Origin of the sequence: Chromobacterium alkanivorans (assembly GCF_016937655.1) — a bacterium.
Taxonomy (GTDB): domain Bacteria; phylum Pseudomonadota; class Gammaproteobacteria; order Burkholderiales; family Chromobacteriaceae; genus Chromobacterium; species Chromobacterium alkanivorans.
Genome location: NZ_JAFHKL010000008.1, coordinates 110187 through 165058 on the forward strand (window position 1 = coordinate 110187; position 54872 = coordinate 165058).

At 64.6% G+C, this 54872-nt stretch carries 54 protein-coding genes, 6 tRNA genes and 1 pseudogene (2 of these 61 cut by a window edge); 39 read left to right on the plus strand and 22 right to left on the minus strand.

Annotation, left to right across the window (positions count from 1 at the left end; genetic code table 11):
* Positions 1-445 carry the final stretch of a hypothetical protein gene (locus JW897_RS15295; RefSeq protein WP_205466840.1) on the plus strand. The gene continues 641 nt to the left of window position 1, outside the view, so the window shows 445 of its 1086 coding nt (coding positions 642-1086); its start codon lies off the left edge, out of view; its stop codon occupies positions 443-445.
* A 66-nt stretch (positions 446-511) separates the two neighbouring features.
* Here the strand turns inward: JW897_RS15295 and JW897_RS15300 are convergent, their stop codons facing one another.
* A complete protein-coding gene (locus JW897_RS15300; RefSeq protein WP_240352228.1) occupies positions 512-1447 on the minus strand; it encodes a LysR family transcriptional regulator in 936 nt (311 codons plus the stop codon).
* A gap of 188 nt (positions 1448-1635) precedes the next feature.
* Here JW897_RS15300 and JW897_RS15305 point away from each other — a divergent pair, with 188 nt between their 5' ends.
* From JW897_RS15305 to JW897_RS15350, 10 genes and pseudogenes are all read left to right on the plus strand, one after another.
* Entirely contained in the window at positions 1636-2337 is a 702-nt protein-coding gene (locus JW897_RS15305) for a pirin family protein (RefSeq protein WP_205466841.1), read from the plus strand.
* Positions 2338-2430: 93 nt separating this feature from the next.
* Entirely contained in the window at positions 2431-3078 is a 648-nt protein-coding gene (locus tag JW897_RS15310; RefSeq protein WP_205466842.1) for a hydrolase, read from the plus strand.
* 56 nt (positions 3079-3134) lie between these two features.
* The gene (locus JW897_RS15315; RefSeq protein ID WP_048412610.1) at positions 3135-3362 is read left to right on the plus strand and encodes a DUF1427 family protein; all 228 of its coding nucleotides are present in this window, start codon (positions 3135-3137) and stop codon (positions 3360-3362) included.
* A gap of 131 nt (positions 3363-3493) precedes the next feature.
* Positions 3494-5248, plus strand: a pseudogene (locus JW897_RS15320) (amidohydrolase).
* Between the two features lie 87 nt (positions 5249-5335).
* On the plus strand, positions 5336-5734 hold the full coding sequence (locus JW897_RS15325) for a DUF3224 domain-containing protein (protein ID WP_205466843.1): 399 nt from the start codon (positions 5336-5338) through the stop codon (positions 5732-5734).
* A gap of 112 nt (positions 5735-5846) precedes the next feature.
* Positions 5847-7094 (plus strand): serine hydroxymethyltransferase, encoded by a 1248-nt coding sequence (gene glyA / locus JW897_RS15330; RefSeq protein ID WP_048412520.1) that lies wholly within the window; start codon positions 5847-5849, stop codon positions 7092-7094.
* Between the two features lie 127 nt (positions 7095-7221).
* Positions 7222-7680 (plus strand): transcriptional regulator NrdR, encoded by a 459-nt coding sequence (nrdR, locus tag JW897_RS15335; protein ID WP_019100637.1) that lies wholly within the window; start codon positions 7222-7224, stop codon positions 7678-7680.
* Positions 7681-7739: 59 nt separating this feature from the next.
* Positions 7740-8279 carry a GNAT family N-acetyltransferase gene (locus JW897_RS15340; RefSeq protein WP_197082941.1) on the plus strand — a complete coding sequence of 180 codons (540 nt, stop codon included), beginning with the start codon at positions 7740-7742 and terminating at the stop codon, positions 8277-8279.
* 3 nt (positions 8280-8282) lie between these two features.
* Positions 8283-9380, plus strand: a complete 1098-nt coding sequence (gene ribD / locus JW897_RS15345) for a bifunctional diaminohydroxyphosphoribosylaminopyrimidine deaminase/5-amino-6-(5-phosphoribosylamino)uracil reductase RibD (RefSeq protein ID WP_205466844.1) — start codon at positions 8283-8285, stop codon at positions 9378-9380.
* A 173-nt stretch (positions 9381-9553) separates the two neighbouring features.
* On the plus strand, positions 9554-10201 hold the full coding sequence (locus JW897_RS15350) for a hypothetical protein (protein ID WP_048412523.1): 648 nt from the start codon (positions 9554-9556) through the stop codon (positions 10199-10201).
* A gap of 38 nt (positions 10202-10239) precedes the next feature.
* On the opposite strand, the gene JW897_RS15355 is transcribed toward JW897_RS15350, so the two are convergent.
* The 3 genes from JW897_RS15355 to JW897_RS15365 form a co-directional block, all read right to left on the minus strand.
* Complete coding sequence (locus tag JW897_RS15355) at positions 10240-10674, minus strand: hypothetical protein (RefSeq protein WP_205466845.1); 435 nt, start codon at positions 10672-10674, stop codon at positions 10240-10242.
* Between the two features lie 862 nt (positions 10675-11536).
* Complete coding sequence (locus JW897_RS15360) at positions 11537-11896, minus strand: SH3 domain-containing protein (protein WP_205466846.1); 360 nt, start codon at positions 11894-11896, stop codon at positions 11537-11539.
* A 55-nt stretch (positions 11897-11951) separates the two neighbouring features.
* A complete protein-coding gene (locus JW897_RS15365; RefSeq protein WP_205466847.1) occupies positions 11952-12341 on the minus strand; it encodes a nuclear transport factor 2-like protein in 390 nt (129 codons plus the stop codon).
* Positions 12342-12634: 293 nt separating this feature from the next.
* On the opposite strand from JW897_RS15365, the gene JW897_RS15370 reads away from it, so the two are divergent.
* Positions 12635-14128: a carboxypeptidase M32 gene (locus JW897_RS15370; RefSeq protein ID WP_205466848.1), complete on the plus strand. Its 1494-nt coding sequence runs from the start codon at positions 12635-12637 to the stop codon at positions 14126-14128.
* Between the two features lie 44 nt (positions 14129-14172).
* Here the strand turns inward: JW897_RS15370 and JW897_RS15375 are convergent, their stop codons facing one another.
* The 3 genes from JW897_RS15375 to JW897_RS15385 all read right to left on the minus strand — a co-directional run bounded on the left by JW897_RS15375 (position 14173) and on the right by JW897_RS15385 (position 18507).
* Positions 14173-15051 carry an alpha/beta fold hydrolase gene (locus tag JW897_RS15375; RefSeq protein WP_205466849.1) on the minus strand — a complete coding sequence of 293 codons (879 nt, stop codon included), beginning with the start codon at positions 15049-15051 and terminating at the stop codon, positions 14173-14175.
* A 133-nt stretch (positions 15052-15184) separates the two neighbouring features.
* Positions 15185-16801 (minus strand): MFS transporter, encoded by a 1617-nt coding sequence (locus tag JW897_RS15380; protein WP_205466850.1) that lies wholly within the window; start codon positions 16799-16801, stop codon positions 15185-15187.
* Positions 16802-16890: 89 nt separating this feature from the next.
* Complete coding sequence (locus JW897_RS15385; RefSeq protein WP_205466851.1) at positions 16891-18507, minus strand: GMC family oxidoreductase; 1617 nt, start codon at positions 18505-18507, stop codon at positions 16891-16893.
* Positions 18508-18670: 163 nt separating this feature from the next.
* On the opposite strand from JW897_RS15385, the gene JW897_RS15390 reads away from it, so the two are divergent.
* Entirely contained in the window at positions 18671-19594 is a 924-nt protein-coding gene (locus JW897_RS15390; RefSeq protein ID WP_048412531.1) for a LysR family transcriptional regulator, read from the plus strand.
* Positions 19595-19603: 9 nt separating this feature from the next.
* On the plus strand, positions 19604-20467 hold the full coding sequence (locus JW897_RS15395) for an AraC family transcriptional regulator (protein ID WP_205466852.1): 864 nt from the start codon (positions 19604-19606) through the stop codon (positions 20465-20467).
* A gap of 225 nt (positions 20468-20692) precedes the next feature.
* On the opposite strand, the gene guaB is transcribed toward JW897_RS15395, so the two are convergent.
* Positions 20693-22156 (minus strand): IMP dehydrogenase, encoded by a 1464-nt coding sequence (gene guaB, locus JW897_RS15400; protein ID WP_205466853.1) that lies wholly within the window; start codon positions 22154-22156, stop codon positions 20693-20695.
* 160 nt (positions 22157-22316) lie between these two features.
* On the opposite strand from guaB, the gene JW897_RS15405 reads away from it, so the two are divergent.
* The 10 genes from JW897_RS15405 (at position 22317) to JW897_RS15450 (ending at position 28232) form a co-directional block, all read left to right on the plus strand.
* Positions 22317-22751 (plus strand): DUF4124 domain-containing protein, encoded by a 435-nt coding sequence (locus JW897_RS15405; protein WP_205466854.1) that lies wholly within the window; start codon positions 22317-22319, stop codon positions 22749-22751.
* On the plus strand, positions 22752-24557 hold the full coding sequence (gene uvrC / locus JW897_RS15410; RefSeq protein ID WP_205466855.1) for an excinuclease ABC subunit UvrC: 1806 nt from the start codon (positions 22752-22754) through the stop codon (positions 24555-24557).
* Positions 24558-24669: 112 nt separating this feature from the next.
* On the plus strand, positions 24670-25251 hold the full coding sequence (gene pgsA / locus JW897_RS15415; protein ID WP_048412018.1) for a CDP-diacylglycerol--glycerol-3-phosphate 3-phosphatidyltransferase: 582 nt from the start codon (positions 24670-24672) through the stop codon (positions 25249-25251).
* Between the two features lie 98 nt (positions 25252-25349).
* A tRNA-Gly gene (locus tag JW897_RS15420) sits at positions 25350-25425 on the plus strand.
* A gap of 26 nt (positions 25426-25451) precedes the next feature.
* Positions 25452-25527: transfer RNA gene (locus JW897_RS15425), tRNA-Gly, on the plus strand.
* A gap of 27 nt (positions 25528-25554) precedes the next feature.
* A tRNA-Gly gene (locus JW897_RS15430) sits at positions 25555-25630 on the plus strand.
* A 30-nt stretch (positions 25631-25660) separates the two neighbouring features.
* Positions 25661-25736 (plus strand) — tRNA-Gly (locus JW897_RS15435).
* A gap of 40 nt (positions 25737-25776) precedes the next feature.
* Positions 25777-25850, plus strand: a tRNA-Cys gene (locus tag JW897_RS15440).
* Between the two features lie 798 nt (positions 25851-26648).
* Positions 26649-27476, plus strand: a complete 828-nt coding sequence (locus JW897_RS24630) for a 2OG-Fe(II) oxygenase (RefSeq protein ID WP_082158726.1) — start codon at positions 26649-26651, stop codon at positions 27474-27476.
* 671 nt (positions 27477-28147) lie between these two features.
* Positions 28148-28232: transfer RNA gene (locus JW897_RS15450), tRNA-Leu, on the plus strand.
* Positions 28233-28312: 80 nt separating this feature from the next.
* Here JW897_RS15450 and JW897_RS15455 read toward each other — a convergent pair.
* Entirely contained in the window at positions 28313-29047 is a 735-nt protein-coding gene (locus tag JW897_RS15455) for a GntR family transcriptional regulator (RefSeq protein WP_048412535.1), read from the minus strand.
* A 263-nt stretch (positions 29048-29310) separates the two neighbouring features.
* Between JW897_RS15455 and JW897_RS15460 the strand changes: the two genes are divergently transcribed.
* The 7 genes from JW897_RS15460 (at position 29311) to JW897_RS15490 (ending at position 34738) form a co-directional block, all read left to right on the plus strand.
* Entirely contained in the window at positions 29311-30321 is a 1011-nt protein-coding gene (locus JW897_RS15460; RefSeq protein WP_240352241.1) for an ADP-ribosylglycohydrolase family protein, read from the plus strand.
* 4 nt (positions 30322-30325) lie between these two features.
* Positions 30326-31717 carry a purine-cytosine permease family protein gene (locus JW897_RS15465; protein WP_048412537.1) on the plus strand — a complete coding sequence of 464 codons (1392 nt, stop codon included), beginning with the start codon at positions 30326-30328 and terminating at the stop codon, positions 31715-31717.
* Complete coding sequence (locus tag JW897_RS15470) at positions 31714-32664, plus strand: PfkB family carbohydrate kinase (protein WP_048412538.1); 951 nt, start codon at positions 31714-31716, stop codon at positions 32662-32664. Before JW897_RS15465 ends, JW897_RS15470 begins: the two co-directional genes overlap by 4 nt.
* Before the next feature lie 446 nt (positions 32665-33110).
* Positions 33111-33275, plus strand: coding sequence for a hypothetical protein (locus JW897_RS15475; protein WP_156187738.1), 165 nt, complete (start codon positions 33111-33113; stop codon positions 33273-33275).
* A 10-nt stretch (positions 33276-33285) separates the two neighbouring features.
* Positions 33286-33690 carry a ProQ/FINO family protein gene (locus tag JW897_RS15480; RefSeq protein ID WP_203391259.1) on the plus strand — a complete coding sequence of 135 codons (405 nt, stop codon included), beginning with the start codon at positions 33286-33288 and terminating at the stop codon, positions 33688-33690.
* Between the two features lie 158 nt (positions 33691-33848).
* Entirely contained in the window at positions 33849-34322 is a 474-nt protein-coding gene (locus JW897_RS15485) for a putative periplasmic lipoprotein (protein WP_205466857.1), read from the plus strand.
* Positions 34323-34324: 2 nt separating this feature from the next.
* On the plus strand, positions 34325-34738 hold the full coding sequence (locus JW897_RS15490; protein WP_205466858.1) for a YchJ family protein: 414 nt from the start codon (positions 34325-34327) through the stop codon (positions 34736-34738).
* Between the two features lies 1 nt (position 34739).
* On the opposite strand, the gene JW897_RS15495 is transcribed toward JW897_RS15490, so the two are convergent.
* A complete protein-coding gene (locus tag JW897_RS15495) occupies positions 34740-35234 on the minus strand; it encodes a glutathione peroxidase (RefSeq protein WP_205466859.1) in 495 nt (164 codons plus the stop codon).
* 270 nt (positions 35235-35504) lie between these two features.
* On the minus strand, positions 35505-36074 hold the full coding sequence (gene dcd, locus JW897_RS15500) for a dCTP deaminase (RefSeq protein ID WP_048412542.1): 570 nt from the start codon (positions 36072-36074) through the stop codon (positions 35505-35507).
* 209 nt (positions 36075-36283) lie between these two features.
* Here dcd and JW897_RS15505 point away from each other — a divergent pair, with 209 nt between their 5' ends.
* The 4 genes from JW897_RS15505 to JW897_RS15520 all read left to right on the plus strand — a co-directional run bounded on the left by JW897_RS15505 (position 36284) and on the right by JW897_RS15520 (position 39910).
* Entirely contained in the window at positions 36284-36514 is a 231-nt protein-coding gene (locus JW897_RS15505) for a FeoA family protein (RefSeq protein WP_205466860.1), read from the plus strand.
* On the plus strand, positions 36511-38283 hold the full coding sequence (feoB, locus tag JW897_RS15510; protein WP_205466861.1) for a ferrous iron transport protein B: 1773 nt from the start codon (positions 36511-36513) through the stop codon (positions 38281-38283). Before JW897_RS15505 ends, feoB begins: the two co-directional genes overlap by 4 nt.
* A gap of 82 nt (positions 38284-38365) precedes the next feature.
* Entirely contained in the window at positions 38366-38833 is a 468-nt protein-coding gene (gene bfr, locus JW897_RS15515; RefSeq protein ID WP_205466862.1) for a bacterioferritin, read from the plus strand.
* Between the two features lie 144 nt (positions 38834-38977).
* Positions 38978-39910, plus strand: a complete 933-nt coding sequence (locus JW897_RS15520) for a dihydroorotate oxidase (protein WP_205466863.1) — start codon at positions 38978-38980, stop codon at positions 39908-39910.
* Between the two features lie 241 nt (positions 39911-40151).
* Here JW897_RS15520 and ettA read toward each other — a convergent pair whose 3' ends face one another.
* From ettA to gpmI, 8 genes are all read right to left on the minus strand, one after another.
* The gene (ettA, locus tag JW897_RS15525; RefSeq protein ID WP_048412545.1) at positions 40152-41819 is read right to left on the minus strand and encodes an energy-dependent translational throttle protein EttA; all 1668 of its coding nucleotides are present in this window, start codon (positions 41817-41819) and stop codon (positions 40152-40154) included.
* Between the two features lie 75 nt (positions 41820-41894).
* The gene (locus tag JW897_RS15530; protein WP_205466864.1) at positions 41895-42374 is read right to left on the minus strand and encodes a DUF456 domain-containing protein; all 480 of its coding nucleotides are present in this window, start codon (positions 42372-42374) and stop codon (positions 41895-41897) included.
* A 49-nt stretch (positions 42375-42423) separates the two neighbouring features.
* Complete coding sequence (gene ppk1, locus JW897_RS15535; RefSeq protein ID WP_205466865.1) at positions 42424-44481, minus strand: polyphosphate kinase 1; 2058 nt, start codon at positions 44479-44481, stop codon at positions 42424-42426.
* A gap of 71 nt (positions 44482-44552) precedes the next feature.
* On the minus strand, positions 44553-44825 hold the full coding sequence (locus tag JW897_RS15540) for an oxidative damage protection protein (protein ID WP_048412547.1): 273 nt from the start codon (positions 44823-44825) through the stop codon (positions 44553-44555).
* 87 nt (positions 44826-44912) lie between these two features.
* The gene (gene argA, locus JW897_RS15545; protein WP_048412548.1) at positions 44913-46217 is read right to left on the minus strand and encodes an amino-acid N-acetyltransferase; all 1305 of its coding nucleotides are present in this window, start codon (positions 46215-46217) and stop codon (positions 44913-44915) included.
* A 142-nt stretch (positions 46218-46359) separates the two neighbouring features.
* The gene (locus JW897_RS15550) at positions 46360-47784 is read right to left on the minus strand and encodes a S41 family peptidase (RefSeq protein ID WP_048412549.1); all 1425 of its coding nucleotides are present in this window, start codon (positions 47782-47784) and stop codon (positions 46360-46362) included.
* A gap of 42 nt (positions 47785-47826) precedes the next feature.
* On the minus strand, positions 47827-49155 hold the full coding sequence (locus JW897_RS15555; protein WP_205466866.1) for a murein hydrolase activator EnvC family protein: 1329 nt from the start codon (positions 49153-49155) through the stop codon (positions 47827-47829).
* A 245-nt stretch (positions 49156-49400) separates the two neighbouring features.
* Positions 49401-50924, minus strand: coding sequence for a 2,3-bisphosphoglycerate-independent phosphoglycerate mutase (gpmI, locus tag JW897_RS15560; RefSeq protein ID WP_205466867.1), 1524 nt, complete (start codon positions 50922-50924; stop codon positions 49401-49403).
* A gap of 103 nt (positions 50925-51027) precedes the next feature.
* Between gpmI and JW897_RS15565 the strand changes: the two genes are divergently transcribed.
* Complete coding sequence (locus JW897_RS15565) at positions 51028-51324, plus strand: ArsR/SmtB family transcription factor (RefSeq protein WP_019100570.1); 297 nt, start codon at positions 51028-51030, stop codon at positions 51322-51324.
* Between the two features lie 125 nt (positions 51325-51449).
* On the opposite strand, the gene JW897_RS15570 is transcribed toward JW897_RS15565, so the two are convergent.
* The 3 genes from JW897_RS15570 to JW897_RS15580 all read right to left on the minus strand — a co-directional run bounded on the left by JW897_RS15570 (position 51450) and on the right by JW897_RS15580 (position 53225).
* Positions 51450-51680 carry a hypothetical protein gene (locus tag JW897_RS15570; protein ID WP_019103844.1) on the minus strand — a complete coding sequence of 77 codons (231 nt, stop codon included), beginning with the start codon at positions 51678-51680 and terminating at the stop codon, positions 51450-51452.
* A 148-nt stretch (positions 51681-51828) separates the two neighbouring features.
* The gene (gene ubiA, locus JW897_RS15575; RefSeq protein ID WP_048412552.1) at positions 51829-52701 is read right to left on the minus strand and encodes a 4-hydroxybenzoate octaprenyltransferase; all 873 of its coding nucleotides are present in this window, start codon (positions 52699-52701) and stop codon (positions 51829-51831) included.
* Positions 52698-53225 (minus strand): chorismate--pyruvate lyase family protein, encoded by a 528-nt coding sequence (locus JW897_RS15580; RefSeq protein WP_240352229.1) that lies wholly within the window; start codon positions 53223-53225, stop codon positions 52698-52700. Before JW897_RS15580 ends, ubiA begins: the two co-directional genes overlap by 4 nt.
* A gap of 131 nt (positions 53226-53356) precedes the next feature.
* Here JW897_RS15580 and JW897_RS15585 point away from each other — a divergent pair, with 131 nt between their 5' ends.
* From JW897_RS15585 to JW897_RS15595, 3 genes are all read left to right on the plus strand, one after another.
* Positions 53357-53716 (plus strand): CidA/LrgA family protein, encoded by a 360-nt coding sequence (locus tag JW897_RS15585; protein WP_048412554.1) that lies wholly within the window; start codon positions 53357-53359, stop codon positions 53714-53716.
* The gene (locus tag JW897_RS15590; RefSeq protein ID WP_205466869.1) at positions 53709-54425 is read left to right on the plus strand and encodes an LrgB family protein; all 717 of its coding nucleotides are present in this window, start codon (positions 53709-53711) and stop codon (positions 54423-54425) included. The genes JW897_RS15585 and JW897_RS15590 overlap by 8 nt, the downstream gene beginning before the upstream one ends.
* Before the next feature lie 113 nt (positions 54426-54538).
* Positions 54539-54872 carry the 5' portion of a SixA phosphatase family protein gene (locus tag JW897_RS15595; protein WP_048412556.1) on the plus strand. 125 nt of this gene lie beyond the right edge of the window, so the window shows 334 of its 459 coding nt (coding positions 1-334); its start codon is at positions 54539-54541; the stop codon falls past the right edge of the window.

Sequence of the window (54872 nt, forward strand, 5' to 3'; positions counted from 1 at the left end):
CGCTTGGGGCATGCCGCTGATGAAATTCCTGGGCGAGCAATTGAAGGCGGACGGCGTGACGCTATTCCCCATCGCCCGCCCGCCGATGCCGGCGATGCAGGCGATGGTGGCCGGCAACTACGCCCGTTTCGAGGTGGCGATGCAGGTGTTCGCCAGCAGCCAGATCCGCCGCTTGCGCGAACTGAACAAGGAGCCGGTGGCCATCCTGTCCGCTCACGACAACGGCGAACTGCACATCACCCTGTCCGCCGCAGGCGACGAACGCAACTGGGAGGCCTTTGTCTGGCCGCTGGCGGCGCTGGACAATGTGCAGCTGATCGAGGAGAGCTTCCGCGAACTGATGGCGGAATGCCATGTGCGCGAAGTGCATGTATTGCCGGAACTGCACCCGGACAGCAAGGACGGCGTGCCGCTGTTTTTCACCGCCGACGATTTAAACGATTGATCAGCGGCAAACCCGTTTCATCATCGTGATTCAGCCCCGCCGCGAGCGGGGCTTTGTCATGGCGGCTCAGGCTTGCGCTTCCGGCTGATGGCGCGCCCACGGTGCGACGGCCAGCCGCGCCGCCAGATAGTCGATCAAGGCCTGCACCCGCGCCGGCCGGCTGCGGCCCGGCGGCGTCAGGATGTAGAGCGCGATCGGGTCTACCTGCCAATCCATCATCACGGTTTCCAGTTCGCCGGCCTGCAGATCCTGCCAGGCCAGGAATTCCGGCTGCAGCGCCAGGCCCAGGCCGGCGCGCAGGGCCGGCGTCAGCGCCTCGGCGTTGTTGACCCGCAGCGGCGCGGGCATTTCCAGCGCGAATTCGCCTTGCTCCGCGTGGCGGAAGCGCCAGAACTGGCCGCCGGGCGCGTTGCTGTACAGCAGCGCGCGATGCGCGGCCAACTCGCGGGGATGGCTGGGCCGGCCGTGGCGCGCGAAATACGCAGGCGAGCCCACCAGCAAGATGCGCACCGAGCACAGGCGCCGAGCCAGCAGGCTGGAATCGGCCAGCGAGGCGATGCGCAGCGCCAGATCCAGCCGCTTGGCCACCAGGTCCACCTGTTCGTCGCTGAAGTGGAAATCCAGCTCCACCTCCGGATGCCGCGCCATGAACTCCGGCAGCAAGGGCGCCAGATGGGACAGGCCGAAGGACATCGGCGCGGTCACCCGCACCGCTCCGCGCAGGCTGGTGGATTGCTCGGCGATGTCCGCTTCCACCGCCTCGCCCTCCGCCAGGATGCGGCTGGCCCGTTCCAGCGCGGCGTGGCCGGCCTCGGTCAGCGCGATGCGGCGCGAGGTGCGGTGGAACAGCATGGTCTTCATCCGGGCTTCCAGGCGCGTGATCGCCTTGGACACCGTGGCCTGGGACAGCGTCAGTTCCGCGGCGGCGCGGGCGAAGGAGCCGCATTCCGCCACCTTGGCGAAGATCGCCCAGGCTTCCAGATCGGGGAGTCGTTTCATCATCGGATTCGCTTCAGGCTATGGATTCCAATTTTAACCATTAAACTGCAGGATAGCGCATTGATCATGTCAAAAATGGAAACGATGCAATTCCATATATTCCATTAACATAATGGTGTCCGCTGCGTATAGTGCAGGCATCAGACGCGTCGCCGGGCAGGCGGCGCCTCGCCACGACACGGGAGGACAGCATGATCGAACATCGCCCTTTTGCCGGCCTGGGTGGAGCCCACCATGGCTGGCTGGACGCCAAACACCATTTTTCCTTCGCCGAATACCATGACCCGGCGCGCGTGCACTGGGGCGCGCTGCGGGTGTGGAACGACGACACCATCGCGCCGGGCACCGGCTTTCCGCCGCATCCGCACGCCGATATGGAAATCATCACCTATGTCCGCGAAGGCGCGATCAGCCACCGCGACAATCTGGGCAACCAGGGCCGCACCGAGGCCGGCGACGTGCAAGTGATGAGCGCCGGCAGAGGCATCGTCCATTCCGAATACAACCTGGAAGCCGTCGACACCCGCATTTTCCAGATCTGGATCATGCCGGAGCGGCGCGGCGGCGAGCCGTCCTGGGGCAGCAAGCCTTTTCCCAAGGCGGACCGCTCCGGCGCCTTCGTCGCCTTGGCCAGCGGCATGGACGGCGACGAGCAGGCCTTGCCCATCCGCGCCGACGCCCGGGTGCTGGGCGCCACCCTCAAGGCCGGCGAAAGCATCGACTACCGGCTGGGCGCGCAGCGCAGCGCTTATCTGGTACTGGCCCGCGGCCGGGCGGAAGTCAACGGCGTGGCGCTGCAAGCCCGCGACGGCGCGGCGATCCGCGATGAGGCGCAGTTGCGCATCGTCGCCAGCGAGGACGCTGAGCTGATTCTGGTGGACAGCCGCGAGTGATTGCCGCGGCGGGCGGGGGCCGGCGGCCCTTCCGCCCGCCCGGCATCTTGCCCGCCCGGCCGCCGTCCGTCCCTTGATCAACTGGAGAATGCCATGAACGCCACCCCGACTCCCAGCCCGCTGTTGCTGACCCCGCACGATCACACCCTGATTCTGATCGACTACCAATCGCAGATGGCCTTCGCCACTCACTCCATCGATATGCCCACGCTGCGCAACAACGCTGGCCTGGTCGCCAGCGCCGCCGCCGGTTTCAAGGTGCCGACGATACTGACCACCGTCGCGGAAAAGAGCTTTTCCGGGCCGATGTTCGAAGAGGTGAGCGCGCCCTTTCCCGGGCAGCGGATGCTGGACCGCAGCTCGATGAACACCTGGGAAGACGCCGCGGTGATCGATCGCGTCAACCACATCGGCAAGGGCCGCATCGTGCTGGCCGGCCTGTGGACCAGCGTCTGCATTGTCGGCCCGGCGCTGTCCGCCCTGTCCCAGGGCTTCGAGGTTTATGTGATCGCCGACGCTTGCGGCGATATCTCGGCGGAAGCGCATGAGCGCGCGATCCAGCGCATGGTGCAGGCCGGTGCGCGGCCGATCACGGCCTTGCAATACCTGCTGGAATTGCAGCGCGACTGGGCGCGCACCGACACCTACGAACTGACCACCGGCATCGCCAAGAAGCTGGGCGGCGGCTACGGCCTGGGCATCCAGTACGCCAAGACCATGTTCGGCGCCCAGGAAGGCTGATTTCCCGAGCGTATTGATTCCATGCCGGCGGCCAGCCGCCGGCAGAGGGCGCAAGCATGAAACCTTATCTGATCTCCTTGGCGGCCGGCCTGTTGGTGGGCGTCATCTACAGTCTGCTTCACGTGCGCTCGCCGGCGCCGCCGGCCGTCGCCATCCTCGGCCTGCTGGGCATGTTGATCGGCGAGCAGCTTTGGCCCCAATTCCAGGCGCTGCGCCATGGCGCGCCGGCCGCCGTCAGTCAGCCGGCGCGTCCGGCCACCGCCTCGCAGGAGAAGCAATCATGACCACCATCGCCATGGCCGATCTCATCTTGCGCAACGGCCGTTTCACCACGCTGGACCGCAGCCGGCCGCGCGCCAGCGCCGTCGCCATCAAGGACGGCCGCTTCCTCGCGGTGGGCGAGGACAGCGAGATCATGGCGCGGGCCGGCGCCGCCACCCGCGTGATCGACCTGCGCGGCCGCAGCGTCTTGCCCGGCCTGATCGACAACCACACCCATGTGGTGCGCGGCGGTCTCAACTTCAATATGGAGCTGCGCTGGGACGGCGTGCGCTCGCTGGCCGACGCGATGGACATGCTGCGGCGGCAGGTCGCCGTCACGCCCGCGCCGCAATGGGTGCGGGTGGTGGGCGGCTTCACCGAGCACCAGTTTCTTGAGAAACGCCTGCCCACGCTGGAGGAGATCAACGCCGTGGCGCCGGACACGCCGGTCTTCCTGCTGCATCTGTACGACCGCGCCTTGCTCAACGGCGCCGCCCTGCGCGCGGTGGGCTACACCAAGGACACGCCGGCGCCGCCGGGCGGCGAGATCGTCCGCGGCGCCGACGGGGCGCCCACCGGCCTGCTGCTGGCCAAGCCGAACGCGGCCATCTTGTACGCCACCCTGGCTCAGGGGCCCAAGCTGCCCTTCGATTACCAGCTCAACTCCACTCGCCATTTCATGCGCGAGCTCAACCGCCTGGGCGTGACCGGCGTCATCGACGCCGGCGGCGGCTTCCAGAACTACCCGGACGATTACGCGGTGATCCAGCAACTGGCCGACGCCGGCCAGATGACGGTACGTCTGGCGTACAACCTGTTCACCCAAAAGCCCAAGCAAGAGAAAGAGGACTTCCTCAACTGGACCGCCGGCGTCAAATACAAGCAGGGCGATGATTATTTTCGCCACAACGGCGCGGGGGAAATGCTGGTGTTTTCCGCCGCGGACTTTGAGGATTTTCGTCAGCCGCGGCCGGACATGCCGCCGGAAATGGAGGGCGAGCTGGAAGAGGTGGTGCGCATCCTGGCGCAAAACCGCTGGCCGTGGCGCTTGCACGCCACTTACGACGAAACCATCTCCCGCGCGCTGGACGTGTTCGAGAAAGTGGACCGCGACATTCCCTTGCAGGGGCTGAACTGGTTCTTCGACCACGCCGAAACCATTTCCGAACGCTCGATGGACCGCATCGCCGCCTTGGGCGGCGGCATCGCGGTGTAGCACCGGATGGCTTACCAGGGCGAGTATTTCGTCGAGCGTTACGGCGCGGCGGCGGCCGAGGCGACGCCGCCTATCGCCCGCATGCTGGACAAAGGCTTGAAGGTGTCGGCCGGCACCGACGCCACCCGCGTCGCCTCGTACAATCCATGGGTGTCGTTGGCGTGGATGGTGACCGGCAAGACCGTGGGCGGCTTGCGGCTCTACCCGCAGCGCAACTGCCTGGACCGCGAAACCGCGCTGCGGATGTGGACCGAGAACGTGGCCTGGTTCACCAATGAGGAGGGCGGGCGCGGCCGCATCGAGGCGGGCCAGCTTGCCGATCTGATCGTGCCGGACAAAGATTTCTTCGTCTGCCCGGAGGACGACATTTCCTTTCTGGTGTCGGAGCTGACCATGGTGGGCGGCCGCATCGTTTACGCCGCCGCGGACTTCGCCGCGCTGGACGACAATCCCTTGCCGCCGGCGATGCCGGATTGGTCCCCGGTGCGCCGCTATCAGGGTTACGCCGCCTGGGGCGAGCCGGAGGGCGCCGGCCGCCGCTCGCTGCACCGCCAGGCCGGAGCGGCCTGCGCTTGCGCCAGCGCCTGCGGCTTGCACGGCCACCAGCACGCCCGCGCCTGGGGCGCCGGCCTGCCGGTGTCGGACCCCAAGGGTTTCTTCGGCGCGCTGGGCTGCTCCTGCTGGGCGGTTTGACGTCAGGGAAACAAGCCCGCGCGCGGCCGGCCGCGCTATCATGACGATGGCCTGCCGCACCCGCGGCGGCGCCAACCTTGAGGAGACATGATGAAAGCCACCGCCAGCGGCCGTTTCGACGTCAAGCTTGCCCCGGAACCCTTGAGCGAGGCCGCCGCCGACAGCGGTCTTGGCCGCCTGTCGCTGGACAAGCGCTTTCACGGCGACCTGGACGCCGTCAGCCAGGGCGAGATGCTGAGCTTCCGCAGCGCGGAGCCGGGCTCGGCCGGTTATGTCGCCATGGAGCGGGTGCAGGGCAGCCTGCATGGCCGCAAGGGCGGTTTCGTGCTGCAGCACAGCGCCACGATGACGCGCGGAGAGGCCGAGCAGACCATCATGGTAACGCCGGATTCCGGCACCGGAGAACTGAGCGGCATCAGCGGCCGGCTGCGCATCACCATCACCGCCGGCGAGCATTTTTACGACTTCGATTACACCCTGCCTTGAACGCGCGGCGGGGCGGATTTTCCCCCGCGACAATTGCTTCACGTTAAAGATTTCGCTCCGGCATTTCGTGTAGAATGCCCGCATCGTTAACCCTTTGATGGATGAGTCAAAGATGTTCGCTGCTGACCAGACGATTGCCAAATTCGATCCCGAACTCGCCGCCGCCATTGCGGCCGAGTGCCAACGCCAGGAAGATCACATCGAGCTGATCGCCTCGGAAAACTACACCAGCCCCGCGGTGATGGAAGCCCAGGGCTCCCAGCTGACCAATAAATACGCCGAAGGCTACCCGGGCAAGCGCTTCTACGGCGGTTGCGAACACGTGGACGTGGTTGAGCAGCTCGCCATCGACCGCGTCAAGCAGCTGTTTGGCGCCGAATACGCCAACGTGCAGCCGCACTCCGGAAGCCAGGCCAACCAGGCGGTGTACTTCTCCATCCTGAAGCCGGGCGACACCGTGATGGGCATGAACCTGGGCCACGGCGGTCACCTGACCCACGGCTCCCCGGCCAACCTGTCCGGCAAGATGTTCAACATCGTCGCCTACGGCCTGAACGACAAGGAAGAAATCGACTACGACGACATGGAGCGCGTAGCGATGGAAACCAAGCCCAAGCTGATCATCGGCGGCGCTTCCGCTTACGCGCTGCGCTTCGACTTCGAGCGCATGGGCCAGATCGCCAAGAAATGCGGCGCCTACTTCATGGTGGACATGGCGCACTACGCCGGCCTGATCGCCGCCGGCGTCTACCCGAACCCGGTGCCCTTCGCCGACTTCGTGACCTCGACCACCCACAAGACCCTGCGCGGCCCGCGCGGCGGCATCATCCTGGCCAAGGCCGAGTTCGAGAAGAGCATCAACAGCAATGTGTTCCCGACCCTGCAAGGCGGCCCGCTGGAGCACGTGATCGCCGCCAAGGCGGTGGCCTTCAAGGAAGCTCTGCTGCCCGAGTTCAAGGTGTATCAGGAACAAGTGCTGAAGAACGCTTCCATCATGGCCAAGACCCTGGGCGAGCGCGGCGTGCGCATCGTGTCCGGCCGCACCGAAAGCCATGTGTTCCTGGTGGACCTGCGCGCCAAGGGCCTGACCGGCAAGGCCGCCGACGCGCTGCTGGGCCGCGCCCACATCACCGTGAACAAGAACGCGATTCCGAACGACCCGGAAACCCCGTTCGTGACCTCCGGCATCCGCATCGGCTCCCCGGCCATCACCACCCGCGGCTTCAAGGAAGCCGAGGCCATCCAGGTGGCCAACCTGGTGGCGGACGTGCTGGACAACCCGAACGACGACGCGCTGATCGCCCGCGTGGCCGAGCAGGCCACCGCGCTGTGCCACCGTTTCCCGGTGTACGCCAAGTAAGCCGTGCTTGCCTCGGCCGCTGAAAGACGCCCCCAGGGGCGTCTTTTTCATGGGCGGGCGATAGCGGCATTAACTTGACCGCGCATTGCTGATAACATCCATACATTGGAACCCTTAGGATTAAGTCATGAAATGCGCGTTCTGCGGCAATGCCGATACTCAGGTGATCGACTCCCGCGTCAGTGAGGACGGCAGCAGCATCCGGCGGCGGCGGCGCTGCCCGGTGTGCGAGAAGCGTTTCACGACTTTTGAAACCGCCGACGTGCGCATGCCGCAGGTGGTGAAAACCGCCGGCCACCGTTCGGAATTCGACATCGAGAAAGTCCGCACCAGCTTCCTGCGCGCGCTGCACAAGCGCCCGGTGCCCACCGCGCTGGTGGACGAAGCGATAGACCGCATCTGTCACAAGCTGCTGCAATTGGGCGAGCGCGAAGTGTCCAGCCGCGAGATCGGCGAAATGGTGATGAACGAGCTGGCGCGCCTGGACAAGGTGGCCTATGTGCGCTTCGCCTCGGTGTACCGCAGTTTTCAGGACGTCTCCGAGTTCTCCGATGCCATCAAGGAAATCCAGAAGTCCTCGCATTGACCGCCCGGCGGGCGGCTGGAGTAGACTGCTCTATTCTTCCGTCATTTCGGATGCCCCGCATGCCTGTACCCCTGCCTTCCGATATCGCGCTGCGCGCGCCGGAGCTGTCCGACGCGCCGGCGCTGTTCGCGCTGATCAACGCCAACCGCGACGCGCTGCGGCCGTGGATGCCGTGGCTGCCGCTGACCCGCGCCGAGGCGGACTCGCGCGCCTTCCTGGAGTCCGCCGCCGCCAGCCGGCAGGCCGGCTCCGCCTATACTTGGCTGGTGTTGCGCGGCGGCGAGCTGGCCGGCGTCTGCGATCTGCACGCCGTCGACGCCTTGAACCGCCACGCCTTCGTCGGCTACTGGCTGGACAGCAGCCAGGTGGGGCAGGGCGTGATGCAGGCGGCGCTGCGCCTGCTGCTGGCCGAGGCCTTCGGCCCGCTGGGCCTGCATCGGGTGGCGATAGACGCGGCCGAGGACAACCGCCGCAGCTGCGCGGTGGCGGAGCGGCTGGGTTTCCGCTACGAAGGCGTGCTGCGCGAGTATTTGTTGTTGCAGGGCCGCTATTGCGACGCCAGGCAGTACAGCCTGCTGGCTCACGAATGGAAGCAATGAATCATGAATTATTCCGCCGATGACCATCGTTACATGCAGCGCGCGCTGCGGCTGGCCGCCGCGGCCACCCGCCGCGCCGCGCCCAATCCGGGCGTGGGCTGCGTGCTGGTGCGCGACGGCGAGGTGATCGGCGAGGGCGCCACCCTGCAAGTGGGCGGCGATCACGCGGAAATCCAGGCGATCAAGGACTGTCTGGCGCGCGGCCTGTCCCCGCGCGGCGCCGTCGCCTATGTCACGCTGGAACCCTGCAGCCACCACGGCCGCACCCCGCCGTGCGCGCGGCGCCTGATCGACGAAGGCGTGGCCCGGGTGGCGGCGGCGATGGTGGACCCCTATCACGAAGTGGCCGGCCGCGGCCTGGCCATGCTGCGCGCCGCCGGCGTCGACGCCGACGCCGGGCTGATGGAAGCCGAGGCGCGGCAAGCGCATCGCGGCTTCCTGTCGCGCGTCGAGCGCGGCCGCCCCTGGGTCACGCTCAAGGCCGCCGCCACGCTGGACGGCAAGACCGCCTTGCTCAACGGCCGCAGCCAGTGGATCACCGGCCCGGAGGCGCGGCGCGACGTGCATCGCCTGCGCGCCGAACACTGCGCGGTGCTCACCGGCAGCGGCACCGTGCTGGCCGACGATCCGCAACTGACGGTGCGCGAAGTCCCCTGCGAGCGCCAACCGCTGCGCGTGGTGCTGGACAGCGGGCTGCGCACCGCGCCGGAACAGCGCATCTACCAGGGCGGCGCCACCTTGTTGGCCACCTGCGATCACCCAGAGGCGCGGCTGCGGCCCTATCGCGCCGGCGCGGAAATCCTGACCCTGCCGCGGCAGGCCGACGGCCACGCCGATCTGCCGGGCTTGCTGGCGGCCTTGGCGCAACGCGGCGTCAATATGCTGATGGCGGAGGCCGGCGCCGGCCTCAACGGCGCGCTGCTGCGCGCCGGGCTGGTGGACGAGATCGTGCTCTACCTAGCGCCGTCGCTGGCCGGCGACGCCGCGCGCGGCCTGTTCGCCTGGCCGGCCTTGGAGGACCTGGCCGACAAGCAGAGGCTGAGCATCCGCGACGCGCGGATGGTGGGCGCGGATTTGCGCCTGAGCCTGACGCCGATCTGAGCCGCGGCTCACCGCCCGGCGCGTAGGGGAAATGCCGACGTCGCCGCGAATCCCGTCTGGAGTCTGCAACATTTCTGTCCGAAAATAAGAACAGTCCGCCCGCTGTGCCGAAGAGCGCGAGCGGCGAGGGGAAGGGCAAGACCGAACGGCTTACGGGAGGGCTGGGGAAGGGCATGAGCGATTTGACGGCGGCGCTGGAGGCTTATATGCGATTGCTGGCGCGTCAGGGCGCGCCGGCCCAGGTCGTGGACGAGCGGCGTCGCATTCTGGAACTGCTGCTGCCCTGGCTGGACGGCGTCGAGCGCAGCGCGGAAGGCTTCCGCGGCCCTTGCGAACGCCTGCTGCAGGCCTGTCCGCCGGACGAACAGGTGCTGGCGCTGACCTGCACCCGCGAGTTCTATTACTTCTGGCTGGGCGATACCAAGAAAGTGGTGGAGATCACCGCGCGCAGCGGTTTTTCGGTGCGCAATGTGCGGGTATGGCTGGAGACGGACTGGGACAGCTTGCTGACGCGGATGGAGCGCGACGGCTTTTCCCGCTTTCCGCCGTCGCTGGGCCTGTACCTGGGCAAGCTGTTCGAGGACGGCATGTCCGAGCCGGACATCCATCTGCGCGAGCGCCTGCTCAAATCCCTGCTCTATCTATTGGACGGCCAGCCCATCCAGGGCGACAGTTTCCGCATGATGGTGGACGCGGTGCTGCTGCATCTGCGCGAGGCGGAGCTGAAAAACACCTTCCTGATGCTGGTGCGCGAATACTTCTATTACTGGCATCAATTCCCGCAAGCCCAGGCGCGCAACGCCGGCCAGCCGGCGGCTTGAGGCGGGAAGGCGAGCCTTCCCGCTTGCTGCGAACCATCTTAGCTATTGCGCGACGGCGCCTTGCCTTCCAGTTCCGACTTCTGCGTTTGCGCCTGCTGCAAGGCGTGCACGCTGTCCACATGGGCGTACACGTCGCAGCGCAGCGCGCCCAGCGCCATCAACTGCTCGGCATAGCTGAAAAAACCCACCCAATAACCGCGGGCGTGGCCGGGGTCCTTGAAATCCACATCGCGGGCGATCTTGCCGAGCAGGCCCTGGTTCAGCCTATGCGGCTGGTCCTTGAAGAACTGGGCCAGGTGGGCGGCGCATTCGCGGCCATAGGCGCAGGCGTCGACGTAGTCGTCGGAGGGCGGCATCTGCCAGTGATGGGGCTGGCCGCGTTGCGGCAGATAACGGACGAAGGGCAGTTGAGTGGCCTGGTTTTCGTGGGGCTTGAGCCGGTAGAAACGGCGAGGGGGTAGGGTTTGGGACATATTGTTGCTCCTGCATTCTGCTACGTGAGATCAACCCACTTCCCGGTTCCAATCGGGATTGGCGGGCACGAGACTGCAAGGTTGGAACACCGACCACGTACGAAATCGGCACGGCAAACGCCGTCCTTGCCGTCCGCGCCCGCCTTATGGGCGTGCAGACTGCATGAACAATGGCCGCAAGAGCGGCCAGTTCGCCGTACGTGTAGATGGGGTTCCAATCCCAGTGCCGGTATTTGCTCGGCACCGCGCTATTGTGGCGGCAGAGGCGGGAGGGGGTCAAGGCGGCGGGGCGGAAGAGGGTTTGGGACGCATGGCTGTCGTTTGGAACCCGACCTCCAAGGTTAGTCGGCACGGCTAGGCCGTACGGCAGCTTGCGCCCCTAGGCCAAGCTAATGGACGAGGGGGCGGGTGGCAAGTCAGCGCCATCGATGGTTGGCGCCAGAGGGATAGCTGGGGGTGGGCTGTTTATTGTAGAAGCCGTCTTAGAACCTGTTCAAAGTTTGCTGTAGGAAACCTCGTATTCGACGTGCCCCGGGTCCCTTCAAGCCTGCCGTCGGGTGGCTGGCCCGAGGTCTTAAGCGGCTGCCTGTTCGAGCACCGCGACGTTAGCGCGCCATCACTGAGCGAATCGAAGATTCGCACGTAGAGAGTTCAGCCGCGCCTCGGGCCTGACGGGCCCCGGCGGGAAGCCGCAGGCCAGGCTTGCAGGGTGGCCTTTAGGAGTGGAGAGGATATTTGGCCACGCAAATATCCTTTCCCTGCCCGCCGGGCAGCCCCGGCAATGAAAATTATCGTCCGCGCAGCGGACTCAATGCCTTGCTTTGAGCGATCCCCTCGGTCTGAAAGGATTGTGGACAGGTTCTTACAACAACTTCAGGACATTAAGCGGCACCCAGCCAAATGCCTCGCCATCCAGCCGGCGACACCACAACCAGCCGTTCAGGGTTTTCGAACCGAGCAGCCGTTCGCCCGCTTGGATAGCCAGCTCCTGGGAGGAGAAGCTTTCAAGGGCAAACGCTTTGCCGTCGATGTATTCGATCAGTTGGCCGGGCACCCAGCCCCCAGCGGCTTGCCCCGGCGTTTCGCAGAAGTACCAATTCTCCCAGCCTTCCAGGCCCTCGTACCTTTCGCCTACCCGAAGCGGGGCGCCCTTGGCCAAGCGTATGGGTTCCGTGTGTTCCGGTGTGTGGCCCCGCAGGGCGATATAGCTCTCAACAGACATGGCGTCTCCCTTGGTTTCCGTCCCTGCCGACGATCTTGGCCATGGCCTCCGCCCATCAGGCCGGTTGCGCGGCTTCCAGCCTGGCCCAGCCCGGCAAGCCCACGCGCCAGGCCGGCGGCGCTTCGGCGCTGGCCCAGTATTCCTCGATCTGGCTGATCAGCCCGTGCTCCAGCGTGAACAGCGAGTTGGCGAAGAAGCGCGCCGCGCCGTGGTCCACCTGCGCCACTACATGCCAGCGGCCGTCTGCCAGCAGATTGTCTTGCAGCAGGCGGATGCTCCAGCCCTCCGGATAGACGCGGTTGACGTGGACGATGGCGTCCGCGCCGCGGAAGTACTCGCCGCTGCAATGCCACAGCATTACGGCGTCGTCGCGCAGCAGGCGGCGTGCGCGCTCCCAGTCGCGGTCCTGGTAGGCGAGAAAGAGTTGGGCGGCGATGGATGGCATGAATTTACCTCATGCTGGTCATGGAGTGTTGATAATGTACAAAATCAAAATGCTTGTCAATACGCGGCTTTGGCGGGTTTTGGGGCGAAAGTTGTCAGATCAAATAGTCTGATGGCATCATGCTTTTGCAAGTAGGGCGTGTTTACGATCTCGCAAGCCAGAGCGAGACAAGGCGACAACAGCTTTAGACGCGAAATGCATAGAGTGCGTCAGCGTTCTGAAGCGGTGCTCGCCGGGCCGCGCCTCACAACGCGCAGCGGACCGCAAACCGCTTCTTTCATAGAGGAGACAAGATGGCACACACATCCGCCTACCAGGCATTGACCCACACTTTCGCTCGCCTGCACCGCTTCGGCCACCTCGGCGCCATCGCCGGCTGGGACCAGGCTGCGATGATGCCGAGCAAGGGCAACGACGCCCGCGCCGCCGCGTTGGCGGAATTGGGGGTGCTGACCCACGGCATCATCACCGCGCCGCAGCTGAAGGAGCAGCTGGACGCGGCGGAGCAGGAAAATCTGGACGAGCTGCAACGCGCCAATCTGCGCGAGATGCGCCGCGAGTGGGCGCAGGCCAATCTGCTGCCGGCGGCGTTGGTGGAGGCCAAGACCCTGGCCGGCGCGCGTTGCGAGCACGCCTGGCGCAGCCAGCGCCCGGCCAATGACTGGAAGGGTTTTCTGGAAAACCTGCGCGAGGTGGTCAAGCTGTCGCGCGAGGAGGGCCGTTTGCTGGCCGAGGCCAGCGGCGGCAGCCGCTACGACGCGCTGATGGACAAGTACGAGCCGGGGATGAAGAGCGCGGAGATCGAGTGCATCTTCGCCGAGGTGAAGTCCTGGCTGCCGGGCCTGATCGAACGCGCGCGCGCCAAGCAGGCGTCGGAAACGGTGATCGAGCCGGTGGGGCCGTTCGCGGTGGCGCAGCAGCGCGCCTTGGGCGTGGAAGCGATGAAGCTGTTGCAGTTCGACTTTGACGGCGGCCGGCTGGATGTCAGCAGCCATCCCTTCTGCGGCGGGGTGCCGGAGGATGTGCGCATCACCACCCGCTACCGCGACGATGATTTCGTCCAGAGCCTGATGGGCATCGTCCACGAAACCGGCCACGCCCGTTACGAGCAGAACCTGCCCAAGGACTGGCTGGAGCAGCCGCTGGGCCGCGCGCGTTCGATGGGCATCCACGAAAGCCAGAGCCTGTCCTTCGAGATGCAGCTGGGCCGCAGCCCGGCCTTCCTGCAATTGATCGCGCCGCTGATCCGCAGCCATTTCGGCGAGCAGCCGGCGTTTGCGCTGGAGAATCTGCAAGGCCTGTACAGCCGGGTGCAGCCGGGCTACATCCGCGTGGACGCGGATGAGCTGTGCTATCCGGCGCATGTGATCCTGCGCTTCGAGATCGAGCGCGCGCTGATGGACGGCGAGATCGAGGCCGAGGACATTCCGGCGCTGTGGGACGAGAAGATGATGGCTTATCTGGGCGTGGACACCCGCGGCAATTACACCAACGGTTGCATGCAGGACATCCACTGGACCGACGGCGGTTTCGGCTATTTCCCCAGTTACACGCTGGGCGCGATGTACGCGGCGCAGTATTTCGCCAGCCTGCGCCGCGCCGAGCCGGAGCTGGACGCGCAGGTGGCGGCCGGCAATCTGGAGCCCATCTTCAACTGGCTGAACACCAATATCTGGAGCCAGGGCAGCAGCTGGAGCACCGATGAACTGGTGCGGCGCGCCACCGGCGAGACGCTGAACCCGGCGCACTTCAAGGCGCATCTGGAGCGGCGTTATCTAGGCGTGTGATGTTGTGGAAGGCAGATAAAAAGCGCGGCGTGGCCGCGCTTTTTTCATTGGGGCTGGCTGAAAAAGGCGTGGATCGCTGCCGCCAGCGCTTCCGGCTGCTCCCATTGCAGCATGTGGCCGGCGTCGGCGATCACGGTTTCCTGCAATTGGGCGAAACAGGCGCGCCGCTGCGGCATGCTGGCGGCCACGCTCTTGGCCAGCGGGTGGTCGTCGGTGTCGCCGCCCAGCGCCCACAGCACCGGCGCGCTGATGCGCTGCCAGCAGGCCATCGCTTCTTCCAGCCGGTACAGCACTGGGTTGACCATTTTGTGGCGCGGGTCGGCGCGGTAGTAGAGGCCGTCGTCGCGCAGGCGGGTCAGCTCGCGCGCCAGCCATTGGGCGCGCTCCGGCGTCAGCCTGGGGTTGCGCTCCAATAGCTTGGCGGCCACGGCGTCCAGTGACTGCAAATCGCCGAACTCCGGCGCGTCGCGGGTTTCGCGCAGCCAGCGCGCGTAACGGCCCGGCGCTTCCGCCGGCTTGGTGGCGGCCAGGCCGAAGCCTTCGGCCAGCACCAGTTTTTCTACGCGCTCGGGGCGGATGCCGGCGTAGATACCGGCGATCATCGAGCCCATGCTGTGGCCCAGCAGCTTGACCGGCTGCTGCGGCGACAGCGCGTCCAGCAGCGCGTCGAGATCGGCCAGGTAGTCGGGAAAGTAGTAGCTGCCGTCGTTCCAGTCGCTGTCGCCGAAGCCGCGCCAGTCCGGCGCCGCCACTTGCCAGCCGTCCGGCAGCGCGTCCACCAGGAATTGGAAGGTGGCGGAGCTGTCCATCCAGCCGTGCAGCAGCACCAGGAGCGGCGCGTCGCGCGGGCCCCAGCGGCGCAGGTGATGGCGGTGGCGGTTGAGGGGCAGGGTTTCGGACTGGCTGGGGCGTTGAATCGGCATGGCGGCGCGGGCGGTGGGACGAAAGCCCCAGTCTACCCAGAAACACGGCGAACCGGGAGGTTCGCCGTGTTTGGATGGTGTGACAGCGCGAGCGCTCAATCAAACGTCGGCGCCGCGGCTTGCGGGATGGCTCTTATTGGTGGATGTCGGCGCGGTGAGTCTCCTTCAGCCCCAACAGGCAGACCACGAAGCTGACGCTGTAGACGATGACCGGATACCACAGGCCGTAGAGGATGTCGCCGGTGTAGACCACCAGCGAGAACGCCACGGTGGGGAACAGGCCGCCTATCCAGCCGTTGCCGATGTGGTAGGGCAGCGACATCGAGGTGTAGCGGATGCGGGTGGGGAACAACTCCACCATGGTGGCGGCCAGCGGGCCGTAGACCATGGCGGCGATCAGGCTGAGCAGCACCAGCACCGCCACCACCATCGGGTAGTTGATCTTGTCCGGGTCGGCCTTGTCCGGGTAGCCGGCCTGCTTCAGCGCGGCCAGCAGTTGGGCCTTGTCGAAGCCGGTCAGCGTCTGTTCGCCCACCTTGATCTGGGTTTCGCCGCCGGCGGGCGCCGCCTGGCGCTGGTAGGGCACGCCGTTCTTGGCCAGCAAGGCCTTGGCCTGGTCGCAGCTGCTGCTGAGCTTGGCCTTGCCCACCGGATCGAACTGGAAGCGGCAGCTGGCCGGGTCCGCCACCACCACCACCGGCGCTTGGCGCGCGGCGTTGGCGATGTCCGGGCTGGCGTAGGCGGTCAGCCATTTGAAGGCGGGGAAGGTCAGCAAGGCCGCCAGCAGCAGGCCGGTCAGCATCACCGGCTTGCGGCCGATGCGGTCGGACAGATAGCCGAAGTACAGGAACAGCGGCGCGGCGATCAGCAGGGACACCACCAGCAGCTGGGTGGCGATTTGAGAATCCACCTTGAGGATTTGGGTGAGGAAGAACAGCGAGTAGAACTGCGCGCAGTAGAAGGTGACCGCCTGGCCGCCGTTGATGCCGAACAGGGCGGTGAGCACGATGCGCAGATTCTTCCAGTTGGTGAAGGATTCGGTCAGCGGCGCCTTGGAGTGCTTGCCCTCGGCCTTCATTTTCAGGAAGGCCGGCGATTCGTGCATCGACAGCCGGATCCAGGTGGAGATGGCCAGCAGCGCCAGCGACAGCAGGAAGGGCAGGCGCCAGCCCCAGTCGTCGAAGGCCGGGCCGGTGAGCTTGCGGCAGGCCAGGATCACCAGCAGCGACAGCAGCAGGCCGGCGGTGGCGGTGACCTGGATCCAGCTGGTGTAGGCGCCGCGTTTGTGGTCCGGCGCGTGTTCGGCCACGTAGATGGCCGCGCCGCCGTATTCGCCGCCTATCGCCAGGCCCTGCAGCATGCGCAGCACCACCAGCAGGATGGGCGCGGCGATGCCTATGCTGGCGTAGCCGGGCAGCAGGCCCACCAGGAAGGTGGACACGCCCATGATCAGGATGGTGGCGAGAAAGGTGTATTTGCGGCCTATCATGTCGCCCAGCCGGCCGAACAGCAGCGCGCCGAAGGGGCGCACCAGAAAGCCGGCGGCGAAGGTCATCAGCGCGAAGATGAAGGCGGTGGTTTCATTGACGCCGGCGAAGAACTGCTTGCTGATCACCGCCGCCAGCGCGCCGTACAGGAAAAAGTCGTACCACTCGAAAACGGTGCCCAGCGACGAGGCGAAGATCACTTTGCGCTCGGAGCTGCTGATCGCGTGTCCCGCCGTGGCGGCGGGCGTCAGGGTGCTGCTCATGGTGCTGTCTCCTCTTGATGTGGCTTTGCGACAGGTTGTGGGGCGGGAAGTGGGCTTCCTCTGTGGTGGTGGATCCGATGTCGCGTCGCTCAGTCCGGCGCGGCGCGGTCTTGCAAAATCATGCGGGCGGCTTTTTCCGCGATCATCAGCGTGGGCGAGTTGGTGTTGCCCGAGGTGATGGCGGGCATGATGGAGGCGTCCGCCACTCTCAAGCCGGATAGTCCGTGCACGCGCAGTCTGGCATCGACCACCGCGTCGGTATCCTGTCCCATTTTGCAGGTGCCGACCGGATGGAAAATGGTGGTGCCGATGCGGCCGGCGGCGGCGGCCAGTTCTTCGTCGCTGTGGGCGGCGAGGCCGGGCAGGTATTCCTCCGGACGGTAGCGCGCCAGCGCCGGCGCGGCGACGATGCGCCGGGTCAGCCGCAGCGCGGCCACCGCGACGGCGCGGTCCCGCGGGTGGCTGAGGTAGTGGGGCTGGATCAGCGGCGCGGCGTCCAGGCCCGCGCCGCCGATGGCGATCCGGCCGCGGCTGAGCGGGCGCAGGTCGCAGACCGAGGCGGTGAAGGCGGGGAAGGGGTGCAGCGGCTCGCCGAAGCGCTCCAGCGACAGCGGCTGCACATGGTATTCCAGATTGGCGCGCGGCTGTTCCGGGTCGGACTTGGCGAAGGCGCCGAGCTGGCTGGGCGCCATCGCCAGCGGGCCGCTGCGCCGCCACAAGTACTCCCAGCCCATGGCCAGCTTGCCGGTCCAGCTATTGGCCAGCTGGTTCAGCGTGCGCGCGCCGCTGACCTTGAACACCATGCGCAGCTGCAGGTGGTCTTGCAGATTGGCGCCGACGCCGGCCAGCGCATGGCGCACGGCGACGCCGTGCTCTTGCAGCAGCGCGGCCGGACCAATGCCGCTGCGCTGCAACAAAAGCGGGGAGCCGACGGCGCCGGCGGCCAGGATGATTTCGCCGCGGCAGCGCGCCTGCCAGCGCTGCCGGTGTTGCAGGAATACCATACCGGCGGCGCGGCCGTCTTCCAGCAGCAGGGTTTCCGCCTCGGCATGGGTCAGCACGGTGAGGTTGGGGCGCTGGCGCGCCGGGCGCAGAAAGGCCTTGGCGGTGTTCCAGCGCAGGCCGCCGCGCTGGTTGACTTCGAAATAGCCGCAGCCGGCGTTGTCGCCGCGATTGAAGTCGTCCACCGGGGCGATGCCGCTTTGCTCCGCCGCGTCGCGGAAGGCGTCCAGAATCTCCCAGGACAGCCGCTGCCGCTCCACCCGCCATTCGCCACCGTGGCCGTGCTGGGCGCGGGCGCTGTCGAAATGGTCCTCCATGCGCAGGAAGTCCGGCAGCACTTCGTCCCAGCTCCAGCCGGGGCAGCCCTGCGCCGCCCAGCCGTCGTAGTCCGCGGCCTGGCCGCGCATATAGATCATGCCGTTGATCGAGGAGCAGCCGCCCAGCACCTTGCCGCGCGGGTAGTTGAGGCTGCGCCCGCCCAGGCCGGCCTCGGGCGCGGTGCGCAGGCACCAGTCGGTGCGGGGGTTGCCGATGCAGTAGAGATAGCCCACCGGGATGTGTATCCACGGGTAGTTGTCCTCGCCGCCGGCCTCCAGCAGCAGCACGCGGTGCCGCGGATTGAGCGACAGGCGGTTGGCCAGCAGGCAGCCGGCGCTGCCCGCGCCGACGATGATGTAGTCGAATGTGTCCGCCAATGCCTGCATGCCGCGCTTTCCTATGACGTATGTATCGCCACCATATAAGATCAAGCCGGGCCGGGCTGGGAATAGCCAGAGCGGAACAATGGCTGTTAGTTTTCTAACAGTGGTGCAATTGAAGCCTGTCATCTTTGTGTGCAAGCGCACCATAAACGCGGGGGAGGGAGCGATGTTCGACTGGAACGACATCCGTTATTTTCTGGCCTTGCAACGCAGCGGCAAGCTGCTGGCGGCGGCTCGGCAGTTGCGCACCACGCATGCGACGGTGGCCCGGCATATCGAACAGCTGGAGCGGCAGCTGGGCCAGCCGCTGTTCGTGCAGCAGCCGGACGGCTACCAGCTGACCGCGGCCGGCCGGCAATTGCTGCCCTTGGCCGAGCAGCTGGAAAACACCGCGTCGCGTATGCAGGACGAGGCGAGGGTGGGGCATGTGGAGGTGGCCGGCCTGGTGCGGCTGGGCGCGCCGGAAGGCCTGGGCTCCTTGTTTCTGTCGCGGCATCTGCCGCGGCTGATGGCGCGCTATCCGGCGCTGGAGATCGATCTGGTGTCGGTGCCGCGCTTCGTCAGCATCACCAACCGCGAGGTGGACGTCGCCATCGCGCTGGAGCGGCCGCAGGCCAATATGGTGGTGACGCGCAAGCTCACCGATTACTGCCTGGGCCTGTACGCGACGCCGGCCTATCTGGACGCGCATGCGCCGATCCGCGAGCGCGAGGACCTGGCCGGCCATCCCATCGTCGGCTACGTCGACGATTTGCTGTTTTCGCGCGAACTGATGTTCCACCGCGGCCTGTGCCGCAATCCGCTGATTAATCTGCGCTGCACCAGCGTGGTGGGCCAGCAGCAGGCGGCGCTGGCCGACGGCGGCATCGCGGTGCTACCGTATTATCTGACCTACGACGACGCGCGGCTGCGCCAGCTGCTGCCGGAGCTGCGCATCATCCGCTCCTACTGGATCAGCGGCCGCAGCGACATCCGCCGCACGCTGCGCTACCGGGTGGTATGGGATTACGTGGTGGATTTGTGCCAGCGCATGCAATGGTTGCTGATGCAACAGCCAAGTCAGCAAAAAGAATCAATCGATGCGGGATAAGCTCACTTCATGAGAACGCTCTATCGCAACGGCGGTCCGGATTCGCCGTATTTGTGGCGGATGCTGCGGGTGCTGGACTATCTGTGGCGCCATCTGGACGGGCCGGTGCCGCTGGAAAGGTTGGCGGAGGAGGCCTGCTTGTCGCCCTTTCACTTTCACCGCGTGTATCGCGGCCTGATGGCCGAAACGGTGGGAGAGACCCGGCAGCGGCTGTTGCTGCATCGCGCGGCCGGGCAGTTGGACGGCGGCTTGCTCCCCTTGTCGAGGGTGGCGACGCGCGCCGGCTACGGCGGCACCGCGGCCTTCGTCCGGGCCTTCGCCAGGGCTTACGGCGAGAGTCCGGGCCGCTATCGCCAGCGCAGAGCGTTCATTTCTAGGCAAGACTGGGAGACCGTTATGCATGAAGTGACATTGCTCAAGCAGGACAAGGGGCTGAAGGTGCTGATGCGCCGCCATGTCGGCAGTTATATGGAGATTGGCCAGGCTTTCGGCGCTTTGCAGGCCATCAGCCCGGGGTGCGCGGTCGGCGACGAGCCGGGCCGCGTATTCGGGATGTATCTGGATGACACGGAACAGACGGAGGAGGCCAAGCTGCGCTCCATCGCCTGCGTGACCGTGCCGGACTCCTGGCAGGAGCGGCCGCTGCCGGAGGGGTTTGAATGGGGGGAGATTCCCGCCGGAGAGTACGCTTGCGTCACGCATCAGGGACCGTATGCGGAGCTGTCCACGGCCTGGTCCTGGCTGTACCGGCACTGGCTGCCCGGCAGCGGGCGCGCGCTCGGCGGCGTGCCGTGCGTGGAAGAGTATTTGAATTCGCCGTACGACAATCCGCCCACGGCCTTGCGCACTCGGCTGATGTTGTCGCTGGCCTGAGAACCTGTTTACGATCTGCTGCGCGTCGGCGATACGGCGTTGAAAACGAGCTCAAAATGCTCATGTACCACGAGTACATTCCGCTTTTTCGCTCGTTTTCGCCTTGTCTCGCCTTAGCTCGCGAGATCGGAAACACGTTCTGAGCGCGCTTGTGGTTCGGCCATGAAAAAACCCGCGCCGTTTGGCGCGGGTTTTGCCGTAAAGGATGCCTGACGACGTCGGGTCTTAACGGGATACGTGGTAGTTCGGCGCTTCCTTGGTGATCTGCACGTCGTGGACGTGGGATTCCTGGATGCCGGCGGAAGTGATTTCCACGAATTCCGCTTTGGCGTGCATGTCGGCGATGGTGGCGCAGCCAAGGTAGCCCATCGAGGAGCGCAGGCCGCCCACCAACTGGTGGATCACCTGGCCGATGGAGCCCTTGTACGGCACGCGGCCTTCGATGCCTTCCGGCACCAGCTTTTCCACATTGCCTTCGTTGTCCTGGAAGTAGCGGTCGGACGAACCCTGGCTCATCGCGCCCAGGCTGCCCATGCCGCGGTAGGACTTGTAGGAACGGCCCTGGAACAGCTCGACTTCGCCCGGGGCTTCTTCGGTGCCGGCGAACATGCCGCCCAGCATCACGCAGTTGCCGCCGGCGGCCAGCGCCTTGGAGATGTCGCCGGAGAAGCGGATGCCGCCGTCGGCGATCATCGGCACGCCGGTGCCCTTCAGCGCTTCGGACACGTTGTGGATGGCGGTCAGCTGCGGCACGCCCACGCCGGCCACGATGCGGGTGGTGCAGATGGAGCCGGGGCCGATGCCGACCTTGACGCCGTCGGCGCCGGCTTCAACCAGCGCCAGCGCGGCGGCGGCGGTGGCGATATTGCCGCCGATCACGTCCACCTGCGGGAACTTCTGCTTGACCCAGCGCACGCGCTCGATCACGCCCTGGCTGTGGCCGTGGGCGGTGTCGACCACGATCACGTCCACGCCGGCCTTCACCAGCGCGGCAACGCGCTCTGGGGTGTCGCCGCCGGTGCCGACCGCCGCGCCCACGCGCAGACTGCCCTGGCTGTCTTTATTGGCGTTGGGGTGTTCGCTGGTCTTGATGATGTCCTTGACCGTGATCAGGCCCTTCAGCTCCCAGGCGTCGTTGATCACCAGCACGCGCTCCAGGCGGTGGGCGTGCATCAGGTCGCGGGCTTCGTCGATGCTGGCGCCTTCCTTGACGGTGATCAGGCGCTCGCGCGGAGTCATGATGGAGCCGACGCTCTGGTCCAGGCGGGTCTCGAAGCGCAGGTCGCGGTTGGTGACGATGCCGACCACTTTGCCGTTGTCGATCACCGGCAGACCGGAAATCTTGTGATGGCGGGTCAGCAGCACCAGATCGCGCACCAGCATGTCCGGGGCGATGGTGATGGGATCCTTGACCACGCCGCTTTCATGGCGTTTCACCTTGGACACTTCGCGGGCTTGTTGCTCGATGCTCATGTTCTTGTGCACGATGCCGATGCCGCCTTCTTGAGCCATGGCGATGGCAAGACGGGCTTCGGTCACCGTGTCCATGGCGGCGGACACCAGGGGCAGGTTCAGGGTGATGTTGCGGGTAAGCTTGGTGGAGAGAACTACGTCGCGCGGCAGAACTTCAGAGTGGGCCGGGACGAGGAGAACGTCGTCGAAAGTATAGGCTTTCTCGATGATACGCATCTTGGCGTTTCCTTTGCGGCAAAGCGGCATTATACCGAGGCATTAACGCTATTGCAAAAAAACGGGCTTTCCGCCCCCAAGCCTGTTACCTTTTTGCCCGCCGGCCGCGCAGGCCTTACAATTTGAGTATCTGCAGCGCATTCGGGTCAGGGAGTCGATGATGAAGTCAACCTTAGTATGGACCTTTTTGCTGGCTTTGCTGGCCTCCTCCGCCGCCAGCGCGGAAGTCTATGTATGGAAGGACGAAGCCGGCAAGACCGTGTATTCGGACCAGCCGCCGCCCAGCGTCAACGCCCGCCGCATGAGCACGCGCGCGCCGGCGCCGGCCTCGGCCCCGGCCAAGGACGTCAAGAAAGCCGCGGGCAAGGACGCGAGCGGAGAGAACGCCAAGATCGCGGCGGAAAACGCCAAGATCGTGGAAGCCAACGCCAAGATTCGCGAGCAGAACTGCCAGAACGCCCGCAATCAGCTGGCCTCGGTGCAGACCAATAGCCGCATCCGCATGCCGGGTTCCAATGCCTTGGCCACCGACGCGCAGCGCAATGAGCTGATCGCCCAGGCGCAGGCCAATGTGCAGACCTGGTGTGGAAAATAAGTGGCGAAACCGGTTTTTGACTACAAGGCGGTACTGGCCTCCCTGCCCAATCTGCCCGGCGTGTATCGAATGCTCGACGCGTCGGGCAGCGTGCTTTATGTCGGCAAGGCCATCGATCTGAAGCGGCGGGTCAGCTCCTACTTCCAGAAAAACGATCAGTCGCCGCGCATCCAGTTGATGGTGCGCCAGATCGCCAACATCGAAACCACGGTCACGCGCTCCGAGGCGGAGGCGTTGATCCTGGAAAACAATCTGATCAAGGCGCTGACGCCGCGCTACAACATCCTGTTCCGCGACGACAAGTCCTATCCCTATCTGATGCTGACCGGCCACGCGTTTCCGCAGATGGCCTATTACCGCGGCGACCCCAAGCGGCCGAACCAGTATTTCGGCCCGTATCCCAACGGCTACGCGGTGCGCGAAAGCATCCAGATCCTGCAAAAGGTGTTCCGCTTGCGCACTTGCGAGGACGCGGTGTTCTCCAACCGCTCCCGTCCCTGTTTGCTGTATCAGATCAAGCGTTGTTCCGGCCCCTGCGTCGACCATATCTCCAAGGACGACTACGCGCGCGACGTGGCCAGCGCGGTGGCCTTCCTGCAAGGCCGTCAGAGCGAGCTGATCGACGGCCTGACCCAGCGCATGATGGCGGCGGCGGAGGCGATGGAGTTCGAGCAGGCGGCGGAGCTGCGCGACCAGATCCAGGCGCTGGCGCGAGTGCAGGAGAAGCAGTTCGTTTCCAGCAACTCCAGCCAGCAGGATTGCGATGTGGTGGCCTCGGTGCAGCAGGAAGGCATGCTCTGCGTCAATCTGGTGATGATTCGCGGCGGCCGGCATCTGGGCGACAAGAGCTTTTTCCCGGTCAGCGGCGAGGAGGGCGAACTGGCGGACAGCCTGGAAGCCTTCCTGGCCCAGCATTATCTGGGCGCGCCCTTGCCGCCGGCCATCATCATCAACGGCGAGATTTCCGACACCCTGCGCCAGCACCTGGAGCGGCAGGCCGAGCGCAAGCTGGCCATCGCCAGCAATCCCATAGGCGAGCGGCGGGTGTGGCTGGAAATGGCGGAGAAGAACGCCGTGCTGGCCATCATGCAGCGGGCCAACAGCAAAGCCACCCAGAATCAGCGGCTGGCCCAGCTCAACGAGGTGCTGGAGCTGGAGGGCGCCGGCCGCTTCGAATGCTTCGACATCAGCCACACCATGGGCGAGGCCACGGTGGCGTCCTGTGTGATCTACGACAAGGGCGCGATGCAGCCCGGCGAATACCGGCGCTACAATATCGAAACCGCCAAGCCCGGCGACGATTACGCCGCGATGCGCGAAGTTCTGTCACGTCGCTACGGCAAGCTGGCGGCGGGCGAGGGCAAGTTGCCGGACGCGGTGTTCATCGACGGCGGCAAGGGGCAGGTGGGCGTGGCCTTGGAGGTGTTCGCCGAAATCGGCCTGAACCTGCCCATCGTCGGCATCGCCAAGGGCGAGGAGCGCAAGCCGGGGCTGGAGACGCTGATCCTGCCGTATCTGGACAAGAGCCTGCAGCTGCGGCAGGACCATCCGGCGCTGCACTTGATCCAGACCGTGCGCGACGAGGCCCACCGTTTCGCCATCACCGGCCACCGCGCGCGGCGCGCCAAGGCGCGCACCGCGTCCACGCTGGAGGAGATTCCGGGCGTGGGCGCCAAGCGTCGGCAGCAGTTGTTGATGCGCTTCGGCGGCCTGCGCGGCGTGGCCGCCGCCAGCATGGACGACCTGGCCCAGGTGGACGGTATCAGCCGCACGCTGGCGGAGAAGATTTACAACGCGCTGCATTGATTGCCGGCGCGCCATCGTTTATACACTGTAACCATCGCTGTGCGTCCCGTTGTGGCTTGGGGCGGACGCGCAGTTTTTGACCGAGCCGCAAACAATAAGATTACTGATACCGATGCCCTTCAATTTGCCGATATTCCTGACCTGGCTCAGGGTTGCCCTGATCCCTATCTGCGTAGCGGTGTTCTTTTTGCCGGATTCCGTGCTGCTGCTGCAAAGCCGCAACCAGGTAGGGGCCGCCATCTTCGCCTTGGCGGCGATCACCGACTGGCTGGACGGCTATCTGGCGCGCAAGCTGGGCCAGACCTCGGCCTTCGGCGCCTTCCTGGACCCGGTGGCGGACAAGCTGATCGTCGCCGCCGCGCTGATCCTGCTGGTGCAGATGGGGAGAACGGAAGGCTGGATGGCGATGATCATCATCGGCCGCGAGATCGCCATTTCCGCGCTGCGCGAATGGATGGCCGAGATGGGCACCCGCAAAAGCGTGGCGGTGGCCTATATCGGCAAGCTGAAAACCGCCGCGCAAATGGTGGCCATCCTGCTGCTGCTGTACGCCGGCCCGCTGCTGCCGGGGGTTTCGACATTAATTTTGGGCAACGCCTTCATGGTGGTGGCGGTGATTTTGACTTTGTGGTCAATGGTTTATTACCTGAGGATGGCCGCCAAGGAGTTCTCCGGGAAAAAAATTGATGTTTGAAGTGTTGACAGTGATCGATAAATCCTTATAATTCGCATCTCTCAGCGCTGCTCCAGCAGCAGCGAAGAGAAAGCAGAAGTATTGCAGCAGTTTTGAAAGCGGGAATAGCTCAGTTGGTAGAGCGCAACCTTGCCAAGGTTGAGGTCGCGAGTTCGAGCCTCGTTTCCCGCTCCAAATCCTCTGCAATAGCATTATGCGACGCGGGAATAGCTCAGTTGGTAGAGCGCAACCTTGCCAAGGTTGAGGTCGCGAGTTCGAGCCTCGTTTCCCGCTCCATTATCTTCTGCGATAGCATTGTGCGACGCGGGAATAGCTCAGTTGGTAGAGCGCAACCTTGCCAAGGTTGAGGTCGCGAGTTCGAGCCTCGTTTCCCGCTCCATCCCCCCAATGCTTGTCGTTGCAGTACACTGCGGGAATAGCTCAGTTGGTAGAGCGCAACCTTGCCAAGGTTGAGGTCGCGAGTTCGAGCCTCGTTTCCCGCTCCAAATTTAAGTCATCAGCCCAGGTTGGTGATTCGCCGGTAACGGCGGGGTAGCAAAGTGGTTATGCAGCGGATTGCAAATCCGTCTACGCCGGTTCGATTCCGACCCCCGCCTCCAGTCAAAGCCCCGTAAGTCAAAGACTTGCGGGGCTTTTGCTTTGTCCTGCTTCTGCTGTCACAACTACCGAATCCCTACTTTTTCCCGTCGATTTCAGCCCTCAACCACTCGCTCAGAGCGGCGAACCACGCGTAGGCTATAGTTTTTGCCGGCTACGCTAGTTTGTGTGGCCACAAAATGCCTGCGGCCCGGAGGCGTCTGCCGCAAAGGCTTGCGGCTGTGCTCAGTGCTCCTGATCCTTGAACAAGAGGGGGACGAGTAGCAGGTGATGGGGGCTCTCCTGTGTTGCCGGTTCCATCGTTTCTCGTGGGGGGTAAAAGGGTGCGCAGCCGAATGGCTGCATTCTCAAAGGTTTGGGGGGGGGCTAATGCCGGGGAGGCGGATGGGAGTGCCCAAGGCCTCTGCTTGATTCCGCTTACTCAACCTGCGGCAACCCGACCAAATCAGTCGGGCTTGGACCTGTATCGGTTTGGCCGGGCTCGGCAAGTTGCGCATCCGTGTCTGGATGTGCATTCCACTCTACTCAAGCTTGCTTGCTCATTGATTTTCCTGTGGTTATCAGAAAATTTTATTAGTGGCTCTTAGTGTGTAACTTGACGCTCTCCTCTGGATAGGGTGTACTCATGGGCATCCCTAGTGAATGGTGGTTGCTAGGATAAAAGATATCCAGAATTAACTGTGCCTACGTGCAAATGATTTACATCGCATAGCTCGAGTTAAAATAATAATAGATTTAAAAAGCACGAGCGTAACCCGCTCTAATGTCTGTCAACAAAATGCACAAAAGGATGATAAGTTGTGAATGCACAAGAGAAAATTACACTGGCTATTTTGAATAAAATTAAGGAGTCCGCAGAGTCGATTAAGCAGCAGTGGCATAATCCTGAAGGAACGGAAACAAGACACTTCGTTATTGATGGTCTTCTCGAGCCTGAATTGTGCGAGAAGATTTATAATGCCTTTCCCAGGGATGGGAATGGTTTTTTTGATCGAGAGTCCTTTCGTGAGAAAAAGAAAACATCTGCAGACCTAAGTAGCTACGATAAAGTGTTATCCGACATTACTTACGCTCTCCAAGACAAAAGAGTTGTTGATCTGTTGTCTGAGTTCGTTGGCTTTACCGGAATTGACCCAGACCCACACTTGTATGCCGGTGGGTTGTCCATGATGTTCCCTGGGGACTTCCTGAATCCTCACATAGATAATAGCCATGATGGAGATCGTCTTCGTTACAGAAGATTGAACTTGCTCTACTATGTGTCGCCAGAGTGGAAGATCGAGAACGGAGGTAACCTAGAACTATGGAACAAGGATAAAACACAGCCCAAAACCATTACAGCCCTGACAAATAGACTGGCCGTAATGGAAACCAATAAAACAAGTTGGCACTCTGTGAGTCCCGTTGTTGTGGATCGCCCACGTTGTTGTGTATCAAACTACTACTTCTCAAAAAATTCTCCTGACGATACTGAATACTTTCATGTCACTTCCTTCACTGGGAGACCTGATGAAAGTATCAAACGTTTTGTAGGAACTGCCGACAATGCGCTGCGGAATTTCGTGTCTAAGGTATTAAAAACAGGGCGAGGAAAGTCGCTTATAAATAAGAAAATAAATAACGACTAAGAGCTGCCGACGGCATTGGTTGATAAGCCGTAAGGCTGTCAATGAGTAAGCATGGACGAAGTGAAATGCATATTTAGGCTCGGTGCGAGGTCTATCGAGCCAGGCCAACAGTCTCAATTGATTTGATGTATTGCTTAGATGGGTCAGCAAAAGTCAGGTGGAGACGATCCTAGAGTCTTGACCTTGCCAATTGCATATTTCTCGCCAGCAACTCCTCTTAATCGACCAAAGCCGGGGTTCTTGGGTAAGCCTGTCCAAGCGGTGTCGGTGGGTAGGATAAATATGACGCCACTGAGGACTGTCTGTCTGATCATATCGCTGCAGACAAGCTTTGACACAGTGTTGAGGGGCTTGGGTAGCCATAGCTGTAACTCATTCCATGGCTGTTTAGGTAACAAGTTGGCGTCCCCTGACTATCCCAAGTCAGGTTGCCAACTTGTTCTGCTGATTTTTGTAGCTGTCCGTAAGCGTTTTCGGAGTGTTTTTGTCTGTAGTTTCTTGAGTTTTGCGAGTATGTGATGGGGTGGGGAGCCGTATATGTCCGTTCAGCTTTGACTTTAGCTTCCACTCCGAAGGTCAAAGACTGTGAGAGGCTTTTGCTTTGTCCTGCCCATCGCCGCCCCGGTTTGCCAGCGACGCGGCTCTGGGATAGAATCGCCGTCTCTTTGCCCGCCCCGGTGGTGAAATTGGTAGACACAAGGGACTTAAAATCCCTCGACTTCGGTCGTGCCGGTTCGATTCCGGCCCGGGGCACCATTACGGCGAAGCCGTCCTAGGGACGACGATGACCCGCACAGCGTAGCGCTGGGCGGGTTTTTGTTTAGGGCTCCTCCTCCTCACAGCTGCACCTCGAACTCATAGAGATCGCTGCGGCACAAGACCTCGCTGAATTCCAGTACTTGCTCCGCCGCGTTCAAGCTGGTTTGCAGGATGCGCAGCAGCGGCGTGCCGGCCTGGACATGCAATAAGGCGGCGCTGTCCTGGTCCGCCGCGCAGGACGCCAGGCGGAAATGCTTGCGGCCGATCTCCACGCCATGTCGTTCCCACCACTGATATAACGAGTGTTCCAGCCGCTCAGGCTCGGGCAGGTAGGCCAGCGGGATATAGGTGGTTTCCAGCGCGGCCGGCGTGCCGTCCATCAGGCGCAGGCGACGCAGCTTGGCGATGTCCGCGCCGGCGGGCAGCCGCAGTAGGCCGGCGATGGCGGCCGGCGCGCGTTCCCGCCGTCGCAACAGCCATTGATTGGCCACGCTGCCGCCGCTGCGCAGCACTTGTTCGGTGAAGCCCCCGCTGTCGTTGAGCGAGTAGCGGAAAGCCTGGGCGACGCGCGTGCCCCGGCCTTGCTGGCGGGTGATCAGCCGCTTGCGCTCCAGCTCCGCCATCGCCTTGCTGATGGTGACGCGCGACAGCCCCAGTTTCTCCGCCATCAGCCGCTCGGTGGGCAGGAAAGCCCCTTCGGCCAACTGATGCCGCCGGATGGCTTGCTCCAGCGCGCCGGCGATCAGCAGGTAGCGCGGCGTCGCGTCGGACCGCTGCAGGCTGGCGGACAGGCATTCCAGAATATCGCTCATATCGTGTGAAAACTCCTGTGCGTGCGCGTTCCAGTCTAAATCAATGCCGGCGGTAACGGGGAGGGCGGGGCCAAGCCTTGTGGCATGCTTTCCTGATCAATAGTATGGTTATGTACTATTGGATTTGCATTGGACTTATCATGCGATGCCAATCGGATTCCTTGGGGGCCTGTTCACCGTATCGCGCGACGCGCGGCGGAATTTGAACAGGTCCTTGGACGGGCTCCGGCGTTGGCATCCTGGCGGAGAGACGCGGTTTGACGATGATTAGCAAGGGCTACCAGTCCATTCTCGGGGCTCTTTACGGGCAGGCGGCGGGGGATGCGATGGGCATGCCCTCCGAGTTGTGGCCGCAGCGGCAGGTGCGGGCTTTCTTTGGCTGGATCGATGATTTCCTGCCCGGCCCCGCGGAGAATTTCGCCGCTTCCGAGTTCGTCGCCGGCGAGTTCACCGACGACACCCAGCAGGCCATCGCCTTGATGGACGCGCTGATCGCCGCGGACGGCGTGGTGGAGCCGGAGCGCATCGCCGCCAACATCATCGCCTGGGCCGAAGGCATAGACGCCTTCAACAAGAACATTCTGGGACCCAGTTCCAAAGCCGCGCTGAGGGCTATTTTGTCCGGGCAGTCCATAGACTCGCTGGGCGCCAACGGCGTGACCAACGGCGCGGCGATGCGGGTGGCCCCCTTGGGCTGCGTATTGCCCAGCGGGGACCGGCAGGCCTTCGTCCAGGCGGTGCGGCTGAGTTGCAGTCCCACCCACCAGTCCGATATCGCGGTGGCCGGCGCCGCGGCCGTCGCCTGGGCGGTGTCGCGGGCGGTGGAGGGCGCGGATTGGCCGAGCATCAAGGCCGAGCTGCCCGAAATCGCCGATCTGGCGCAGCTGGAGCGGGTGACGACGTTCAGCCCCTTGCTGAGCCGGCGCCTGGCCTGGGGCTTCGAGCTGGCGGAGCGTTTGCGCGGCCAAGACGATGCGGCGGTGGTCGCCGAGCTGTATCACACGCTGGGAGCCGGCATGGACACCATAGAGTCGGTGCCGACCGCCCTGGCCCTGGTGGACTGCGCGCAGGGCGATCCGCGCCGCTGCGCGGTGCTGGCGGCCAATCTGGGCGGCGACACCGACACCATAGGCGCGATGGCGACCGCGGTGTGCGGGGCGCTGCGCGGCGCGGACGCGTTGCCGGCCGCATGGCGGGAACGCATCCGGACAGTGAACGGCGTCGATTTTGAATCTTACGCGCGGGCTTTGAGCGCATTACGGTTTAGGGGGTGAGTGGATGAGCGATGTACAAGCGGCAGAGAGCTGGCGGCTGGAGAGCGCGGGCATAGACGTGGTGCCGGAGCATGAGTGCCGGGGCCGGCCCGTCGAGTTGTTCTGGGTGTGGCTGGCGGCCAATATCGGCATCCTGGGCGTGGTGTACGGCGGCATCGTCACCAGCTTCGGGCTGTCCTTCTTTCAATCTTTGCTGGCCGCGGCGCTGGGGGTGGCCAGTTTCGCGCTGGTGGGGGTGACCAGCATCGCCGGCCGGCGCGGCCGCACCTCCACACTGACTTTGTCGCGCGCTATTTTCGGCCTGCGCGGCAACGCCGCGCCCACCGCCTTCAGCTGGTTCAATCTGATGGGCTGGGAGGCGGTCAACGTGGTGACCGGCGCCTTGACGCTGGCGGCCTTGTGCCAGGCGCTGGGCATGGCGGAGGGCCGCTTGCTGACCGCGGTCTGTCTGTTCCTGTTCATCGGCTTGACCATCGTGGTCAGCTTGCTGGGCCAGGCGACCGTGGTGTGGATGCAAAGCTGGTTGAGCCGGATTTTCGGCAGCATGACCCTGGTGGTGATCGCGTACGTGGCGTCGACCGCGAACTGGGGCGCCATCATGGCGCGGCCTCAGGGCGACTGGCTGACCGGCTTCTGGCCGGCGGTGTCGGTGATCGCCGCGGGCACCGGCATCAGTTGGGCGATCGCCGGCGCCGACTACAGCCGTTACCAGCGGACGGGGTCGAGCAACGGCGGCATTTTCGGCGCGGTGATGGTGGGGGCCTCGCTGCCCTTGATGCTGCTGATCTTCACCGGCGTGCTGCTGTCGGCGCAGATACCGGACCTGGCCAGCGCGGCCAATCCCATCGCCAAGATAGGCGCGGTGCTGCCGGCCTGGATGGCGGTGCCCTATCTGCTGACCGCGACCGCGGGCATCGTCACCATGGCCGTGCTCAGCCTGTATTCGGCCAGCCTCAATCTGCTGACCATAGGCGTCAAGGTCAGGCAGGCGCAGGCGGTTGCCATCAATGCGCTGATCGTGTTGGCGATCGCCGCCTACGTCTTGTTCGTATCCAGCGATTTCCTGGGCCCCTTCATCGCCTTCCTGCTGTTCTGCGGCGTGTTCCTCGCCGCCTGGGAGGCGGTGTTCGTGCTGGATTACCTGGTGCTGCGCCACCGCCAAGGCTATGAGGAAGCGGCTTTGTCCGGCAATGGGCGGCAGGCCTTCCGCGGCGGGCCGCTGTTGTGCTGGCTGCTGGGCGCGGCCTGCGGCCTGCTGGTGAGCAAGACCGGCTTCATCGACGGCCCGCTGGCGGTGGGCGTTTTCGCAGATTCCAGCCTGGGGCTGTTTGTATCCTTTGGGACCAGCTTGCTGGCTTATGGCTTGTATTTGTTGCTGAAGGAGCGACGCGCATGAGCATTCCGTGTCCAAGTTATCATCCGGCCAGGGCGATCCTGGCTTTGGGCGGCGCCGTGGGAGACGTGGTATTGACTCTCCCGGAACTGCCGCGCAGCGGCGCCGATGTGGAGGCGCTGCAGCAGGAGCGCCAGATCGGCGGCTGCGCCTTCAATGTGGCGCGGGCGCTGTGCCAGTTGCACGCCCCCGTGATCAACGGCATGCCGGTGGGCAACGGGCCCTGGGGCGCGGCGATAGACGCGGCCATGCGGGAGCTGGGGCTGCCGGTGCTGCTGCGCAACGGGCATCGCGACAACGGCTGGTGCGTGGCCATGGTGGAGCCCAGCGGCGAACGCAGCTTCATCTCCATCACCGGCTGCGAGGGAGAGTGGAGCCGCGAGCAACTGGACGCGCTGCCGCTGCCCGCCGACGCGCTGGTGTACGCCAACGGCTATGAGCTGGCCGGAGAGGGCGGGCGGGCGCTGCGCGCCTGGCTGCTGGCCCTGCCGGCGCAGCAGCTGCGGGTGATAGACCCCGGTCCGCGCGTCGCCTTGCTGGAGCCGGCGTTTCTGTCCGGCCTGAGCGGCACGGAAACCCTGCTGACGCTGAACCGGGACGAGATCGCCATGCTGTGCGGCGACGGCGACCCGGTGGCGGCGGCGCAGCGCTTCGCCAAGGATTACCGGCTGACGCTGATCTGCCGGCTGGGCCAGGACGGCGCCTGGGTCTGCCCCGGCACCGACGCGCCCTGGCATCTGCCCGGTTATCAGGTTTCGGTGGTGGACACCATAGGCGCCGGCGACGCGCATTGCGCCGGCTTGTTGGCGGGCTTGTCCAGCGGCTGGCCCTTGCATTACGCGGTGGACCTGGGCAACCGGCTGGCGGCCTGCGTGGTGGCCAGCGCCGGCCCGGACGCGGCGACGGATTGGGACAGCTTGAACCGCCGCTTTCCCGCCGCCTGCCTGTGAGCCGCCGCGCCGGGCGCGTGTCGCGCAGGGAGGCGGGCTCGGCGTTGAGAAGCAGTCCAATGTCTGCCGCGCGTCGGCAGAATGGATATGAGAAGGACGTTGAAACCGGCTGCGAAATGCTCATGTCTCGCGAGTAGATTCCGCTTGCTCGGCGGCTTTCGCCTTGTCTCAATACTTTGAACAAGCTCGAAGAAAGTGGCAAAAGAAAGACGGATAGGGGTGGAAAGAGCGCAATCGGCGTCAAGTGCTGGACATAAAGGGGCATTACTTAGTACTCTCCCACCCTCGTAAGCGCCTGCCCGGCCATGGAGCGCCTGGAGCGCTCCGTGCGGCGCTTTCGTCCATGGCCTCAAGTCGGCTCTCCGCCGACAAGCAGGACCGGCGATGGGGCGAGCGCCTCGGCCCCGGCGGGCCGCGACGTTTGGGCTCGGTCCCGGGCGTCCGCCATGATCGCGATTTTTCACGGCGCGCCGGCGTTTCGCCAGCGCGCGTTGGTCAAGCCCGATTACGATGTCGTCATTTTTTGGCCAGCTGTCAAGCTGGCCGGGCGGCGGGTTGCGGCGCTTCACTTGATTGGGCAGCATGCGCTGCTTTTGCATCAATGGATCTAGATAGAAGTTCATGAAGCCAAATACTGAAACGGCACTCGGTGCTGCACTTAAGTCCGCTGTACAAAGTCTGTCCAAGAAAAAGCAGACCGAGATGATCGCGGATCATGTCTACAGCAAGTTCGACGTTTTCCGCCAGTTTCGTCCGCTGGCCTTGGGCATCCATGAGAGCCTGATCGCGGCCCTGCCGCAGTTCGACTCGACGCTGATCTCCCGCGTGGTGGCCAACCACTGTCGCAAGCCGCGCTACGTGAAGTCTCTGGCGCGCGGCGGCAAGCGTTTCGATCTGGCCAACAAGCCGGTGGGCGAAGTCAGCGCCGAAGAGAAGAAGGCGGCGGAACAGATGTCCGCGCCCAAACCGGCCCCGGCTCCGGCAGCCGCGGCTCCGGCCGAACCCGCTGGCGACGCCGCGGAATAAGCGTGCCGCGGCCGCGTGGCAAGAACGTAAACAGCCTGACAGATCCGTTTGTCAGGCTGTTTTGCATTGGCGAGACGGAACGTCGGCGCAGGCCGGGCGGTCGCAGCAGAACGCGCCGCGCGGCGGCGCCGCATCAGGACAGGAGTAAAATACCCGGCATGAAACGTCTTTTCTTGTGGGCCGCGATGGCCCTGAGCTTGTCCGCCTGCAGCGCGCTGCAACAGTTGGGCGCGCCCATCAGCTCGCATCCTTCCTCGCCGGCCAAGACCCGGCCGCAAACGGCTCCGGCGTCCAGCGCCAAAGCGGACGCCTTGCTGCGCGAGGCCAACCGTCTGGCCGACAAGGTCAAGAGCGGCGAGTTGACCCGCCTGGCCGCCGCCGACCAACTGGGCGCGTTCCGGCTCAAGGCGGTGGGCTCCAACCCCGTCGACGACAACACCTTCGCCATGTACCGCTATCTGACGGTGGAGCGCGAGGCGGGCCGCATCGATCAGGATGCCTTCCGCGCCAAGATGGACGAACGTCTGCGCGAATGGATGCGCCGCTGGCCCAAGATGAACCCCAAGCCGGCGGACCCGGCGTTCACCAACTTCCTGCTCAAGCTGTACGGCTTGCCGGCCCTGGGGGCCTGAGCATGGGCAAGAAAGCCAAGCCGGACGCCGCCGGCTGTCCTTGCGGGCTGGGCGGCGCTTACGCGGCCTGCTGCGGCCGTTATCTGAGCGCGGACGGGGCGCCGGCGCCCACGGCGGAGGCCTTGATGCGTTCGCGCTACACCGCTTACGCGCGCGGCGACGAGGCGTATCTGCTGGCGAGCTGGCATCCAAGCACCCGACCGCAGGCGCTGGATCTGGCCGCGGACGCGGGCGTGGTCAAATGGCTGGGCCTGGAGGTGCTGGCGACCGAGGCCGGCGGCGCGGCCGATGTCGAGGGCTGGGTGGAGTTCGCCGCGCGCTACAAGGTGAGCGGCAAGGCCGAACGCCTGCGCGAGCGCAGCCGCTTCCTGCGCGAGGACGGCCGCTGGTTCTACGTGTCCGGCGAGCTGAGCTGAGTCAGGCTGCGGGCGCCTGCAGCGCGTTCTCGATCGCGCGTTCCAGCGCCGCCGGTTTGACGTAGGGAGCGAAACGCTTGAGGACGCGCCCTTCGCTGTCGATCAGAAACTTGGTGAAATTCCATTTGACCCGCCGGCTGCCCAGCAGGCCGGGTTTGGCGGCGACGAGATGACGCCATAGCGGATGGGCGTCCGCGCCGTTGACATCGATCTTGGCGGACAGCGCGAAGCTGACGCCGAAGTTCTTTTGACAGAACTGGCCGATGGCGGCGGCGTCGCCCGGTTCCTGGCCGCCGAACTGGTTGCAGGGAAAGCCGATGATTTCCAGCCCTTGCCCGCGGTAGCGCTGGTACAGCTGCTCCAGGCCGCCCAATTGCGCGGTGAAGCCGCACTCGCTGGCGGTGTTGACCAGCAGCAGCACTTTGCCGCGATAGTTCGCCAGCGGCAGCGGCTGTCCGTTTAAAGTCTCAATGGAAAAATCATATATGTCCGGCATATTTTCGCCCTTCGCCAAAGCGAAGATCATGGCAAGAAACCGGGGGAAGGGCAATGCGGGAAGGGAATAAAAAAAGGGGCGCAACGGCAAGGGGGAACCGCTACGCCCCAAGAAGAAATCAATTGCTGTACAAGGGCCGACCAACCGGGAAAGTCAGCTAACCCTCTGTTTATCCTAGAACATTAAGGTGAAATTGCGAGGACGGATTTGGCTGGATTTAAATGACAAAGGGATGGCTAAGCCATCCCTTTTTTGCTGGCGGGAAGCGGTTCAGGGACGCGGCAGGGTCACGCCCACCTGGCCCATGTATTTGCCGGCGCGGTCGCTGTAGGACACGTCGCAGATCTCGTCGGATTCGAAGAACAGCACTTGGGCCACGCCCTCGTTGGCGTAGATCTTGGCCGGCAGCGGCGTGGTGTTGGAGAACTCCAGCGTCACATAGCCTTCCCATTCCGGTTCGAAGGGGGTGACGTTGACGATGATGCCGCAGCGGGCGTAGGTGGATTTGCCCAGGCAGACGGTCAGCACCGAGCGCGGGATGCGGAAGTATTCCACGGTGCGGGCCAGCGCGAAGCTGTTGGGCGGGATGATGCAATAGCCTTTGCCGGAGACTTCCACGAAGGAGTTGGGGTCGAAGTTTTTCGGGTCGACGATGGTGCTGTTGATATTGGTGAACACCTTGAATTCGTCGGCGCAGCGGATGTCGTAACCGTAGCTGGAGGTGCCGTAGGAGATCACCTTCTGGCCGTCCACCATCTTGATCTGATTGGGCTCGAAGGGCTCGATCATTTTGTACTCGTCCGCCATCCGGCGAATCCACTTGTCCGATTTGATGCTCATTGTCTTGGGCCCGTAGCTTGTCTATTGATTGTCCGCGATTTTAACCGCAAGCGGCCGTGGCCGGCTATCGATAATCCGCGGCGGATCCGGATAGGACAACGCTATTGATGCAGGTCAAGCAGGACGGGAATTGCCGCGGTTTGCCGATATTCGGCGCGGTTCGGCTGGATATACTAATGCAAACCATTCTCGTTCTTGATCGGATCATCATGTTGACTTTGGATGCATTCCCCGCCGGCCGCCACGGCGTGGTCGACCGGCTGGAGCTGGCCGACGAGGCCATGCGCCGCGTCGCCGCCTTCGGCCTGGCGCCGGGCAGCCGTTTTTACCTGCGCCGGGCCGCGCCGCTGGGCGGGCCCTTGCTGCTGGACGTGGGCGCCACCCGCTTCCTGCTGCGCCGCAGCCTGGCGCGTCTCATCGTGGCGAGGGTGGAAGCATGAAGCGTTTCGCCCTGATCGGCTTGCCGAACACTGGCAAGTCCACCTTGTTCAATCGCCTGACCGGCATGTCGCAGCGCGTCGGCAACTGGCCGGGCCTGACCATAGAATTGAGCAGCGCGCGCTTGTTGCTGGGCGGCCACATGGTGGAGCTGGTGGACTTGCCCGGGGTCAACGATCTGACCGGCTATTCCGACGACGAGGCGGTGGTGCGCGACGTGTTGCTGGCCACCGCTTTCGACGGCGCCATCCTGGTGCTCAACGCCAGCCAGCTGGACCGGCAATTGCCGCTGGCCTTGCAGGTGCTGGCCAGCGGCCTCAATTGCCAGGTGGTGCTGAATATGGCGGACGAGGCCAAGGCCCTGGGCGTGAGCCTGGATGTGGAAGGCTTGTCGGAACGGCTGGGCGCGCCGGTGTCGCTGGTGTCGGCCAGGCATATGCAAGGCTGGCCGCCGCTGCTGGCGGGCTTGAACCGGCTGGCCAACGACGCCGCCCCGGCGGCGCGCGCGCATTTGGACGCGGTGCCGGACACCCAGGCGGCGATGGCCGAAGCCAAGCGGCTGCTGGACGGTTGCTGGTCCTTGCCGCCGGTGCTGCCGGCGCGGCTGACCGAGAAGATCGACCATTGGCTGATGCATCCGTGGCTGGGCCTGCCGCTGTTCTTCGCGTTGATGGCCTTGCTGTTCAACCTGACTTATCAGATCGGCACTCCGTTGCAGGAGCTGGCCGGCTCAGGGTTGGACTGGGTCAAGGAGCAGGCGCTGGCGCCCTTGCTCGCGCCCTTGCCCGAGATTGTGCAGAGCCTGGCGCTGGACGGCGTCTGGCAGGGGGTGTCGACGGTGCTGACCTTCGCGCCCATCCTGCTGGTGTTCTTCGTGCTGATGGCGATGGTGGAGGACTCCGGCTATCTGGCGCGCGCCGCCTATCTGACCGACGCCTTCATGGCGCGGCTGGGGCTGGACGGCCGCGGTTTCGTGATGCAGTTGATGGGCTTCGGCTGCAATGTGCCGGCCATCATGGGCACCCGAGTGATGCGCGAGCGCAAGCAGCGGTTGCTGACCATGTTGGTGATCCCGTTCTCGCTGTGTTCGGCGCGGCTGCAGGTGGTGGTGTTCTTCGCCGGCCTGCTGTTCACGCCGGCGCAGGCGCCGTGGGTGCTGATGGGGCTTTATCTGATGAGCTTCGCCGTCGCGGTGTTCACCGCCTGGGTGTTCAAGCGCCGTTACGCCGGCGGCGAGGCCTTTCTGCTGGAAGTGCCGCCGTATCGGCTGCCCGGCTTGAGCCATCTGCTGGGCCGGGCGGTGGGCGAGGTGCGCGCCTTCCTGCAATTGGCGTCCAGCTTCATCCTGCTGGGCGTGGTGCTGGTCTGGCTGCTGACCCATGTGCCGGCCGGCGACGGCAAGACGCTGGCCGACGCTCTGGGCAAGCTGCTGGCGCCGGTGCTGGACCCGATAGGCATCCGCCACGAACTGGCGGCGGCCTTGCTGTTCGGCTTCATCGCCAAGGAGATCCTGCTGGGCAGCCTGGCGGTGATCTACGGGGTGCCGGAAGCCGGCCTGGGCGCGGCCTTGTTGCAGCATTTGGACTGGCGTTCGGCGATGAGTTTTTTGATCTTCACCCTGATCTACGTGCCCTGCCTGTCCACGGTGGCGGCGATGTACCGGGAGTCGCGCAGCAAGTCCTACACCGCGATGGCGGTGGCGTGGTCGGTGGGACTGGCCTGGTTGCTATCGTTCGCCTTTTATCAAGTCGGCGTGCATCTATGGCCTTGAGGGCTTAGAATGAATGGTTCGCGAATTCCGTTCGCGCCGGCGCAGCGCCGGCGTCATCGAACGACAACAACAAGAGGTCCTCATGCAAGGTGATCCCAAAACCATAGCGTTGCTGAACGAGCTGCTGGCGGAAGAGCTGTCCGCCGCGGACCAGTATTTCATCCACGCCGAGATGTACAAGGACTTCGGCCTGCACAAGCTGTTCGAGCGCATCGATCACGAGCGCGAGGACGAGCTGTCGCACGCGCGGGTGCTGATCGCGCGCACCTTGTTCCTGCAAGGCAAGCCGGACGTGGCCAAGCGCGTGCCCATCGTGGTGGGCGAGAACGTGCGCTCGATGCTGGCAAGCGATCTGGAAGTGGAGTACCGCGTCGGCGATTTGCTGAAAAAAGTGGTGGCCCACTGTGAGCGCGTGAAGGACTATGTGACGCGCCAGGAACTGATGGTGTTGCTGGAAGAGACCGAGAACGACCACGCCCACTGGCTGGAGCAGCAGCTGCGCCTGATCGACATGGTGGGCGAGCAGAACTACATCCAGTCGCAAATGTAAGCGCCGGGCATTTCGGCATCGAGACGGCCGCCTTTTGGGCGGCCGTTTGTTTTTGCGGCGGCCGCTCCGGTTTTGACATGGCGCAGCATGGCCGGGGCCGTGTCCGTTTATCATCGCCGGCAGATGAATTCGCCGGAGGGCGCGATGTCGCTGGATCTATCCGTTTCCTGGCTGGGCATGAAGATGGCCAGCCCCCTGTTCAACGCGTCCGGCGTCTATTGCCGCACCCGGGAAGAGCTGGAGCAGGTGCGCCGCTCCGCCGCCGGCGCGGTGGTGACCAAGAGCTGCACGCTGGAACCGCGCGCCGGCAACCCCGAGCCGCGCTACCGGCGCACCGCGCTGGGCAGCATCAACTCCATGGGCCTGCCCAACGAGGGCTACCGCTATTACCTGGATTACGCCCAAGCCTACGACGACGTCAAGCCGCTGTTCCTGTCGGTGTCCGGCATGACGCTGGACGACACCCTGGCCATTCTGGACGAGCTGGCGGAACGCAAGCTGCCCTGCTTGCCGGAGGTGAACCTGTCCTGCCCCAATCTGCCGGGCAAGCCGCAGCTGGGCTATGACTTCGCCGCCAGCGCCGAGGCTCTGGCGGCGATCAGCCGGCGCTATGCGCGGCCGTTCGGCGTCAAGCTGCCGCCGTATTTCGATCCGGCCCATTTCGCCGCGATGGCCGCGGTGCTGAACGCCTTCCCGCTGCTGCGCTTCGTCACCTGCATCAACTCGGTGGGCAACGGCCTGGTGATCGATCTGGACAGCGAGTCGGCGGTGATCAAGCCCAAGGGCGGGCTGGGCGGCTTGGGCGGCGATTACGTGCTGCCGACGGCCTTGGCCAATGTGCGCGAGTTCGCCGTGCTGCTGGCCGACAAGCATGTGATCGGCTGCGGTGGGGTGAAGAGCGGGGCCGAGGCCTTCATGCACATCCTGGCCGGCGCCACCGCGGTGCAGGTGGGCACCTGCCTGCACGAGGAGGGCGTCAGCGTCTTCGAGCGCATCGAGGCGGAGCTGGCCGCCATTATGCGGGCCAAGGGCTATCGGCGGCTGGAGGATTTCCGCGGACGGCTGAAGACTTTGTGAGCGCATGAAAAAAGCCCGGAGAGTCCGGGCTTTTTTCTAAGAACCTGCTCAAAGTCTGCTGCGCGTCGGCGATACGGCGTTGAAAACGAGCTCAAAATGCTCATGTACCACTTGTACATTCCGCTTTTTCGCTCGTTTTCGCCTTGTCTCGCCCTTGCTCGCGAGACTTTGAACAGGCTCTACGAACGTGTTTACGATCGCGCGAGCTATCGCCGCAGCGCAGCAGATCGTAAACAGGCTCTTAACGGCTGATCGGCTTGTAGCGGATACGCTTGGGCTTGGCGGCTTCCTCGCCCAGGCGTTTCTTCTTGTCGGCCTCGTACTCCTGGTAGTTGCCGTCGAAGAAGGTCCATTGCGACTCGCCTTCCGCCGCCAGGATGTGGGTGGCGATCCGGTCCAGGAACCAGCGGTCGTGGGAAATCACGAACACGGTGCCGGCGTATTCCAGCAGCGCGTCTTCCAGCGCGCGCAGGGTTTCCACGTCCAGGTCGTTGGACGGTTCGTCCAGCAGCAGCACGTTGCCGCCCTTGAGCAGGGTCTTGGCCAGGTGCAGGCGGCCGCGTTCGCCGCCGGAGAGCATGCCCACCTTCTTCTGCTGATCGGCGCCCTTGAAGTTGAAGCGGCCGAGGTAGGCGCGGCTGGACATCTCGAACTTGCCTACGGTGAGGATGTCGGCGCCGGCGGCCACGTCCTCGAACACGGTCTTGTCGCCGTCCAGGCCCTCGCGGGTCTGTTCGACGAAGGCCATCTGCACGGTCTGGCCGATCTTGACCTCGCCGCTGTCCGGCTGCTCCTTGCCGGCTATCATCTTGAACAGCGTCGATTTACCGGCGCCGTTGGGACCGATGATGCCGACGATGGCGCCCGGCGGGGCCTTGAAGCTGAGATTGTCGATCAGCAGGCGGTCGCCGAAGCCCTTGGACACGCCGTTGAACTCGATCACCTCGTTGCCCAGGCGCTCGGCCACCGGGATGAAGATTTCCTGGGTTTCGTTGCGCTTCTGGGTTTCGTAGCTGGACAGTTCTTCGAAGCGGGCCAGACGCGCCTTGGACTTGGCCTGGCGGCCTTTCGGGTTCTGGCGCACCCATTCCAGTTCCTGCTTCATCGCCTTCATGCGCGCGCCTTCGCTCTTGGATTCCTGCGCCAGGCGGGCTTCCTTCTGCTCCAGCCAGCTGGAGTAATTGCCTTTCCACGGGATGCCTTCGCCGCGGTCCAGTTCCAGAATCCACTCGGCGGCATTGTCCAGGAAGTAGCGATCATGGGTGACGGCCACCACGGTGCCGGGGAAGCGCACCAGGAATTGCTCCAGCCATTCCACCGATTCCGCGTCCAGGTGGTTGGTGGGTTCGTCCAGCAGCAGCATGTCGGGCTTGGACAGCAGCAGCTTGCACAGCGCCACGCGGCGCTTCTCGCCGCCGGATAGCGGGGCGATCTTGGCGTCCCACGGCGGCAGGCGCAGCGCGTCGGCGGCGATTTCCAGCTGGTGTTCCACGTTGTCGTTGGCGCCGGCGGCGATGATGGCCTCCAGCTTGGCCTGTTCTTCGGCCAGCGCGTCGAAGTCGGCGTCCGGGTCGGCGTAGGCGGCGTACACCTCTTCCAGCCGCTTTTGCGCGCCCATCACGTCGCCCATGCCGCTTTCCACTTCCTCGCGCACGGTTTTTTCGGGGTCCAGCTGCGGTTCCTGCGGCAGGTAGCCGATCTTGACGCCGGCCAGGTGTTGTACCTCGCCCTCGTATTCCTTGTCCGCGCCGGCCATGATGCGCAGCACGGTGGACTTACCGGCGCCGTTCAGGCCCAGCAGGCCGATCTTGGCGCCGGGGAAGAAGGACAGGGAGATGTCCTTGATGATCTGGCGCTTGGGCGGAACGATCTTGCTCACGCGGAGCATGGACATTACATATTGTGCCATCGGTATTCACGCTGGATTGAAGGGGATAAACCGGGATTCTACCAAATCCCCCGGTTTAGGCCAGCCGCGCGGCCGCTAGAACAGGAGCGCCAGCGCCGCGGTCGCCAGCATGGCGAAGGCGCAGGCCACTTTGGCCACCGCGCCGACGATGAAGCCGATGAAGGTGCCGATGCCGACCTTGCCGGCCTGGAAGGCGTCCTTGCGGGCGATGAACTCGCCGATGACGGCGCCGACCAGCGGACCGAGCAGCACGCCGGCCAGGCCGAAGAACATGCCGACGATGCCGCCGATGAAGGCGCCCCACAGCGCCTGGCTGCTGGCGCCGCTGGCCTTGGCGCCGAGCAGGCCGGCGAAGAAATCTATCACCAGACCCAGCGCGGTGAGCAGGGCCATGATGATCAGGCTGATCGCGCCCAGGTGGTTGAAGTTGTCCAGCCAGGCGGCCAGCAGCAGGCCGCCGAACATCAGCGGCAGGCCGGGGATGATGGGCAGCATGGTGCCGGCCAGGCCGGCGACGATGAGCAGGGCGGCGAGAACGTAGCCGGCGATTTCCATGGTGGTCCTTGCAAGGGAAGGCGCCCGCGGCGGGGCCGCGGGCCGGGTGTCAGCGGGTGTACTCTTCCAGCAGCTGCAATTGCGCGCAATGCAGCTTGCCGCGCGAAGTGCGGCGTTTGTAGCTGCCGTCCGGCTGCATGTCCCAGGCGTTGACGTTGTCGTCCAGGTAGAGGCGCAGCGCCTCCTTGATCACCCGGCGCTTGAGCTTGGCGTCGACGATGGGCACGCAGGTTTCGATGCGGCGGAAGAAGTTGCGGCCCATCCAGTCGGCGCTGGCGATCAGCAGGTCTTCCTTGCGGTCGTTGTGGAAGTAGAACACGCGCGGGTGCTCCAGGAAGCGGCCGACGATGGAGCGCACGACGATGTTGTCGGACAGCCCGGGCACGCCGGGCCGCAGCGCGCACACGCCGCGCACGATCAGCTGAATCTTGACCCCGGCCTGGCTGGCGCGGTACAGCGCGTGGATCACCTGGCTTTCCAGCAAGGCGTTCATCTTGGCGATGATCTGCGCCGGCTTGCCGGCCTGGGCGTGGGCGATTTCGCGGTCTATCGCCTCCATCACCATGCTGTGCAGCGTGAACGGGCTCTGGAACAGCAGCTTGAGCTGGCTGGCGCGGCCCAGGCCGGTCAGCTGCACGAAGATGTCGTTGACGTCGCTGGCGATTTGCTCGTTGCAGGTCAGCAGGCCGAAGTCGGTGTAGAGGCGGGCGGTGCGCGGGTGGTAGTTGCCGGTGCCCAGGTGCACGTAGCGGCGCAGGCCGTGCTCTTCGCGGCGCACCACCATCAGCATCTTGGCGTGCACCTTGTAGCCGATCACGCCGTAGACCACGTGGGCGCCGGCGTCTTCCAGCCGGCTGGCCCAGCCGATATTGGCTTCCTCGTCGAAGCGCGCCATCAGCTCCACCACCACGGTCACCTGTTTGCCGGCGCGGGCGGCGGCGATCAGCGACTCCATCAGCACCGAGTCGGTGCCGGTGCGGTAGACCGTCATCTTGATGGCCACCACGTGCGGATCGGACGCGGCCAGCGTCAGCATGTCGATGACGGGCTGGAAGCTCTGGAACGGGTGGTGCAGCAGGATGTCGCCCTTGCGGATGGCGTCGAACAGCGGCGTCTTCTTGCGCAGCATCTCCGGCAGCGTGGGGATGAAGGGCGTGAATTTCAGGTCCGGCCGATCCACCAGGTCCGGCACCTGCATCAGCCGCACCAGATTGACCGGGCCGTTGACGCGGTAGACGTCGCGCGGCTTGAGGTTGAACTGGGTCAGCAGGAATTCTTCCATGTGCGCCGGGCAGGTGTCGGCGATCTCCAGCCGCACCGCGTCGCCGAACTGGCGCTGGCGCAACTCGCCCTGCAAGGCGGTGCGCAGGTTCTTCACGTCTTCGTCTTCCACCGTCAGCTCGCTGTCGCGGGTGACGCGGAACTGGTAGCAGCCCTTGACCGCCATGCCGCTGAACAGTTCGTGCACATGGGAGTGCAGGATGGAGGACAGGAAGACGAAGGTGTGGCGGTGGCCGTCGCTGACGTCCGCCGGCAATTTGATTACCCGCGGCAGGATGCGCGGCGCCTGCACGATGGCGATGCCGGAGGCGCGGCCGAAGGCGTCGCGGCCTTCCAGTTCCACCGCGAAGTTCAAGGACTTGTTCAGCACCTTGGGGAAGGGATGGGACGGATCGAGCCCGATCGGGGTCAGGATGGGCATCAGCTCGCGGAAGAAGAAATCCTTCACCCATTGCTGTTGCGCCGGGCTCCATTCATTGCGGCGCAGGAAGATGATGTTTTCCTCGCGCAGCGCCGGAAACAGCACTTCGCTCATCACCGCGTACTGGTCGCGCACCAGCTGGTGCGCGGCGGTGGCCACCTTGGCCAGCGCCTGCTCCGGCGTGGAGCCGTCGGCCAGGATGCGTTCCGGGGTGGCCTCGGCGGTTTCCTGCAGCCAGGCCACGCGCACTTCGAAGAACTCGTCCATGTTGGAGGACACGATGCACAGGAATTTCAGCCGTTCCAGCAGCGGCAGATTGGCGTCTTCCGCCTGGGCCAGCACGCGGCGGTTGAATTCGAGAAGGCCAAGTTCGCGATTGATCAGCAGGTCTTGCGTGTGTGACATACGGGGTTCAAGCCAACGGTGGAGAGTTCAGGGAAAAACAAAGCCCTCGCTTGGAGGGCTGGGCATGGCGATTAGTTCTGCGGCGGAGTATAGCCGGCGGGAGCGTCGGCGCCGTCGCCGAAGAAGTAGGCTTCCAGCTGCGCGGCCAGGTACTGGCGGGCGCGGGCGTCGGCCAGGCTCAGGCGGTTTTCGTTGATCAGCATGGTCTGATAGCGCAGCCAGCCTTGCCAGGCTTCCTTGGAAACGCTGTCAAACACTCGCTTGCCCAGTTCGCCCGGCAGCGGCGGGAAGTCGAGGGCTTCGGCTTCGCGGCCCAGCTTGACGCAATTGACGGTTCTGCTCATGGCGCAATCCTTAAAATATCGGAAAAAGGTTAATTCAATATTGTGTCACAGAGATGAAACGCTTCCAACCTCGACGCGGCCCCAGTCTTACAAGACCTTGACGAAAACTTTGGAGCGGCGCTGATAGTTGTAGAACTGCTGCCGCGCCAGCGGCAGCGCGCTCTTGTCCGCCTCGGCGAAGCCGCGCTCGACGAACCAGTGCGCGGTCTGGGTGGTGAGCACGAACAGCGATTGCAGGCCCTGGGTGCGCGCCTGGTATTCCACGTGTTTGAGCAGCATCTCGCCAAAGCCGCCGTCGCGCTTGTCCTGCGCTACCGCCAGGCAGGCCAGCTCGGCGGTGCCAGCGTCGGCGAAGGAGTGCATGGCCACGCAGCCGTAGATCTTGCCGTCGTGTTCCAGCACCGAGTATTCGCCTATCTCCACTTCCAAGTGTTCGCGGCTGCGCTTGACCAGCACGCCTTGCTCTTCCAGCGGCTGGATCAGGCCGATGATGTCGCCGATGTCTTCGATGCTGGCGTTGCGCACCCGCACCAGCGGATCGCGGGCGATCATGGTGCCGTTGCCGCCGCGGGTGAAGTGCTCCACCAGCAGCGCGCCGTCGGCGTGGCGGCTGATCAAGTGGGCGCGCGGAATGCCTTCGCGGGTGGCGCGGATGGCGTAGGGCAGGTAGGCGCTGACGTCGTCCTGCAGCCGGCCGGAGGCCAGCAGGTCTTCGGCCTGTTGCGCGGTCAGCGTGCTGATCAGCTCCTCGTCCAGCATCACGCCGCGTTGCTCGATCACGAAGATCAGCTTCTCCGCCTTCAGGGTGATGGCGACGTGGGTGGCCAGTTCTTCCATGGTCAGGTTGAAGGCCTCGCCGGTCAGCGAATAGCCGATGGGGGACAGCAGCACCAGTTCGCCGTGGTCCAGGCGGGCGCGGATGGCGGCGCCGTCGGCGCGGCGCACCTGGCCGGTGTATTGCATGTCCACGCCGTCCAGCACGCCCAGCGGCTGGGCGGTGACGAAATTGCCGCCGGCCACGCGCAGATGGGCGCCGTGCATCGGCGAATTGGGCATGCCCATGGACAGCAGCGCCTCGATGTCGCAGCGGGTGGCGCCGGCCGCCTGCTTGACCACGTCCATGGTGGCGGCGTCGGTGACGCGGCGGTCGCGGTGGAACAGGCGGGCGATGCCGTGGCGTTTCAGCAGGCCTTCGATCTGCGGGCGGATGCCGTGCACCAGCACGATGCGCACGCCCAGGCTGACCAAGAGGTTGATGTCCTGGGCCAGGCTGGAGAATTCGCCGTCCTGCAGGGTTTCGCCGCTGACGGCCAGCACGAAGGTCTTGCCGCGGTAGGCGTTGATGTAGGGGGCGGCTTCGCGAAAGGAAAGCACGAACTCGCGGGTAAGCATGGGCTGCGGCTCCGGCCGGGAAACTAGGGTTGAGCCGGATAGCGTAGCAGGAATGACGGTGTTTTGCAGGCGGACAATGACGGGGACGGATGAAAAACGCCCCTGGGGAAACCAGGGGCGCCGAATGGCCGCCGCGGCGGGCTCAGCCGCCTTTTTTCTGCAGGATCTGCTGGACCTTGAGGATGTTCAGCGCCTGCGACAGCTGGTTGTCGTTTTTCGGGTTGGGATCGCGCGGGCCGAACTGGCTCTTCTCCTCCGGCTTGGCCTTGTCCTTGCCGTCGTCCGCCGGCTTGAGCGGGGCGGGGGCCGGCTGCGACGCCGGCTTGGCGCTGCTCTTGGGCGCCGGCTTGTCCTCGCCGTTGGGATTGGCCAAGTGGTTTTCCAGATCGGCTTCGCGCACGCGGATGGCCTGTTCCGCCGCGGTCAGCGTGCCGTCCTCCACCACCACGTCCGGCACGATGCCCTTGGCCTGGATCGAGCGGCCGTTGGGCGTGAAGTAGCGGGCGGTGGTCAGCTTGATGCCGCCGGCGTTGCCCAGCGGCATGATGGACTGCACCGAGCCCTTGCCAAAAGTCTGGGTGCCCACCAGCACCGCGCGCTTGTGGTCCTGCAGCGCGCCGGCGACGATTTCAGACGCCGAGGCGGAGCCGCCGTTGACCAGCACCACCAGCGGCACGTTGCGGGCTTCCACCGGCAAGCGGGCCAGCGGGTCGCTGCCGTTGGGGCGCGCGTAGTTCTGCAGATTGGCGGTCAGCCGCATCTTGGCGTCCGGGGTGCGGCCCTCGGTGTAGACCACCAGCTGGTTCTTGGCCAGGAAGGCGGCGGACACGCCCACCGCGCCGTTGAGCAGGCCGCCCGGGTCGTCGCGCAGATCCAGCACCAGGCCTTTCAGCGCCTGCTTGTTTTCCTTGTACAGCGCCTGCACGCCGGCGGCCAGGTCCTCGGAGGTGTGCTCCTGGAACTGGGTGATGCGCACATAGCCGAAGTCCGGCTCCAGCAGCTTGTACTTGACGCTCTTGGTCTTGATCACCGCGCGCGCCAGCGTGAACACCAGGGGCTTGGTTTCCGTTTTGCGGGCGATGGTCAGCGTGACCTTGGTGCCCGGCTTGCCGCGCATTTTCTTCACCGCGTCGGTCAGCGACAGGCCGCGCACCGGGGTGTCGTCGATCTTGATGATCAGGTCGCCGCTCTTGATGCCGGCCTTCTGCGCCGGGGTGTCCTCGATCGGCGACACCACCTTGACCAGGCCGTCCTCGGCGCCGATCTCGATGCCGAGTCCGCCGAATTCGCCCTGGGTGCCTTCCTTCAGCTCCTTGAACGCGTCCGGGTCCATGTAGTCGGAGTGCGGGTCCAGGCCGGTCAGCATGCCCTTGATGGCCGCGGTGATCAGCTTCTTGTCTTCCACCGGGTCGACGTAGTCCTGCTTGATGCGGCCAAACACTTCGGCGAAGGTGCGCAGCTCGCTCAGCGGCAGCGGGGATTCGCCCTTGTCGGCAAAGGCTTGCATGCTCAGCGTCAGCACGCCGCCGGCCATGGCGCCGGCCACTAGCCAGGCAATCTTCTTCATTCTTTGGCTGCTCATGTTTGTTATCTGTCTCCGTTGCCTGGCTCAGCGCGCCCAGGCTTGCGGGTTTAGGGGGCGTCCCATGTGTCGGATTTCAAAGTACAGGCCGGATTCGCCGCTGTCCAGTGTTCCTGTGTTGCCGATCGTGTCGCCGGCCTTGACGCCGCTGCCCACGGATTTGCCTATCACCGATAGTCCGGTATAGACCGTCATGTAGTTGCCGCCGTGATCGACCAGAATGGCGTTGCCGAAACCGCGCAGTTGATCGGCGAACACCACGGTGCCGTCGGCCACGCTGCGCACCGGAGTGCCGCTGGCGGTCTGGATGAACACGCCTTTCCAGCTGACCCCCTGTTGGCGCGGTTTGCCGAAGCGGCCGACCAATTGTCCGGCCACCGGCATTTTCATCCGGCCCTGCAGGCTGACGAAGGCGCGGCCGGCGGCGCTGTCGTCGGCCACGTCGGTGATCGCTTCCTCTTTCACCGTGACCGTCTGCTTGGCTTCCTCCGGCACCGGTTTGCCTTGCTTCTTGGCGTTTTCCGCCAGTTTGCGGCGGCGCTCGTTTTCCTTGCGCGCGGCTTCGCGAGCGGCGGCCAGCCTGGCCTTGCGCTCTTCCGCCGCCTTGCGCGCGATCTCGGCGCGGCGGCGCTGGATTTCCTTGTTGATCTGGGCGATCAGGCCGGTCAGGCGTTTTTCGTTTTCCTGCAACTGGCTGAGCTTGCTCTGCCCGGACTTGATCTCGCCGGTGACCTTGTTGAGTTCTTGCTGCTGGCTGGCCTTGTCCTGTTGCAGCGAGGTCTTTTCCTGGCTCTTGCGGTTCGACAGCGAGTTGAGCCGCGCCAGTTCCTGCTCCAGTTGGAAGGACAGCGCTTCCAGCTCGTGCTGGTGGGTGATCAGCTGGGCGACCAATTGCTGCTGGGCGCGGGCGATGTGCTGATAGTAGGCGAGGTCGCGCGCGCTCTGATTGGGATCGTTCGCGTTCATCATCAGCTTCATCGCGTCGTGCTGGCCGCTCTTGTACTGGCGCGCCAGCATCTGGCCTACGCGTTGGCGCACCGCGGCCAGGCTGTTGCGGCTGGCGTTGATCTGGGCGCGCAGCGCCTCCAGCTGCTGTTCGGAGTTGTTCTGTTTTTTCTCGAGCGTTACCAGCGCCTGGTTGGTCTGGCTAATGGCTTGTTCCGACTCCTTGATCGCCGATTGCGCTTCTTTTTGCACCGCCTGTTTTTGGGCGATGTCTTTTTTCAGCGTGTCGATTTCCTTGCGCACCGACTTGAGGTCTTGCTGGTGCGGGGCGGTGGACAGCGCGGCGGAGGCCGGAGGCGCGGCGTGGCTGGTTCCGGCGATCAAGGCCGCCATCAGGACATAGGGTTTCATGGCCGGGAATATGCTTTCTGCTTGGGCCGCGAACCGAACGCTTCGTCCTCGAGCGAGGCGTCCGGCGCCTTGTCGCCGGCGGGGCCGGCGGCGGCGGGTCTTGGAGCCTGTTCAAAAGTCTCGCGAGCAAGAGCGAGACAAGGCGGAAACGCTTGAAGAAGCGGAATGTACAAGGGGCACATCAGCATTCTGAAAGCGTTTTCAACGTCGCGTCGTCGAAGCGCGGCAGACTTTAGAACAGATTCTTATTGGAATTCGATCAGCGATTGACCGCTCATCTCCGCTGGTTGTTCCAGGCCCATCATCGCCAGCAGCGACGGCGCGATGTCGCGCAGCGAGCCGCCGGCGCGAATCCGGGCCGGACGGCCGACATAGAGGAAGGGCACCGGGCTCAAGGTGTGCTGGGTATGCGGCTGGTGGTGCTCGGCGTCGTACATTTGCTCGCAGTTGCCGTGGTCGGCGGTGATCAGCACCTCGCCGCCGGCGGCGCGCATCGCTTCCACGCAGCGGCCGACGCAGCCGTCCAGCGCTTCCACCGCCTTGACCGCGGCGTCGAAGATGCCGCTGTGGCCCACCATGTCGCCGTTGGCGTAGTTGCAGATGATGGCCTGGTATTGGCCGGAGGCGATGGCGGCGACGATTTTGTCGGTGACTTCGCCGGCGCTCATTTCCGGTTGCAGGTCGTAGGTGGCCACCTTGGGCGACTGCACCAGGATGCGGTCCTCGCCGGGATAGACCTGCTCCTCGCCGCCGTTGAAGAAATAGGTGACGTGCGGGTATTTCTCGGTTTCGGCGATGCGCAGCTGCTTCAGGCCCTGGCTGGCCAGGTATTCGCCGAAGCCGTTGCTGATTTTCTGCGGCGGGTAGGCGATGGACAGGCGGCTGTAGGCTTCGCCGTAGGAGGTCAGGGTGACGAAGTCGGCGAACTTGGGCTGGCGCGCCTTGAAGCCGTCGAAGGTCGGGTCGGTCAGCGCGCTGACCAGTTGGCGCGCGCGGTCGGCGCGGAAGTTCATGAACACCACGACGTCGCCGTCCCGCATCTTGGCGGCTTCGCCGATGGCGGTGGCCTTGACGAATTCGTCGTTCTCGTCGCGGGCGTAGGCGGCTTCCAGCGCTTCCAGGCCGCTGCGCGCGTGGAACAGGCCTTCGCCTTCCACCAGCAGCCGATAAGCCGGCTCCACGCGTTCCCAGCGCTTGTCGCGGTCCATCGCCCAGTAGCGGCCGCTCACGGACGCCAGCCGCGCGGCCGGGCATTCGGCCAGCACCGCGTCCAGCCGTTGCAGATAGGTCTTGGCGCTGCGCGGCGGCGTGTCGCGCCCGTCCAGGAAGGCGTGCACGAGGATGCGCGCGACGCCGGCGGCCTGGGCCGCGCGGATCAGCGAATGAATGTGGTTTTCATGGCTGTGAACGCCGCCGTCGGACAGCAGGCCCATGATGTGCAGCGTCGAGTCCTTGGCCTTGGCGATACCGGAAACCAGCGCGGGATTGGCGGCGAAGCGGCCGTCTTCGATGTCGCAGTCGATGCGGCTGATGTCCTGTTGCACCACGCGGCCGGCGCCGATGTTGAGGTGGCCCACCTCGGAATTGCCGAACTGGCCGGAGGGCAGGCCGACGAAGTTTTCCGAGGCGTTGATGGTGCCGTAGGGGAAGGTCTGGCGCAGACGATTCCAATTAGGCATCGAGGCATGAAGAATAGCGTTGTCATCGCCTTCGGTGCGATGGCCAAAACCGTCGAGAATCAACAACAACACCGGTTTGATGGATTTCATGGCATTCACATTCTGAATATTAGAAAATCTTGATGGTATTGGATTTTGTGTAGTATTGTACCGCAGTCAGACTAAATAAAATGACTCTACAGGGAGAGAAGCCTTGCTGTTCAACGATGACCAGATCGAGCAGACCTCGAGGGCGATGAAGGCCATGTCGCACCCGCTGCGTTTGAAGATCATATCGGTGCTGGAAGACCAGGAAGTGAGCGTGCAGGATATAGTCGAGCAGGTGGGCACGTCGCAGAGCAATATTTCTCAGCATTTGGCCATTATGCGCGACAAGGGCGTGTTGCGCACGCGCAAGGACGCCAACCGCGTTTATTACCGCGTTGGCGACATCCGCACGCTGGAGGTCTTGAAGATGATGCGCGAGGTGTTCTGTGGCTTCGGCGAATAAGTCGCCGCCCGGCTGAGGCCCGCGCCGGCGTCTGGCCGGCCCTATGATCGTACCCGGATATGAAAACGCCGCGGCTCATGGCGAGCCGCGGCGTTTTTGCGCTGGGCCGGCGGCCCGGCGGTCAATTACTTGGCGGCGGAAGCCGCCTTGTGTTCAGCTTTCTTTCCCGAATGCTTGTGGCCGGATTTCTTGTGGTGCGCGGGAGCCGAAGCGTGCTTCTTGTGGTGCTTTTTGGCGGCCTGCTTGTGTTCGGCCTTGTGCTCCATTTTCTTTTCGGCGGCGGGCGCGGACGCCGGGGTGGCGGCCAGGGCGCTGGTGGCGAAAGCAGCGGCGATCAGAGCGGAAATCAGTTTCATGATATGTCCTTTCTTGTGTGAAGCCGGTGGTGCATGTCGGCTGCAATTCCAAATGGGTGGAATATGCCTTTTCTGGGATTAAACCCTTTTCGAAAAGTTCACAAAGATTCACATAATGTCGTCGCGCCGAAAATGATGACATTGGGTTTTACGGCAGCCAGTAGCTGAGCGCCACGCCGGCGAGGATGGCCGCGCCAACACGGTTGTTGTCGAGGAAAGCCTTGAAGCAGGCGGCGCGGTCGCGTTCCCGGATGTCCAGGTACTGCCTGGCCATCAAGACGGCGGAGATCAGCAGGGACAGGTAAAAAGGCCAGCTCAGCGCCAGGTGCCGGCCGATGCCGGCCATCAGCGCGAGGAAGACGGCGTGGAACAGCATGATCGCCGGCACGTCGTAGTCGCCGAAGGTGATCGCCGAGGTCTTGATGCCGATCTTGAGGTCGTCCGGCTTGTCGCTGATGGCGTAAGCGGTGTCGTAGGCCAGCGTCCAGCTGGCGTTGGCCAGCAACAGCAGCCAGGCCAGCGCCGGCACTTCGCCGGTCTGGGCGGCGAAGGCCATCGGAATGCCGAAGGAGAAGGCCAGGCCCAGATAGGCTTGCGGCAGCGGGAAGAAACGCTTGGTGAACGGGTAGCTGGCGGCGATGAACAGGGCCGGCACGCTCAGCAGCAGGGTCAGGCCGTTCAGCGGCAGGATCAGCAGCAGCGACAGCAGGGCCAGGCCGGCAGCCAGCAGCAGGGCTTCCTTCTTGCCGACCGCGCCGCGGGCGAACGGCCGCAGCCGGGTGCGCGCCACATGGCCGTCGAAGTCGCGGTCCGCGTAGTCGTTGATCACGCAGCCGGCCGAGCGCATCAGAAAGGTGCCGACGACGAAGATCAGCACGATCAGCGGGTCGGGCCGGCCCTGGCCGGCGATCAGCAGCGCCCACAGCGTCGGCCAAAGCAGCAGGAAGGTGCCGATGGGCTTGTCCATGCGCATCAGCTGCATGTAAACGGTCAGACGTTCATTGAGGCGGGCGGCGTTCATCGCAAGAAATTCTCCAGCTCCGGCAAAAAGAGTTCACACACCAGCAGCGGCGCTTGCCGCAGCAGGAAGCGGCAGCGCCGCGCCGGGTAGCTGGCGTGCGGGCTGAGGCGGGCCGCCGGCGCGAACAGCGGATGGTCGGCGGCGATGAGGCGGTAACGCAGCGGGTCGCGCTGCAAATCGGGCAGGCCGCCGAACAATGTCAGACCCAGCGAACGGCTGCCGCGGTCTAGAATGGGTTGCCAGGCCGCGCAGTCCAGGCGGGTGACGCTGCGGGCGAACACCACCGGGGTGTCGTCCAGGGTCAGCGCCACCTCGCGGGCGTGCAGCGGCGCGCCGGCGGCGAGGCCAAGCGACGGCGCCTCGTCTTCCAGGCAGGCGTCCGGTCCTTGCCGCAACACGCGCACGGCGAAGCGGCGGCCGGTGCTTTGCAGCCGTTCGGTCAGCGAGCCGGCTTCGGTGAGACAGGATTGCGCGGCGGCGGACAGCGCGGGCGGCTGCGGCAGCCAGAGTGGGTGATGGGGCATGGCGCGCATTATGCCAAAGCCGGCGGGGGCTTGTCCCGCTCCTTCTGTGGCGCGGCGCGCGTCCATCTGTCTATCCCCAAGCGCGAGCCGGCGCATTATCATGGCGTCATCGGCGGAAGGAGGAAGATCGCATGATGGAGACGGCGCTGTGGCTGTTGGGGTATCAATTGGCGGGAGAGGTCTTGTCGCGCGGCCTGGGCGTGCCGGTGCCGGGGCCGGTCTTGGGCATGCTGCTCTTGTTCGCCACCTTGTGTGCGCGTCGCGGGGTGCCGGTCACGCTGCAGACTCATGCGCCGCGCTTTCTCGCGCACATGTCCTTGCTGTTCATTCCGGCCGGCGGCGCGGTGCTGGCTTACCAGGCGCTGCTGGCGGATTACGGCGCGAGCCTGGCCGCGGTGCTGGTCTTGTCTACGCTGAGCACCTTGCTGGTGCCGGGGCTGGCCTTGCACTGGATGCTGGCGCGGCGGCGGCGCGGAGGAGGGCATGATTAGCGCCGGCGTGCTGTCCGCGCTGCGGGAGTCGCCGTTGACCGGCGTTTTCGTCACCTTGCTGGCTTACCGGCTGGCCTTGGGGTTTAATCGCCGCTGCCGCGGTCATCCCTTGTCCAATCCGGTGTTGATCGGGGTGCTGCTGGTGCTGGGCTGGCTGCTGCTGACGCGCACCGATTACCGCCAGTACATGCAGGGCGCGCAGTGGATACAGATGTTGCTGGGGCCGGCGACGGTGGCGCTGGCGGTGCCCTTGTACGGCAATCTGAGCCGGCTCAAGCGCGCGGCGGGGCCGCTGGCGCTGAGCATCGCCCTGGGCGGCGTCACCGGCATCGTCAGCGCGGTGGGCTTCGGCTGGCTGTTCGGCTTGCCGCGGGAGGTGCTGTTGTCGCTGAGCACGCGGGCGGTGACCACGCCGATCGCGATGAGCGTGTCGCAAAGCGTGGGCGGGGTGCCCGAGCTGGCGGCGATGTGCGTGATCCTGTCCGGCATTTTCGGCGCGGTGGCGGCGCGGCCGCTGTTCAACGGCCTGCGGCTGCGCGACGATGTGGCGCTGGGGGTGGCCACCGGCATCTCCGCGCACGGGATTGGAACGGCGCGGGTGTTTCAGCTGTCGGAGACTGCGGGCGCCTTCGCCGGTCTGGCTATGGGCTTGAACGGGGTGTTCACCGCCTTGTTGGTGCCCTTGCTGTTGGCGCTGTTTCCGTTGTAGTGGGCCGGCGGCTTTTATTTCGCAGTCGCGCCAAGCCGCGCATCCCGCCTGGGGCGGGTGCTCGACTTGGCCCGCTTGCGCCTGGATTGAGAATATTTTAACGAGGGGTGTGTATGGATTTGATTTTGTGGCGCCACGCCGAGGCCGAGGACGGCTCCGATGATCTGGCGAGGGCGCTGACGCGGCGCGGGCAGCAGCAGGCGAGCCAGATGGCGGCCTGGCTGCGGGTGCGCCTGCCGCGTGATTATCTGCTGCTGGCCTCGGAGGCCAAGCGTTCGCAGCAGACGGCGGCCTTGCTGGCGAAAAGCTTTCAGACGCTGCCGGCTCTGAACCCGACGGCGTCGCCGGAAGAGGTGCTGGAGGCGATAGGCTGGCCGGAGGCCAACCGCACCGTGGTGCTGGTCGGCCATCAGCCCTATATCGGCTGGCTGACGTCCAGCCTGTTGT

Bases quoted from the DNA above. Each gene is read 5' to 3' on its own strand.
- JW897_RS15300 (WP_240352228.1), bottom strand. From the start codon at position 1,447: ATGATGAAACGACTCCCCGATCTGGAAGCCTGGGCGATCTTCGCCAAG.
- JW897_RS15305 (WP_205466841.1), top strand. From the start codon at position 1,636: ATGATCGAACATCGCCCTTTTGCCGGCCTGGGTGGAGCCCACCATGGC.
- JW897_RS15310 (WP_205466842.1), top strand. From the start codon at position 2,431: ATGAACGCCACCCCGACTCCCAGCCCGCTGTTGCTGACCCCGCACGAT.
- JW897_RS15315 (WP_048412610.1), top strand. From the start codon at position 3,135: ATGAAACCTTATCTGATCTCCTTGGCGGCCGGCCTGTTGGTGGGCGTC.
- JW897_RS15325 (WP_205466843.1), top strand. From the start codon at position 5,336: ATGATGAAAGCCACCGCCAGCGGCCGTTTCGACGTCAAGCTTGCCCCG.
- glyA (WP_048412520.1), top strand. From the start codon at position 5,847: ATGTTCGCTGCTGACCAGACGATTGCCAAATTCGATCCCGAACTCGCC.
- nrdR (WP_019100637.1), top strand. From the start codon at position 7,222: ATGAAATGCGCGTTCTGCGGCAATGCCGATACTCAGGTGATCGACTCC.
- JW897_RS15340 (WP_197082941.1), top strand. From the start codon at position 7,740: ATGCCTGTACCCCTGCCTTCCGATATCGCGCTGCGCGCGCCGGAGCTG.
- ribD (WP_205466844.1), top strand. From the start codon at position 8,283: ATGAATTATTCCGCCGATGACCATCGTTACATGCAGCGCGCGCTGCGG.
- JW897_RS15350 (WP_048412523.1), top strand. From the start codon at position 9,554: ATGAGCGATTTGACGGCGGCGCTGGAGGCTTATATGCGATTGCTGGCG.
- JW897_RS15355 (WP_205466845.1), bottom strand. From the start codon at position 10,674: ATGTCCCAAACCCTACCCCCTCGCCGTTTCTACCGGCTCAAGCCCCAC.
- JW897_RS15360 (WP_205466846.1), bottom strand. From the start codon at position 11,896: ATGTCTGTTGAGAGCTATATCGCCCTGCGGGGCCACACACCGGAACAC.
- JW897_RS15365 (WP_205466847.1), bottom strand. From the start codon at position 12,341: ATGCCATCCATCGCCGCCCAACTCTTTCTCGCCTACCAGGACCGCGAC.
- JW897_RS15370 (WP_205466848.1), top strand. From the start codon at position 12,635: ATGGCACACACATCCGCCTACCAGGCATTGACCCACACTTTCGCTCGC.
- JW897_RS15375 (WP_205466849.1), bottom strand. From the start codon at position 15,051: ATGCCGATTCAACGCCCCAGCCAGTCCGAAACCCTGCCCCTCAACCGC.
- JW897_RS15380 (WP_205466850.1), bottom strand. From the start codon at position 16,801: ATGAGCAGCACCCTGACGCCCGCCGCCACGGCGGGACACGCGATCAGC.
- JW897_RS15385 (WP_205466851.1), bottom strand. From the start codon at position 18,507: ATGCAGGCATTGGCGGACACATTCGACTACATCATCGTCGGCGCGGGC.
- JW897_RS15390 (WP_048412531.1), top strand. From the start codon at position 18,671: ATGTTCGACTGGAACGACATCCGTTATTTTCTGGCCTTGCAACGCAGC.
- JW897_RS15395 (WP_205466852.1), top strand. From the start codon at position 19,604: ATGAGAACGCTCTATCGCAACGGCGGTCCGGATTCGCCGTATTTGTGG.
- guaB (WP_205466853.1), bottom strand. From the start codon at position 22,156: ATGCGTATCATCGAGAAAGCCTATACTTTCGACGACGTTCTCCTCGTC.
- JW897_RS15405 (WP_205466854.1), top strand. From the start codon at position 22,317: ATGAAGTCAACCTTAGTATGGACCTTTTTGCTGGCTTTGCTGGCCTCC.
- pgsA (WP_048412018.1), top strand. From the start codon at position 24,670: ATGCCCTTCAATTTGCCGATATTCCTGACCTGGCTCAGGGTTGCCCTG.
- JW897_RS15455 (WP_048412535.1), bottom strand. From the start codon at position 29,047: ATGAGCGATATTCTGGAATGCCTGTCCGCCAGCCTGCAGCGGTCCGAC.
- JW897_RS15460 (WP_240352241.1), top strand. From the start codon at position 29,311: ATGATTAGCAAGGGCTACCAGTCCATTCTCGGGGCTCTTTACGGGCAG.
- JW897_RS15465 (WP_048412537.1), top strand. From the start codon at position 30,326: ATGAGCGATGTACAAGCGGCAGAGAGCTGGCGGCTGGAGAGCGCGGGC.
- JW897_RS15470 (WP_048412538.1), top strand. From the start codon at position 31,714: ATGAGCATTCCGTGTCCAAGTTATCATCCGGCCAGGGCGATCCTGGCT.
- JW897_RS15475 (WP_156187738.1), top strand. From the start codon at position 33,111: ATGATCGCGATTTTTCACGGCGCGCCGGCGTTTCGCCAGCGCGCGTTG.
- JW897_RS15480 (WP_203391259.1), top strand. From the start codon at position 33,286: ATGAAGCCAAATACTGAAACGGCACTCGGTGCTGCACTTAAGTCCGCT.
- JW897_RS15485 (WP_205466857.1), top strand. From the start codon at position 33,849: ATGAAACGTCTTTTCTTGTGGGCCGCGATGGCCCTGAGCTTGTCCGCC.
- JW897_RS15490 (WP_205466858.1), top strand. From the start codon at position 34,325: ATGGGCAAGAAAGCCAAGCCGGACGCCGCCGGCTGTCCTTGCGGGCTG.
- JW897_RS15495 (WP_205466859.1), bottom strand. From the start codon at position 35,234: ATGCCGGACATATATGATTTTTCCATTGAGACTTTAAACGGACAGCCG.
- dcd (WP_048412542.1), bottom strand. From the start codon at position 36,074: ATGAGCATCAAATCGGACAAGTGGATTCGCCGGATGGCGGACGAGTAC.
- JW897_RS15505 (WP_205466860.1), top strand. From the start codon at position 36,284: ATGTTGACTTTGGATGCATTCCCCGCCGGCCGCCACGGCGTGGTCGAC.
- feoB (WP_205466861.1), top strand. From the start codon at position 36,511: ATGAAGCGTTTCGCCCTGATCGGCTTGCCGAACACTGGCAAGTCCACC.
- bfr (WP_205466862.1), top strand. From the start codon at position 38,366: ATGCAAGGTGATCCCAAAACCATAGCGTTGCTGAACGAGCTGCTGGCG.
- JW897_RS15520 (WP_205466863.1), top strand. From the start codon at position 38,978: ATGTCGCTGGATCTATCCGTTTCCTGGCTGGGCATGAAGATGGCCAGC.
- ettA (WP_048412545.1), bottom strand. From the start codon at position 41,819: ATGGCACAATATGTAATGTCCATGCTCCGCGTGAGCAAGATCGTTCCG.
- JW897_RS15530 (WP_205466864.1), bottom strand. From the start codon at position 42,374: ATGGAAATCGCCGGCTACGTTCTCGCCGCCCTGCTCATCGTCGCCGGC.
- ppk1 (WP_205466865.1), bottom strand. From the start codon at position 44,481: ATGTCACACACGCAAGACCTGCTGATCAATCGCGAACTTGGCCTTCTC.
- JW897_RS15540 (WP_048412547.1), bottom strand. From the start codon at position 44,825: ATGAGCAGAACCGTCAATTGCGTCAAGCTGGGCCGCGAAGCCGAAGCC.
- argA (WP_048412548.1), bottom strand. From the start codon at position 46,217: ATGCTTACCCGCGAGTTCGTGCTTTCCTTTCGCGAAGCCGCCCCCTAC.
- JW897_RS15550 (WP_048412549.1), bottom strand. From the start codon at position 47,784: ATGAAGAAGATTGCCTGGCTAGTGGCCGGCGCCATGGCCGGCGGCGTG.
- JW897_RS15555 (WP_205466866.1), bottom strand. From the start codon at position 49,155: ATGAAACCCTATGTCCTGATGGCGGCCTTGATCGCCGGAACCAGCCAC.
- gpmI (WP_205466867.1), bottom strand. From the start codon at position 50,924: ATGAAATCCATCAAACCGGTGTTGTTGTTGATTCTCGACGGTTTTGGC.
- JW897_RS15570 (WP_019103844.1), bottom strand. From the start codon at position 51,680: ATGAAACTGATTTCCGCTCTGATCGCCGCTGCTTTCGCCACCAGCGCC.
- ubiA (WP_048412552.1), bottom strand. From the start codon at position 52,701: ATGAACGCCGCCCGCCTCAATGAACGTCTGACCGTTTACATGCAGCTG.
- JW897_RS15580 (WP_240352229.1), bottom strand. From the start codon at position 53,225: ATGCCCCATCACCCACTCTGGCTGCCGCAGCCGCCCGCGCTGTCCGCC.
- JW897_RS15585 (WP_048412554.1), top strand. From the start codon at position 53,357: ATGATGGAGACGGCGCTGTGGCTGTTGGGGTATCAATTGGCGGGAGAG.
- JW897_RS15590 (WP_205466869.1), top strand. From the start codon at position 53,709: ATGATTAGCGCCGGCGTGCTGTCCGCGCTGCGGGAGTCGCCGTTGACC.